This window comes from Streptomyces sp. NPDC030296 (assembly GCF_055572815.1).
In genome coordinates, this window is record NZ_JBVICQ010000006.1 from 286205 (window position 1) to 343015 (window position 56811).

A 56811-nucleotide genomic window follows, 5' to 3' on the forward strand; every position below is an offset into this window, starting at 1 on the left:
GCGGAGTCTGTGCGGGCCCGCGGCGCCGAGATCCTCACCCGCAGCCCCGTCACCGAGCTGCGCCGCGAGAGCACCGGCGGCTGGCGCGTCACCACCGGCGACCGGGTGCTGCACGCCGACGCCGTCGTCGTCGCGGCCCCCGCCCCCGTCGCCGCGGACCTGCTGCGCGCCGAGGCACCCGAGGCCGCCGCCGAACTCGCCGGCGTCGAGTACGCCTCGATGGCCCTCGTCACCCTCGCCTACCGCCGCGCCGACGTCACCCTCCCCGAGGGCAGCGGCTTCCTGGTGCCGCCGGTCGACGGGCGCACCATCAAGGCGTCCACCTTCGCCTCCCAGAAGTGGGGCTGGATCGCCGAGCAGAACCCCGACCTGCTGATCCTGCGCACCTCCGTGGGCCGCCACGGCGAGACGGAGATCCTGGAGCACGAGGACGCCCACCTCGTCGACGTCTCCCGCCACGACCTGCGCGAGGCCACCGGCCTGATCGCCGACCCCGTCGAGACCCGCGTCACCCGCTGGGACGACGGCCTGCCGCAGTACCCGGTCGGCCACCACGCGCGCGTGGCCCGCGTCCGGGAGCACCTCGGCAAGCTGCCCGGTCTCGCCGTCTGCGGCGCGGCGTACGACGGTGTCGGCGTCCCGGCCTGCGTCGCGAGCGCGGCCGCCGCCGTCGACCAGATCCACGGTGACCTGCGCGCTGTGCAGGACCTCACGGCCAACCCGGTGCAGAGCCTGCACGGCGGAGCGGGAGAATGAGTTCCATGAGCGACGACGCCCCCACCAACGAGTCCGGCCGCGTCCCCAACAAGGGCAAGCTGGCCAAGGACCTCAACGAGGTCATCCGTTACACGCTGTGGTCCGTCTTCAAGCTGAAGGACGTGCTCCCGGAGGACCGCACCGGTTACGCCGACGAGGTCCAGGAGCTGTTCGACCAGCTCGCCGCGAAGGACGTCACCGTGCGCGGCACGTACGACCTGTCGGGCCTGCGCGCCGACGCCGACCTCATGATCTGGTGGCACGCGGAGACCAGCGACCAGCTCCAGGAGGCGTACAACCTCTTCCGCCGCACCCGGCTGGGCCGCGCCCTCACGCCGGTGTGGTCGAACATGGCGCTGCACCGCCCCGCCGAGTTCAACCGCTCCCACATCCCGGCCTTCCTCGCCGACGAGACGCCCCGCGACTACGTCAGCGTGTACCCGTTCGTGCGCTCCTACGACTGGTACCTGCTGCCGGACGAGGACCGCCGCCGGATGCTCGCCGACCACGGCAAGATGGCCCGCGGTTTCCCCGACGTCCGTGCCAACACGGTCGCCTCGTTCTCGCTGGGCGACTACGAGTGGATCCTGGCGTTCGAGGCCAACGAGCTCTACCGCATCGTCGACCTCATGCGCCACCTGCGTGCCTCCGAGGCCCGGATGCACGTCCGCGAGGAGGTCCCGTTCTACACCGGCCGCCGCAAGTCGGTCGCGGAACTGGTCGAGGGCCTGGCGTAACGCCTACCCGCGCCCCGTGAGGGGCGCGGGGAGCCGAGCGGCCGACGCGGCCCCGGCCGGCCGCTCGGCGGACGGTGCGCTCGCCGACCGTGCGGTGGCGGGCTTAGGCTCCGGGCGCCCCGCGCAGGCCGCCCGCCCGTCGGGCGCCCGGCCCTTCAGCAGATACGCCTCCAGATGCGCGTTGACGCACGTGTTGGGGCCGCCCGCGACACCGTGGCTCCCGGCGTTCCGCTCGGTCACCAGCACCGATCCCGAGAGCCGCCGGTGCAACGAGATCGCCCCCTCGTAGGGCGCGGCCGCGTCCCGCTCCGCCGCGAGGATCAACGTCGGCGGCAGCTCACCGGGCCCGGTGCGCACATCCAGGGGACGCTGCCGGGGCGCCGGCCAGTACGCGCACGGCAGGTTCGTCCACACGTTGTCCCATGTCTCGAAGGGCGCCGTCCGGGCGAGCCGGGTGTTGTCGCGGTCCCAGACCCGGAAGTCCGTCGGCCAGGGCCCGTCGTTGCACTCGACGGCCGTGTACACCGCGTGCGCGTTCTCCTGCTCGACGGCCGCCTCCGGGTACGGCCCGGCCAGCTGGATCAGCGGTTTCGGGTCTCCCCGCAGATACGCGGAGAGCGCGAGCGCGCGCTGCGGCCAGTAGTCGTCGTAGTACGCGGCCTGGAGGAACGTGCTCCGCAACTGCCCCGGCCCCACCTTCCCGCCGGCCGGCCGCACGGCCAGGCGGGCGGCGGCGCGCTCGTAGCCGCGCAGCACCTTCTGGGCGGTGTTCCCCAGCCGGTACACCTCGTGGTGCTTGGCGACCCACCGCCGGAAGTCCGCCCAGCGTCCCTCGAACGCCGCCGACTGGTCGAGGTTGTTGCGGTACCAGATCCGCTCGGGGTCCGGGTTCACCGCCGAGTCGAAGACCATCCGGCGCACCCGCGAGGGGAACAGCGTCGCGTACAGCGCCCCGAAGTAGGTGCCGTACGACGCCCCCATGAACGTCAGCCGGTGCTCGCCGAGCGCGGCGCGCAGCACGTCGAGGTCGCGGGCGTTGTTGAGCGAGTGGTAGTGCCGCAGCGCGCTTCCGGCCCGCTGCGCGCACCCGCGCGCGTACGCCTTCGCCCGCGCGATCCGCTGCTTCTTGTACGCCGCCGAGGGGTGCGTCGGCGCGGGGGAGGGGCCCTGGTGCAGCCGCTTCGGGTCCTGGCAGGACAGCGGCGCCGACCGCCCGACGCCGCGCGGCGCGTACCCGACGAGGTCGTAGGCCGCCGCGATCCGCTTCCACTGCGGCAGGACCCCGATGAGCGGGAAGTACATCCCGGAGCCGCCGGGCCCGCCGGGGTTGAACACCAGCGCCCCTTGGCGGGGGACCTTTCCCTTGCCCCTGGCCTCGACCCGGCTGACCGTGAGGGAGATCTGCCTGCCGAAGGGCCGGGTGTAGTCGAGCGGCACCTTGACCGTCCCGCACCGCAGCCCGTCCGGCAGCCCCTCCTCCGCCGGGCACGTCCCGAACCGGATGCCCTCCTCCGCCGCCCGCCGGGCCGCGGCCTCCACTCCCACGACCGCGGTCGTCCCACCCGCCGCCGGCGCGGCGGCGACACCGCTCAGCAGCACCGCCCCGACCGTCCCGTAGAGCACGGCAGCTCGCATCGCGTATCCCTCCGAAGCACGACAGCAACAAAAGGGATGTTTCGTTCGGAAGGGGGTGATGTAAAGCACCGACCGCCGGTGTCGTGGTCCGGGCGTCGGAGGTCCTAGCCCTCGTCCTCCGCGCGCGGGCCCGTCGCCGCCGGGGGGAGGGAGTAGCGCTCGGAGGGCGAGGTCGTCGGGGAAGGGGTCACCGGGATCGGGGAGCCGGGGTCGCTCAGCGGGCCGGGCGGGGCCGGGGAGTTGGTGATGGGCGGGGGGCTCGCGGCGGCCGCCTCCCGGGCGATCGCGTCGTAGTCGACGAGCCCCGTGGCCTCCAGGACCTTGATGTGGTCGAGGACGGTGGTGTTGGCGTCGTCGGCGAGGTCGCGGACCAGCGAGTTGCGGGTGGTGGCGCGGACCTGGGCGACGACGGAGAACACCTTGCCGTGGGCCGTCCGCAGGATGTTCGCGAACTCCCGGTCGTACTGCTCGCCCCGCGCCGTGTCCAGCGTGCTCAGCCACGCCTTCTGCTGGTCGTTCGGCTGGTTGGGCAGGGCCAGCCCGAGCCGGGCGGCGACATTGCGGACCCGGGCGTCGAGGAAGGTGTGCCCCTCGACGAGGTGCTCGCCGGCCGTCCGTACGGCCTCGGTGGTGCCCTTCGTCTGGGCCTGCTGACCGGCGGGCAGCTCCCACAGCCCCGCCAGCCGGACCTTGGTGATGAACTCCCGGTCCAGCCCGGACAGCGCGCCGTACCGCGTCGTCACCGTGGACGCGTTCAGGGTGTCGACGCCGGTGCCCGAGCGGTCGCTGTACGACCAGACCGGGAAGATCAGTGCCAGGAGCGTCGCCGTCAGCCCGGCGACGATGAGCCCTGTTCCATTGAGCAGTCCTCTGCTGCGTCTGTCGGATCGCATGGTGCCTCCTGCTCGCGGCACCGCACGCATGTGCGTTTCGGGTGCGGATTGGCCTACGGAACGGCATGTTACTGCCCGGTCCGCACCAACTGCCGTACGAGGAGGAAGGGTTGAGGACGGTACAAATCGCCCCGGATGGGATGCCCGGGGTGCTGGACAGGTCCGGTGAAAGCGGAGTGAATGGGGCGTGAAACCCGTGTGCGGGACATGGGTTTGTTAATCGCAGCACACCGGGGGCGCGCGAGAGGCCGCCTCGCTCCCGGGAGCGGGGCGGCGCGGGGGCGCACGGCGGTCAACGGCGCAGCAGCACCCTGCGGGTCGCACGGGCCAGCCGCGCCGTCGGGCGCCGGGACAGGGGTGCCGGGCCGGAGCGCTCCAGCCACCACTCGCGCAGCGCACGGCGGGTACCCGCGTCCTCGACCCGGTCGCCCAGCAGCAGGTGCTCGGCGAAGGACAGCGCGTCGCGCCGGTAGCCGTCGGTCATCGGGTGGCCCTGCGCGTACGCCACGAACGCCGGCCGGTACGACGTGCCCAGGATCACCGGCAGCTCCGGCGCGACCTTCCCCACGACGTCCGCCCGCTTGGCCGCGAGTGCCCGGGACTGCACCCCGAGCCGCACCCGGTCGAACCCCTCGGGCACCGGTGTCCCCGCGACCAGTGCCGACAACAGCGCGGCCTGGGCCAGCCCGAGCCGCTGCCGGGCGACCGGCTCACCCTCGCCACCGGGCGCCTCCTCGGCGGACGTGACCGGCTCGGCCGCCGCGGCGGGCCCGGCCGTGGACCCGGCCGAGGTGGCCCGTGCGGTGGCCGGTGTCGTGGCCGGCTCCTGCGACGCGGGCGCTCCGCCCTGCGCCCCGGCGGTCTTCAGCACCCCCCGGATCGCGTCCAGCTCGCGCTCCAGCTCGGCCGGCTCCGGGAAGTTCTCGTCGCGCTCCAGGAGGACACCCGGCGGGGCCACCCGCGAGGCGAGCTCGGCGAGGACGTCGAGGACCTGCGGGGGGACGGGGTGGGCGTGGCTGTCGTGCCAGACGCCGTCCCGCTCGAAACCGCCCGCGACATGGACGTACGCGATGGCCTCGACCGGCAGCTCGTCCAGCGCCTTCGCGGGGTCCTCGCCCCGGTTGACGTGGTTGGTGTGGAGGTTCGCCACGTCGATCAGGAGCCGGACCCCGGTGCGGTCGACGAGGTCGTACAGGAACTGCCCCTCCGTCATCTCCTCGCCCGGCCAGTTGATCAGCGCCGCGATGTTCTCCAGGGCAAGCGGCACCGGCAGCGCGTCCTGGGCGATCCGTACGTTCTCGCACAGCACGTCCAACGCGTCCCGGGTGCGCGGCACCGGCAGCAGATGCCCGGCCTCCAGCCGCGGCGACGCGGTGAGGGCGCCCCCTGCCCGGACGAACGCGATGTGCTCGGTGACGAGGGGCGCGCCCAGGGCCTCCGCGCGCTCGGCGAGGTTGCGCAGCCGCTCCTCGTCGGGGCGGTCGGCGCCGCCGAGGCCGAGCGAGACGCCGTGCGGCACGACCGTGACGCCCCGCTCGCGCAGCCGCAGCAGCGACTCGGGGAGGTGGCCGGGGCAGACGTTCTCCGCGACGACCTCGACCCAGTCGACGCCGCCGGCCGACCCGGCCATGCGCTCGACGGCGTCCTCGATCTCCGGACGCCATCCGATTCCCGTACCCAGCTGCCTGATCCGCTCCATCGTCCCCTCCTCGGCCACGGCTGCACCCAGACCCTGTGTTCGTCTCCTTACGACGGACCTGTGTTCCGGCGTGACGGAGTCATGGCCCCGTCGCCCGGAGCCGAACCCCGAGAAGGGGACCTTCAGAGCAACATTTGAGCTTTCGGCGGCTACTGGATCGCCGGTTCGCCCTGGTCCTTGTTCAGCTCCTCCGGGTCGGGGCGGCCGGTGGGGACGAGGCCGGGCGTGGTCGGCGAGGGGGTCGACTTCACATCGGGGTTGGTCGACGGCTCCGCGGCGGGCGCGGGCTGCACGATCTGCCCCGGCACCGGCGGCGGCGGGCCGGTCGGGCTCGCCGTACCGCTGACCGAGTTGTCGGCGATCTGAGCGAAGTCGATCTCCCCGGTCGCCTCCAGGATCGTGATGTGGTCGAGCACGGTCTGGTTGGCGTCGGAGGCCAGCTGGCGGACCAGGGTGTTGCGGGTCTGGTTCCGCACGGCGGCGATGGCCGGGAAGATCTTGCCGTGCGCGGCCCGCAGCAGGTTCGCCCAGGTCTTGTTGTACTCGGCCTCGGTCTTGGCGGCGGTCATCTCGTCCAGCCAGCCCTGCTGCTGGGCGTTGGGCTGGTTCGGCAGCTCGACACCCAGCTTCGCCGCGATGATCCGGGACCGCTTGTCCAGGTCGGTGTGACCCTTGATCAGGTGGTCCGCGGCCTCCCTGACGGACTTGCTGCCGCTGCGCTCCAGGGCCTGCTGGCCGGCCGGCAGCTCCCACAGGCCGGCGAGCCGCACCCGGATGATGAGGTCGCGGTCGGTGGGGGTGAGCGGACCCCACTGCGTGGTCACCGTGTCACCGGTGGGCACGGCCGCGGCGGCGGCCGCGTTGCGGTTGGGGTACGAGTAGAACACGGGGTAGGCGACCGCACTGACTGTGCCGACGATCGCCACGGCGACGAGGACAGAGCCCTTGGAGCGTCGCAAAGGTGCCTCCCGGAGGAAACCAACTGGTCGTTGGGGACTGAAGTGGTGCTGGGCGTGGAGTGGGGGTGGGGGCCGTCCGGACCCCACCGCTCGGCGGCGGGCCGACTGCCACGGGTACGTACGCAGTACGTACCGCGGGCGTCAGATCGTGCCGTTGGCGATGGCGTCGAAGTCGACCTGGCCGGTCTTCTCCAGCATCGTGATGTGGTCGAGCACGGTCTGGTTGGTGTCCGAGGCCAGCTGGCGCACCAGCGTGTTCTCGGTCATGTTCCGCACCGTGCCGATGGCCGGGAAGATCTTGCCGTGGGCCGAGCGCAGCAGATTCGCCCAGACGCGGTCGTACTGGTCGTCGGTGGCGTTGGACATCTGCTGCAGGAAGCCCTGCTGCTGGGCGTTCGGCTGGTTCGGCAGTTCGACGTTCAGCTGCTCCGCCACGGCCCGCACCCGCTGGTCGAGATCCTTGTGACCCACGATCAGATGGTCCGCGGCCTCCTTGACGGCCGGGCTCTTCGACCGCTGCATCGCCTGCTCGGCGGCGGGCAGCTCCCACAGTCCCGCCAGCCGCACCCTGATGATCAGGTCACGGTCGGCGGCCGTCAGCGGCCCCCACTGGGTGTTGACCGTGCTGGCCGCCATGTTGGCCTGAGCAGTGCCCGAGCGGTCGGCGTAGGACCAGACGGGGAACGCAAGCGCTCCGACGGTGACGACGAGCGCCAGGCTGGCGATGACCGAGCCATTGATACGCCGCAAAATGAGCCTCCCGGGTAATGCCAACTGGTCGTTGGGGCAGTTGCTTGGCCAGTACCGGGAAGTACGTGCGGGGTGCCGCTGTTGTTCAACGACCTTCGAACCGGCTGAGGACCAGTGGGTCGGGTGGGTCGGACGCGACGGGCGCCGGGCGGTGGCCCTGTGGCTGGGCGAGGTTCCCCAGGGAGGCCCCTTCCGTGGCGCACCGGTCGGCGATGCCGGCGGTCAGGGCGCCGAACCGCTCGGCATCCCCGTCCCGGGCGGCGGCGAACAGCCCCTGGAGAGCGGCGGCGAGCGGGGCGTCGCCCGCCCGTAGGGCGTGCTGCACCGCTTCGTAGAGCCGGGCGTTGGCCTCGGCCGGGCCGGCGGCTCCAAGGAACGCATCGAACTCCCGGCAGGCCGCCGCCGAGGACCCCACGGCACCGGTGTCGGACGCCTGTCCGAGGGGACCGACGAGGAGCGCGAACGCCACTACGGCGGCCGTCGGCACACAGGCCAGGGCGATGGTGAGCCGCCGGTCGAGCTGTGGGGCCCACGGCATGGACGGTGCGGGTCGTACGGGTGGTACGCGCAGAGGCGGCGCGACGCGGGGACGTTCGCCCCGGAGGTGGGTGAGGGAACGGGTGACCGCCGCGCCCGCGAGTGCGCAGAGGAACCCGCCGGCCAGGATCCGCAGCAGCATGTCGCGGATCAGGGGCAGTGGAAGGTCCAGTGCGCACCGGCCCGGAACGATGGCGAGAGTGTCGGTGCAGCCGGCCAGGACGACCCCGCCGAAGAACACCGCGGTCAGCAGGCAGCCGGTCACAAAGGCGGTCAGCAGGGCGAACGGGATCGCGAGGTGGTCGCCGCGGCGTACTCGGACCGTGACGGCGGCGGCGATCCCCTGGAACAGCATCGCGGCGCCGATCTGCCAGTACGTGAACGCCAGCGGGAAACCGTCCTGTCCGCGCACCTCCTGGCTCACGCCCTCATGCAGCAGCCCCCGTTCCAGGAGCTGGAACCACGCGAACGCGGCGGCTGTCGCCGTGCTCGTCAGCAGTACGTGCCGGGCCCACCCCGTGTCGTACGAAGGCGGGCGGCGCCACGGCGCGGCGACCGGGAACAGCCACACCGCGACCAGTGCCATGACGAGCGGGGTCCACTGGGTGAACCGGAGCGTCAACGGGTGTTCCACGAGGGCCCACAGCCAGTAGGGCCCCACCGGTGCCGAGGCGTCGGCCAGGGCGTACAGCTCCCGGGCGGAGTCGTGGAGGGGGCCCAGTCGGTCGCCGGCGTCGTACAGCAGCATCCATCCGCTCAGGAGCACCGCCAACGGGAGCGCGGCGGCGAGCAGTCCGGCCTGCCAGGCCCTGCTCGGCGCCCGCTCGCCGGTGGTGTGCCAGAGCAGCGCCGACCGTGCGATCCACGCCGACAGCGCCACCATGAGCGCGCACAGCGCGAGGGACCACAGGACGGCCGCCGGCCCCGGAACAAGGGGACGGTCCGTCAGGACGATGCCGTTCTGGGGCGCGAGCGGCACACCCACGACCAGCCCGAGACCGAGGCCCACCGCAGGCAGCAGGACCGCCCGGGCGCCGCCGCCGAACAGGGCGGCGCGCCAGACGCCCAGTCCGATCACGGCGAGGGCGGCGGGTGCGCACAGCAGCACGATCGTCCAGCGCGCGTCGAGGGCGTCGAGCCGGTTGAACATGAGCCACAGCAGGGTGAGCAGTCCGCTCGCGGCGACCGAGACGGCCAGCCCCGCGGCGAAGCACTCGGTGAAGCGGAGCCGGAACAACTCCCGCGGTCGCCCGATCTCGGCGGCCCGTGAGGCTGCCGACGGATGCAGGGCGAGTGGCCCCAGACGCCACCAGGACGCGGGTCGGCCGCCCTCGGTACCGACCACGTCCAGCAGCCCCGGCCCCGCGCCCCACGCGGCAGCCCGCACATCGGCGCCGTACTCACGCATCCGCAGCACGGATGTGCAGGTCACCCCGACGAGGGCCACGAGCACCAGGGAACGCCACGTCACCGCCAGGACGTTGTCGGCCGGTGTGGCGATCAGCGCGACGGCGAGCGGCAGCAGTCCGGTGGGGACGAAGGCCAGGGCCAGGGCGACGGTGAGGTAGGTGACGTCGACGTCCTTGTTGCGCAGGTGCGCCAGTTCGTGCAGGACGACGGCACGGGCGCGCTGCGGGGCGAGGCCGAATGCGGTCATCGTGCCCTGGCTCAGCGCCACGCGGTACCGGCCGCCCCGGCCGAAGGTGTACGCGTCCACCTTGCGGTCGTCCAGGCCGCTCACCCAGAACTCCGGGGGCCGGGACAGGCCGGCCTCCCGGCACAGCGAGTGCAACAGCGCCAGCAGCGGGGCGTGGTCGGGGTCGTGAGGTGACAGTGGCTCCAACTGCCTGCGACGGGTCAGGTACCCGGGCAGCAGGATGAAGATCACCGCCGCCGTCGACACCAGCAGCACGATCCCGCCGAGCACCCACCACGCCTTCTCCCGCTCGTACGGGGCGATGCAGGCCAGGAAGCCCTGGGAGTACGCAAGGGCGTCCGTCGCGGGTGACTGCCCCCGTGGGGCCGCCGCGCACCGCTGGTAGACGGCCACGGCACGGTCGGCGTCGGGCGAGAGGGTGAAGTAGAGCAGGTTGTGGACGAAGGCCGTCGTCCCCAGGAGAGCGGTGACGACGAGCGCCAAGCGGAATGTGTGGCCGCTGGGTAACGCGAACGGGTCGGGCGAGGCGGACGGATCGGGCGAGGCGGACGACACCGGGGCCTCCGGCGGGTCACCGGCGGACGCGGGCCGCGCCCGCGAGGGCGTCCGCCAGCAACCGGGCCTGACTCTCCTCGAGTTCGGCTCTCAACGCGGTGCGGTACGCCTCCTCGCGCAGCCACTCCACCTGGTCGGGGGTCAGTGCGCTGTCCGTCCCGGTGTCGACTTCGCCGCCGCCCCGTCCGAACAGGCCGCCGAGCCAGGTCCGTACGGCGGTGCCGCTGCCGTCGGCGAGGTTCGCGGCGAACGCTCCGATGAACGAGGAGAGCGCGCCCTGCACCATCGCGAGGGCGAACGGAGTGAGCAGTACGACGACCTCGGCGCCGCCGGCGCCCAGCATGCTCTCCTTCGATCCGCCGCCGTCGCCCGCCGCCGCTCTCAGTGTTCCGGCGGGATCCCGGAAATAGGCGCGGCTGTTCATTCCGAAGACGACCATCTCCTGCGGTGCGACTTCGGAAACCACGATCCGGGTCACCTGACGCACCAGATCCTCGTCCACCGCCGTGAAGTGATCACTCATGGCCGCCCCTTCCTCTGCTGAATGCGGACTAGCTGATCTGGCGCATGTAACTCACGCCGTCCAACATGAGGGTTTCGAATGCGTAGCCGTATTCATTTCCGATGTCGGGACGCTCGATGTACCAGCTCTCGTAGATGATCGGCCCACCCGGGACGTAGAGGGTCATCCGTGAGTCCTCCACGACCGCCGGTCCGTCCAGCACCTGGCCGTTGTTGTACGACAGGCTCACGGTGCCGTCGCCGAAGAAGGCGATCTTGTCGACCCGGGCCGAGCCCTGTCCGTCGCCGTCCCACTCGCCCACCAGTTCTGAGGGAACCTCCCCGGTGATGGACTCTTCCGGGGGAGGGCTTGCGGCCGTGGTCTCCACGGGCACGTTGACCGATGATCCCGCATTGTCGTCCCCGGAACCACCGCCGGACGACCTGTCGTCACCGCATCCGCTGAGCAGAAGTGCGAGCAGAAGGGCGAGCAACAGAGCGAGCGGTGCGGGAATCGCCGAGATCCGGGAAAAGGAAATTTTGATGACGCCCCCCCGATGCGTCAGGCCCGATGCGGGCGGAATGCTGACGATGCCCGGTTTCTATTCCACTCGGGGTGACGCTCACACCTCATCGACCAAAGCGGGCGGAATACGTTCGTCTGCTTTCGCTTGGTGCAGGCGTATGATCTGAAAGTCGCGTAATCAGGGCGGGTCGTGGTCAGGAACGCAACGCCGTGTGGTCCGCGACCACCGTGCAGGCGCCCGGGGCGACCTCCGTGAAGCCCGCGTCGCGTACGACGGGGAGGCCGGCGGTGGTGAGGGTGTCCCAGTGGGCGGGGGCGGCGGTGCGGACGGCGAGCGGGAAGCCCGCGTCACGCCATGCGGTGCGGGCCGCGTCGTCCAGGTCCCACCACGCGAGCTGCGCGCCGTGGCCCGCCTGGGCCATCGCCTTGCCCGCCGACATCGCCACCTCGGGGTTGAGCCACAGCACCGGGGCCGCGGGCTCGGGGTCGGCCGGCGGCTCCGGGTCGTCGAGGTCCGTGCCGGAGACCTGGAGGCGGGCCAGGTCCTTGGGCCAGCCGTCGAGCGGGACCGGCGGGAAGACGCGCACTTCGGCCGACTTGCCCGTCACCGTGATCCCCGGCAGCGCCTCGGCCCGCCGCCACTCCGCGCCGCGCGCTCGCCGGACCACCTTGCGGATCCGGGCGTCCTGCCAGTTCCGCATCGCCTCGGCCCACTCCCCGTCGCCCAGCGACCGCGCGTCGCTCAGCATCACCAGCACCGCCCGCGCCGCTGTCTCCAACGCGTCGGTACGTGCCGGGGGCGAGGCCTTCTCGATGTGCGCGACCAGGGGCAGCACGAACTGCGGCGCCTCGTCGCGGGAGGTCCGCTCGTCCCGGAAGGGGCTGTCCGGCGCGGGGCTGTCCTGGGGGGCATCGCTGGTGGTCACCCGCCCAGTCTGCCAGGCACGAACACCGTTCCCGCGCCCTGCTCGCTCGCTTGTACGCGGACTGGTGCGAGGACGTGTACGAGGATGGGGGCATGGAACGTGAGTTACTGCTGAGACTGGAGGGGGTCGGCCGACGGTACGGCTTCCGTGGCGACTGGGTGCTGCGCGGCCTCGACCTGGAGATCGTCCCCGGTGCCCTGATCCGGATGGAAGGCGCGAACGGCACCGGCAAGTCGACGCTGCTCCGCCTCCTCGCCGGGATCGACGCGCCGACCGAGGGCCGGCTCACGGGCCGCCCTCGCACGGCGTACGTCCCCGAACGCTTCCCCGCGGCCCTGCCGTTCACGGCCGCCGAGTACCTCACGCACCTCGGCGCCGTGCACGGGCTGGACCGCCCGGCCGCCGTGCGCGCCGCCGACGAGTGGCTGGAGCGCTTCGGCGCCGCCGAGTACGCCCGTACGCCGATGGCCCAGCTCTCCAAGGGCAGCAGCCAGAAGGTCGCGGTCGCCCAGGCCCTGCTCGCCGAACCGGAGTTGCTGGTCCTGGACGAGGCGTGGACCGGCCTGGACGCCGAGGCGCGCGAGGAGTTGGAGCGCGTGGTCGTCGAGCGCACGGCCGCCGGGTCCGCCGTGGTGTTCGTCGACCACGACCCGCGGCGCCTGGCCGGGGTGCCCGACGCGACGTACGCGGTGGTCGGGGGTGCCCTGGAACGCAGCGAGGGCAAGGGGACCGGGGCTCCGGCGGCGGCTGTCACCGGCCCGTGTGTGCTCGTCGAGGCGAGGGGCCGCGGGGGCGCGCGGGTGCCCCCGGAGACAGGGAAGTTGGCGGTCTCGGTCGAAAAAACCGGCTCCGGAGCACACCGGTTCACCGTCCCCGAGACCCAGTCGGACACGCTGCTGCGGGCGTTACTGGGGGCCCGGCCACCCTGGCACGTGGTGAGCGTGGGACACGTGGACGATCCGGACCCGGACGTCGCGCCGGCCGGGCTGGAAGTGGAGAGCTCCCGATGACCGCCCTTCTCCGCTACCAGGCCGCCCTCCTCGTCCGCTCCCAGCGCTGGTTGCCGCCGGTCATCCTCTACGCCGCGTTCCTCGGCGTCGGCGTGCAGAGCGGGCAGCCGGTGCTCGACTCGCTCGGCTACACGGCGGCCGCGCTCCTGCCCGTCGCCGCCTGGCTGGTGCGGATCTGCGCGACCAACGAGCCGCCCGCCGCCCGCAGTTGCACGGGCGCGGCGGCCGGACCGGGCCGCGCCCACCTGGCCTGCGTCCTGGTCGCGCTCGCGGCGGCCGGTGTGCTCGGCACCGCGGCCACGGTGATCGTCACGATCATCAGCGCCCCCACCAGCACGGCCCACGACATCCGTGTCGAACCGCTCCCCGCGGGCGGGGCCGGCCTCCTCGCGACCCTCGCCTGCGCCCTCCTCGGCACGGCCGTCGGCGCCCTCACGAACTGGCCCCTGCTCCGGTCACCCGGCCGGGCCGTCCCGGCCCTTCTCCTCGGCGCGCTCCTGGCGCTCGTGGTCGTGGGCTCCCCGGCGAGGGCGGCGATCACGGCCCTGGTCGACGGCTCCCAACGCGGCACGATCCCGGTCCCCGCCCTGCCGGTCCTCGCCGCGGCCCTGTGCACGGCGGCCGCGACAGCGGTGGCGTGCGCGCTGACGACGCGGCGCGCCTGAGAGGGGCGACGACGGGTGGCCGACCGAGACTAGAGTCGCCGCATGCGGCGAAGGACAGGACTGGCGGTGGCCGGGGTCGCGGCCCTGGCCTGGGGCGAGTGGGTGAACTGGCGTTGGTCCCGGGTGCTCGTGAAGAACCACGGGGGCGGCTCGCTGGCCGTGGTGGTGCTGGGGTACCGCAATCCCCGGGCGACGGTGAACCTGATCAACCGATGGCGGGTCCGCGTCGGAATCCGCTCCGCCGCCGCTGACGGGGCGCAGGAGACGTGCCTGATCTTCAGCGGCGGCCCGACCGGCGCCGGCACCACGGAGGCCGAACTGATGGCCGACTACGCGAAATCGGTGCTCGGGTACGACGGCACGGTGCTCCTGGAGGACCGGTCCACGACGACGTGGGAGAACATCACGAACGTCGTCCCCCTGCTCGAAGGCGTGGACCGCATCAAGATCGCCTCCCAGCCGGCTCACGCGCTCAAGGCCCGCGCGTACCTGCGGCGGCAGCGGCCGGATCTCGCGGAGCGGCTGGTGCGCGCCGACGATTACCGCCCCGGTGAGTGGACCGTCGTCAAACCGCTGCTGGCGCTGTACGGGCTGTGGACACTCCGCCGCCTCACGGCCGGCGAACGGAAGGGCTCGCCGTAGTCAGTTCAGCCCGAACAACGTAGTCAGTTCAGCCCGAACAAGCCGTGCGCTCGGCCTCGCGCCACTCGCACACGGGGCACAGGGTGATCCCCTTGTGCGACTCGGGATACTCGGTCGGTTCCTGGCAGAGGACGCAGTCGGCGAAGGGCGGACCGGCGGCGACGGGAGCCTGCCCCGCCGTCTCCGTGGCCGACGCGGGGGCCGAGGCCGGGGCCGCACCCGTGGTCGTCGTCTCGGTGCCGCAATAGTCGCTCATGTGTCCAGCGTAGGACGACGGCGAGGAAACGTTCCCGCGCGGGACTCACGACGTGGTGGCGGCCGCCGCCCCGACCAGTTCCGATACTTTCACCAGCCGGAAGCCGCGCTCCCGCAGCGCGGGCACGATCATCCGCACCGCCCGCTCCGTCACGGGCGCGGCGCTCCTCACGCAGTGCAGGACGACGACGGACCCGGGCCGCACCCGCTCCAGTACGTTCCGGGCGACCACCGCCGGATCCGAGGCCGCGGTGTCACCGCCGGCGACGTCCCACTGCACGGCCGTGACCCCGGACGAGCTGAGCGCGCGCAGGGCACGGCGGTCGTAGCAGCCGCCCGGGAAGCGGAAGTACGGCATCGGGTCCGCCACCCCCGCCTCGCGGAAGGCGGTGTAGGCCCGCTCGACATCGGCCGCGATACGGCCCGCCTCCAGGGTGGGCAGGCCATGGCAGTCGGCGCTGAACGCCTGGTGACCGTACGAGTGGTTCGCCACCTCGAAGAGCGGGTCCCGTCCGATCGAGCGGGCCTGGATCGGGTACTCCTCGGCCCACCGTCCCGTCATGAACACGGTCGCCGGCACCTCCAGCCGGCGAAGCGTCGCGATGAGCCGCGGATTGTCGAACCGCTCGCCCTCGGCGGCCCGAGCCCCCTGCTCCTCGGTCATGTCCGCGTCGAAGGTGAGCGCGACCGCCTTCTCGCCCCGGTTCCGCGGCCCGTGCTCGAACACCGGCGCGAGGCCGGCCGGCCCGGGAGCGAGTGTGGGCGGCCGGGACGCCACGACCGGGCGCTGAGCGGCCCCCGAGGCGGTGGCGGTGACCACTCGGGAGGAGGCCCGCGGCCCACCGCAGGCGGTCAGGGCGACCCCGAGCGCCACGAGCGCACAGAGCACCCTGACACTACGTACAGTAACGATCACGACACGAACGTATACGCCTCGCGCTCCCCGCTCATCCGATCACCCGCTCATCCCTCCGGAATCCGCCTCTGAAGTCACCCGGCCGGCCGAGCGGAGCGGAGCCGGGGAGCGGGGAACCCGGCACCGGAGTGGGGGGACGCGCCGCGGGTGCGCGAGAGGGGGGCCGGCGCCCGCAGGCGCCCGCCCCCCTTCCGTCCAGCCGGGTCGGGTACGACCCGTCACCTCACGTGCGGCGCCACGGCCCCGTCACCGCGAACGTGGTGCCCGGCGCGTAGCAGTTGACGTACATCGTGCGCCCGTCGGGGGAGAACGTGACGCCAGCGAACTCGCCCCACTCGGGTTCCGTGGGGGTGCCGATGTTCTGGGCGTTGCGGGCCATGGCGTAGACGTCGCCGCGGCGGGTGACGCCGTACACGTGCTGGGTGCCGTTGCCGTCCTCGCAGACCATGAGGCCGCCGCTGGGCGCCAGGCAGATGTTGTCGGGGGACTCGCCGGGCAGCTGGATGTCGGTGTCGGGGCCGAAGACGATCACCAGGGTGAGGGTGCGGTGGTCGGGGTCGTAGCGCCAGATCTGGCCGTAGTGGTCGGCGGCCGAGCCGTCCGCGCTGCGGGCGAAGGACGAGACGAAGTAGACGCAGCGGCCGCCCCAGTAGCAGCCTTCCAGCTTCTGGGCGTGGGTGATGCCCCGGGGGCCGAAGTCCTGGTGGCGGATGGCCGTCGTGGTGGCAAGCGGGTCCGGGACGTCCACCCATTCGATCTTCTCGAAGCAGGCGCCCGTCTCCTGGATGGAGGACAGGTCGGGGACCCCCGGTACCCGCATCGCCTGCAGACGGCCGCCCGCGCGCAGGGAGCCCAGGCCGCCCTTCGGCCGGTCGGGGAGGAAGCGGTAGAAGAGGCCGAAGGGCCGCTCGAAGGCGTCCTCCGTCTCGTAGACGACGCCGCGCCTCGGGTCGACGGCGATCGCCTCGTGCTGGAAGCGGCCCATCGCCGTGAGCGGGACGGCGCCGGAGCGGTGCGGGTCGGCCGGGTCGACCTCGAAGATGAAGCCGTGGTCCTTGGTGTAGCCGTTGGTGCCGGCCCTGTCCTCGGTCTCCTCGCAGGTCAGCCAGGTGCCCCAAGGAGTCGGGCCGCCCGCGCAGTTGACGGCGGTGCCGGCGATGGCGACGCGTTCGGCCAGGACGTCGCCGCGGGCGTCCAGCGTCAGCGCCGTACAGCCGCCCTTGCCTGCCGGGTCGTAGGTGAGGCCCTCGACCGTGGGGACGGGGATACGGCCGGTGGCGCGGTTCTCGTGGTTGCGGACCAGATGGACGCGGCCGTGTCTGCCGGCGAAGGCGGACATGCCGTCGTGGTTGCTGGGAACGCGGCCCTCACCGGAGCGGAGCTGGTCGCCCTCGCGGGAGAGGACCTGGTAGCGGAAACCTTTCGGCAGGTCGAGCAGGCCGTTCGGGTCGGGGATCAGCGGGCCGTAGCCGGTGTGGCCGAGGTCGCTCTGCGCGGCCGCTGTGCCCGCGAAGAGTTCGGACAGGGCTCCGGTGAACGCGATGCCCGCTCCCAGGGCACCGGTACGGGCGAGGGCCTGACGTCGAGTCACTGACACGGGACAACCTTCCTGTTGGCGGACAGGATGTGACCCGCCTGTGTGTATCACGGGGGTACGGCCGCGTGAACCACGCGCGTAGAAGGTGTTCCGTAGGCATCACTCGGTCGGCGTGGGGTTGTTCGGTGTGACGGGTGGGAACTGGGGTGCGACCGGCGGGGCGTCCGGAGTCCGGTGGGGCGGAAGCGCGGCCGACTGTCCGGGCGGGTCGGGGAGCCCTGGAGGGCCAGCCGATGCGGGGGAATCCGGGAGCTCGGGAGGGGCGGCCGACGCGGGGGAGTCCGGAAGCTCGGCGGGGGTGGTCGGGCCGGTCGGGTCCTTGACCGGCGTGGACGGGTCCGGGCGGGGCCGGGGCTCGGGGGCGGTCTCCTGTTCCGATCGGCCGCGTTCCAGGAAGCGCAGGAGCTCCACCGGGATGGGGAGGACCAGGGTCGAGTTCTTCTCCGCGGCCACCGCCATCACCGTCTGGAGCAGGCGCAGCTGGAGCGCGGAGGGTGCCTCGGCCATCTGTTGCGCCGCTTCCGCCAGCTTCTTCGACGCCTGCAGCTCCGCGTCCGCGTTGATGATGCGCGCCCGGCGTTCACGGTCCGCCTCGGCCTGGCGGGCCATGGAGCGCTTCATCGTGTCGGGGAGGGACACGTCCTTGATCTCCACGCGGTCGATGGTGACGCCCCACTCCACCGCCGGGCTGTCGATCATCAGCTCCAGTCCCTGGTTCAGCTTCTCCCGGTTGGAGAGCAGGTCGTCGAGGTCGCTCTTGCCGATGATCGAGCGCAGGGAGGTCTGCGCCATCTGGGAGACGGCGAAACGGTAGTCCTCGACCTGTACGACCGCGCCGGCCGGGTCGACGACCTTGAAGTACACGACCGCGTCCACGCGGACCGTCACGTTGTCACGGGTGATGCCCTCCTGGGCGGGCACCGGCATCGTCACGATCTGCATGTTCACCTTGCGGATACGGTCGATGACGGGGACGACCATGGTGAAACCGGGCGGTCTGGGCGCGCCGAGCAGCCTGCCGAGCCGGAAGACCACGCCGCGTTCGTACTGCTTGATGACGCGGGCCGCCGCCGCGACATAGACGGCGCCGCCGGCGGCGAGGGCCGCGGCTGCCGCGATGAGTGCTTCGCCCATGACGACCGCCCCTTTGAGTCGACCGTGACGACCGCCCCCGGCCTCTCTCGGTCGTCGTGCATCCGCGGAGTCGTCGCACATCCACGCGAATACCACGATATGCCTCGGGTGCGGGCCGGGGCGACTGTCGTTCGCCGGGGGCCGAACACGGGTGGCGCCCCGGTCGCGGGGACCGGGGCGCCAGGGCGGGGGCGGCACAGGACGGCCGCCTGCCGCCCGGTGGGGCCGTGCGGCGTCACTGGGCCGCCGAGGCGACCTTCTCCGGCTCCGGGCCCGTCATCCTCACCGGCTCGGTGCCGGTCGCGCTGTGCCGTTCCGCCCAGTTCTCCAGTGCGGTGCGGCATGCGTGGTCGAGGTGGTGCAGACCCGAGAGGTGAAGCTCGACGGGGCGGTCCTGAGGCAGGGACTCCAGGCTGTCGAGGATCTTCGGCAGTCGCAGGAAGGTGGCGTTGCCGGAGAGATAGGCCTGGACGGGGCCGGCGCCCTTGTCGATGACCTCCAGCTTGATGTGCGAGGCCTCCCAGGCCGTCTTGACGACCGCGAGGGCCAGGCCGATCAGGACGCCCTCGAACATGTTCACCGCGACGATCGACACGGCGGTCGTCACCAGGATCAGCGCCTCGCCCCGGTGGCCGCGCCACAGCGAGACGACCGCGCGGAACGGGATCAGCTTCCAGCCCGCGTGGACGAGGATGCCGGCCAGGGCCGGCAGCGGTATCAGGGCGAGGGCCCCCGGCAGCAGCGCGGCGAACAGCAGCAGCCAGACGCCGTGCAGGACCCGGGACGCCTTGGTCCTCGCGCCGGCGTGCACATTGGCGGAGCTGCGCACGATGACCGCGGTCATCGGCAGCGCGCCCAGCAGACCGCACACCGTGTTGCCGGCGCCCTGGGCCATCAGCTCCTTGTCGTACTCGGTGCGCGGTCCGTCGTGCAGCCGGTCCACCGCCGCCGCGCTGAACAGGCTCTCGGCGGACGCGATGAGCGTGAAGGCGAGGATCGTGCCGATCAGCGCCACATCGGCCAGCCCGCCGAAGGCGTCGAGTCCGGGCGGCTGGATGGAGTCCAGCAGACCCTTCACCTCGACCTTGGCGACCGGCAGACCGAAGGCGAGGGTCGCGACCGTGGCGAGGACGACCGCGGCGAGCGCGCCGGGCACGACCTGGACCTTCTTCGGCAGCCGCTTCCACAGCACCATCACGGCGACGGTGCCCGCGCCGAGGGCGAGGGAGGCGAGCGCCGTGGTGCTTCCCACGGCCTCGACGAAGGCGCCGGGCAGGCCCGCGATCTTGTCGAGCCCGGAAGCCGGGGCCTTCAGACCCGCCGCCGCGTACAGCTGGCCGGCGATGATCACGAGCCCGATTCCGGCCAGCATGCCCTCGACGACGGACACGGATATCGCACGGAACCAGCGGCCCAGCTTCAGCGCGCCCATGGCGAGCTGGAGCAGACCGGCGGCGAGCACGATCACGCCGAGCGCGGGGAGGCCGAACTGGCGCACCGCCTCGAAGACCAGCACGGTCAGCCCGGCCGCCGGGCCGGAGACCTGCAGACTGCTGCCGGGCATCAGACCGGCGACGATGCCGCCCACGATGCCGGTGATCAGGCCGAGTTCGGCCGGCACCCCGGAGGCGACGGCCACGCCCACGCACAGCGGCAGGGCGACCAGGAAGACGACCAGCGAGGCGCCGAAGTCCTGGCGTATGTAGGGAAACTTGGAGGTGGGGGAGGTCGGGGAGTTCATCGAGGACACCGGCCCGCCGCTCAGAGGGTCTCGAACGTGTCGGTGTCCGCGCGGTGTTCGCGCACGGCTCCGGTGTGTACCTCGTAGTACCAGCCGCGCAGCCGCAGCCGGCCGTCGGCGAGGCGCTTCTCCACACAGGGGTAGGAGCGCAGCCGCAGCAGCTGGCTGAGGACGTGGTTCTGCACGCCGTCGGCGACCGTGGGGTCCTCGACCGTGCCCAGGGGGCGCGGGGTGGCGTGGGTGAGCCAGTCGCGTACGGCGGGCACGGCGTCGAGGTCGTCGCCGCGCACCAGCGCGCCGACGGCACCGCAGTGCGAGTGGCCGCAGACCACGATGTCGCTGACGCCGAGCACTTCCACGGCGTACTCGATGGTGGCCGTCTCACCGGTGGGGCGGTCCGGCGTGTACGGGGGGACGATGTTGCCGGCGGTCCGCAGTTCGAAGAGCTCGCCGGGGCGGGCGCCCGTGATCAGGGCCGGGACGACCCGTGAGTCGGAGCAGGTGATGAACAGGACCTCGGGGGACTGGCCCTCGGCCAGCCTGGCGAACTCCTCAGGGCGCTGTCCGAAGGTACGGGCGTTGTCGATGAGGGGCTGCATGATGTGGTGACTCCTCCTGGCGCGCCACGGCGGCGCGTCGGGCTTGCACGACAGAGGTGGGGGGAAACGGGCTCCGCGCTCTCAGCAGCGGAAGACCTGGAGGGCGGCCGGGGTGTGGGCCGTGAGGGATCTCGGCTGCCGGTGGTGCCGGGCCGAGGGCCGTTCCGGTTCGCTCGCGACCGCCGGGTTCTCCCCCTGCGACGGGCGTACGGGCGCTCCGGAAGCGGTGTGGGTGGTGGCGCGGTGCCGGTCGCGGGTGCGGAGAGGGCCGGTCGGGTCCTCGGGATGACCGCAGGGGTGAGAGATGGCGGCCGGGTCACGCACCGGGGTGGCCGGGAGGGCCTTTCCGGGCGCGGCTTTGGCCTTGGCGTGACCGGATGTGTGCGCGGATGCGAAGGAAGTGGAGGGAGTGAAGAACTGCAGGGCGAGCAGGACGGCGGCTAGGGCCGTGATGACGGTCCGGGGCGTCGTACCTCGCAACATGAGCCTCCCCACTGCCCGTTCGTCTGCTTCCCGTGTGCCGGCAGTTGCACGACTTGGTCAATCAATGGTCAACCGCTGGTCAAGAAACACGTTAACCCTGCAAAGTTGTTTGCAGGGTTAACTTAACGTTTCGAGCTGAAGAGAGCCTGAAAAGCGTGGGCAGGATGGCCGAAACAGCCCCTTGAACTGGGCGAGTTCCTCCCGGTAAAGGGTGCCGGTGGGCCGCTGGGGCTCAGCTCCCGGCGAGTCGCCCGGCGTCGCGGGCGAGGGCGGTGAGGCGGGAGATGGCTCGGAAGTACTTCTTCCGGTAGCCGCCGTTCAGCATCTCCTCGCTGAACAGCCGGTCGAAGGGCAGACCGGAGGCGAGCACGGGGACCTCACGGTCGTACAGCCGGTCCGCGAGCACCACGAGCCGCAGGGCGGTCGACTGGTCGGGGACGGGCTGGACGTCGGTCAGGCACACCGCCTTCAGGCCGTCCGTGAGGGCGCCGTACCGGCTGGGGTGCACGCGCGCGAGGTGCTCCAGCAGATGCGGGAAGTCGTCGAGGGAGGAGCCCTCGGTGGCGTACGCCGCCTTCGTGACCTGCTCGTCGGAGAACGGCGGCGGCGCCTCGGGCAGCCCGCGGTGGCGGTAGTCCTCGCCGTCGATGCGCAGCGCGCGGAAGTGGGCGGACAGGCCCTGGATCTCCCGCAGGAAGTCGGCCGCCGCGAACCGGCCCTCACCGAGCTTGCCCGGCAGGGTGTTGGACGTGGCGGCCAGGGCGACGCCCGCGTCCACCAGCTTGCCGAGCAGCGTCGACACGAGGACGGTGTCACCCGGGTCGTCCAGCTCGAACTCGTCGATGCACAGCAGCCGGTGCCCGGAGAGGGTGTGGACCGTCTTCTGGAAGCCGAGCGCGCCGACCAGATTGGTCAGCTCCACGAACGTGCCGAACGCCTTCAGCGCGGGCTCGGCCGGGGTGGCGTGCCACAGGGAGGCCAGCAGATGGGTCTTGCCGACGCCGTAGCCGCCGTCCAGGTAGACACCGCGCGGACCGGCGGGGACCTTGGGGGTCTTCGCCCTGCCGAAGCCGAAGAGGCCGCGCTTGCCGGCGCCGGTCGCGTGGGCGCCGCCGAGGCCCGCCGCAAAGCCGCTGAGGACCTTGACGGCCTCGGTCTGGCTCGGCTGGTTCGGGTCCGGGATGTACGTGTCGAAGCGCACCGAGTCGAAGCGGGGCGGCGGCACCATCTCGGCGACGAGCCGGTCGGCGGGGACGTGGGGCTCGCGGGTGCACAGGGACAGCGGAGCCGTTTCGGCCAGGGGGCCGAACGCGGCGGCAGAGGACGACGACACGGTTACCGAGTCTAAAGGCCGTGCCACACTGCACGACATGCGACGCCTGTTCCCTGTGACCGAAGAGACAGCGGCCCGGACCCCGGACGAGGCCGGTGAGGACACGGATACGGCCGGGACCCCCGTGCCGGCGGTGGCCGCCGGGTCGGACGCCGGCGGGCGGGTGCCGGGTGCCGGCGCCGTCGACCGGGAGTGGAGCCTGGCGGAGCTGGCGGCGGCGTACGCCTATCCGGCGCCCGCGCCCGGCCCGGGCGGGCTGGAGCCGTGGCTGCGGGCCAACATGGTGTCGACGCTGGACGGGGCGGCCCAGCACGACGGGCGCTCGCAGCCGATCTCCAGCGACGCCGACATGCGGATCTTCGGCACCCTGCGGGGGCTCGCCGACGTGGTGATCGTCGGCGCCGAAACGGTACGCCAGGAGGGCTACCGTCCGGCACGCGCGCGTGAGGCGTTCGCCGAGGCCCGCCGGGCCGCCGGACAGGCCCCGGCCCCGGCGATCGCGGTGGTCAGCGCCGGGCTGGACCTCGACTTCTCCCTCCCCCTGTTCACCTCGCCGCTCACCCCCACCCTCCTGCTCACCGGTGCCGCCGCCCCGCCCGACCGGGTGGCCGGCGCCGAGAAGGCGGGCGTGCGGGTGGTGATCGCCGGGGACGGCATGGGCGTCGACCCCGCGCGGGCCGTGCGCGCCCTCGCCGACCTGGGGCTGACCCGGCTGCTCACCGAGGGCGGGCCGCGCCTCCTCGGGCAGCTGATCGCCGCCGGAGTCCTCGACGAGCTGTGCCTCACCGTGTCGCCGATGCTCACGGCGGGGGACGCCCAGCGCATCGCCGGAGGGCCCCCGGTGGCGGTGCCGAGGCGGTTCGAGCTGGTGTCGTTGCTGGAAGAGGCCGGGTTCCTGTTCGGTCGTTACCGTCGTACGTGAGAACGGGAGGAATCTACCGTTCCGTTTAGTTCCCGCCGGGCAGACTAGATCCCTGAGGAGCGAGGGCCGCGGGGTCCTCCCGGAAGAAGGGCGCCTGTGGTGTCGTTCACGAGCGTTTTGATGATCGAGAAGGCTCTGACGTCCGCGGACGTGGAGTTCGTCACCACCCTGCACGGCGACGAGCCGGCCTCTTTCCATGTGCTGCTCCAGCCGCGGGGCAACCAGGCCGACCGGCTGCTGCGGGCCATCGACGACCTCGCGCTCGGCGAGCTGGACGAGGCGGCACGCGAGGGGGAGACCCCGGAGGGGGAACAGGCCCTCGACGAGGGGGAACGGGCTCTGGAGGTGTCCCTGCGGGCGCTGCACGCGGCCGGCAGCGAGGCGGAGGGGCGGCTGATCGAGGACCATCCGCTGGACGCGCTGAAGTCGCTGGTGGAGGAGGTCGGGGCCGACGAGGTGCTGGTGCTGACCGATCCGCACTACGTGGAGGAGTTCTTCCACCGCGACTGGGCGTCCCGGGCACGGCACAAGGTGGGGGTCCCGGTGCTGAAGCTGTTCTCCCACAGCCGGGCGTAGCCCCCCAACCGGTGGTCCATGCCGATCGCGGGGGCGTATGGGCATAGGGTTGCCCTGAAACTTCGCCGTACCAGTACTGGGAGAACGCACATGGCACCCGGCCTTCCTACCGCCATGGACCGACCGCACTTCATCGGGATCGGCGGGGCCGGGATGTCGGGGATCGCGAAGATCCTGGCCCAGCGCGGCGCCAAGGTGGCGGGGAGCGACGCCAAGGAGTCGGAGACGGCGCAGGCGTTGCGCGCGCTGGGTGCGACCGTGCACATCGGGCACGCGGCGGAGCACCTCGCGGACGACGCGACGTGCGTGGTCGTGTCGTCGGCTATCCGCGCGGACAACCCGGAGCTGGCCCGCGCCGCCGAGCTGGGCATCCCGGTCGTCCACCGGTCGGACGCGCTCGCCCGCCTGATGGACGGCCTGCGCCCGATCGCGGTGGCCGGCACCCACGGCAAGACCACCACCACGTCCATGCTGGCCGTGTCGCTGACCGCGCTGGGCCTGAACCCGTCGTACGCCATCGGCGGCGACCTCGACGCGCCGGGCTCCAACGCCCTGCACGGCGACGGCGACATCTTCGTGGCCGAGGCGGATGAAAGCGACCGCAGCTTCCACAAGTACGCCCCCGAGGTCGCGATCGTCCTCAACGTGGAGCTGGACCACCACGCCAACTACGCGTCCATGGACGAGATCTACGAGTCCTTCGAGACGTTCGCCGGCCGTATCGTGCCCGGCGGCACCCTGGTGATCTCGGCCGACCACGAGGGCGCGCGGGAGCTGACCCGTCGCGTCGAGGGCGTCCGCGTCGTCACCTACGGCGAGAGCGAGGACGCCGACGTCCGTGTCCTCGCCGTCGTGCCCCAGGGGCTCAAGAGCGAGGTCACCGTCCTGCTGGAGGGACAGGAGCTCACCTTCACGGTGTCGGTGCCCGGACGGCACTACGCGCACAACGCGGTCGCCGCCCTGGCCGCGGGCGTCGCGCTGGGCGTCCCGGCGGCCGAGCTGGCGCCCGCACTGGCGGCGTACACCGGTGTGAAGCGGCGGTTGCAGCTGAAGGGCGAGGCCGGCGGGGTGCAGGTCATCGACTCGTACGCGCACCACCCGACCGAGATGACGGCCGACCTGGAGGCGATGCGGGCCGCCGCCGGTGACGCGCGCATCCTCGTCCTGTTCCAGCCCCATCTGTTCTCCCGGACGCAGGAGCTGGGCACCGAGATGGGGCAGTCGCTCGCCCTGGCGGACGCGTCCGTCGTGCTCGACATCTACCCGGCCCGCGAGGACCCGATCCCGGGCGTCACCAGTGAGCTGATCATCGACGCGGCGCGGGCGGCCGGCGCCGAGGTCACGGCCGTCCACGACAAGGCGGAGGCACCCGCGGTCGTCGCGGGAATGGCGAAGCCCGGTGATCTCGTTCTCACCATGGGCGCGGGTGACGTGACCGACCTGGGCCCGAGGATCCTGGACCGTCTTTCGCAGTGAGGGGCTGAGACCCATGCCGTACGACGTCGACAAGCCGGACGAGCAGTGGCGCGCGGAGCTGACCCCGGCGGAGTACGCGGTGCTGCGTCAGGCCGGTACCGAGCCGGCGTTCACCGGGGAGTACACCGACACCAAGACGAAGGGGGTGTACTCGTGCCGGGCCTGCGGCGCGGAGCTGTTCACCTCCGACACCAAGTTCGCGTCGCACTGCGGATGGCCGTCCTTCTACGACCCGAAGGACAGCGACGCGGTGGAACTGATCGAGGACCGCTCGTACGGGATGGTGCGGACCGAGGTCCGCTGCGCCCGCTGCGGATCGCACCTCGGGCACGTGTTCGAGGGGGAGGGGTATCCCACCCCCACGGACCAGCGGTACTGCATCAACAGCATCTCGCTGCGGCTGGCGCCCGAGGGCGAGTGACGGGCTGATTCCGCCGGCACGTGTGCCCCGCGCCCCTGACAGGGGAGCGGGGCACACGTCGTTCAGCTGGTGAGGCGTACCGCGTCGCGGATGACCGCCGCCACATCCTTCGGGCGGGAGACCGCCACCGCGTGGGAGGCGCCTTCGAGTTCGGTGACGGTGGAGCCCGCGCGCTTCGCGGCGAAGCGCTGGACCTCGGGGTTGATCGCCTCGTCGGCCGCCGCGACCACGGCCCAGGACGGCCGGGTCTTCCAGGCGGCGACCGGCGGGGTCTCGGTGAAAGCGGCGGTCGCGAGCGGACGCTGCGACACCGCGAGGATCCGGGTCGCCTCGGCGGGGACGTCCGCGGCGAAGATGCCGGGGAAGGCGTCCGGCGCGATGGTGACCTCGACGCCGGGCTCCCCGCCCTCGACGGGGTAGGTCCGCTCGACCAGGTTGGCGACGAGCGGGGACAGCGGGAAGCGCCCCTGCAACTCGCCGAGGCTCTCGCCCTCCTCCGGGATGTACGCCGCGACGTAGACCAGGCCGACGACGTTCTCGGTCGCGCCCGCCACGGTGATGAGCGCACCGCCGTAGGAGTGGCCGACGAGGACGACGGGGCCGTCGATCTGGGCGGCCGCGGAGGCGATGTACGCGGCGTCGGAGGCCAGACCGCGCAGGGGGTTCGGTACGGCGACGACGGGGATGTCGTGACTCTGGAGCTCCTCGACGACGCCGGCCCAGCTGGACGCGTCGGCGAAGGCCCCGTGCACGAGGAGGGCGGTGGGCGTGGTGGACATGAGGGGGTCCTCTCTCTCGGTGCGGGTCGGTCAGCCGGCGTGCAGCGCGGTGCGCAGGGTGCCGGTGGCCAGCGTGATCGCGGCCTCGGCGGCGTGGGTGCCGCGCAGCGCGTCGAGCATCACGAAGTCGTGGATGATGCCCTGGAAACGGACGGCGGTGACCGGGACGCCCGCTTCACGGAGCTTGTTCGCGTACGCCTCGCCCTCGTCGCGAAGGACGTCGGCCTCACCGGTGACGACCAGCGCCGGGGGGAGCCCGGTCAGCTGCTCGGTGGTGGCGCGCAGCGGGGACGCGGTGATCTCCGCGCGCTCCTCCTCGCTGGTCGTGTACTGGTCCCAGAACCACTGCATGCCGTCGCGGCGCAGGAAGTAGCCCTCGGCGAACTGGCGGTAGGAGCCGGTGTCGAAGTTCGCGTCCGTCACCGGGTAGAAGAGGACCTGCTGGACCAGGGGAACATCCCCGCGCTCCTTGGCCATCAGGGTCAGGGCGGCGGTCATGTTGCCGCCGACCGAGTCACCGGCCACCGCCAGCCGGGTGCCGTCCAGCTCCTTCGACGCGCCCTGCTCCACGACCCACTTGGCGACGGCGTAGTTCTGCTCGATGGCGACGGGGTAGCGGGCCTCGGGGGAGAGGTCGTACTCCGGGAAGACCACGGCGGCGCCCGCGCCGACGGCCAGTTCACGGACGAGACGGTCGTGGGTGTGGGCGTTGCCGAACACCCAGCCCGCGCCGTGGATGTAGAGGATCACCGGCAGGGTGCCCTCGGTGCCGGCGGGCCGCACGATCCGTGCCCTGACGCTGCCCGTCGGGCCGCCCGAGACGGTGATCCACTCCTCGTCGATCTCCGGCTTCCCGATCTCGCCGGACTGCACCTCGTCGACCGCCTTGCGGCCCTCGGCGGGCGGCAGTTCGAAGAGGAAGGGGCGGTTGGCCGTCGCCTCGGCGAAGGCGGCGGCCGCCGGTTCCAGGACCGGCCGTACCGGTTCGACCGTGTCGGACATGTGTTTCTCCCGATGGTGTTGTGCGCGTGATGCGGGTGCGTCGCCCTGCACGCTAGGACCGGGAATGCGGCGGGAATTGCCCATGAGCGCACCGGGACCTATCCCACAGCGCACGGAAAAGGGCGGCCGGGCGCGGTCAGTGCGCTGGGAGTACGAATTCCGTGCGCTGCCGGGTCACTTGGTGCCCGTGAGGCGAAATAGCTTGAGGACACACGCCGTTCAGCCGCTCCCGCCCCCATTCCCAGGAGGTCGAACTCCGTTGTCCACGATGCCGGTCGGTGGGCTCGTGCCCCGTGCCGTCGACGACGCGGCGGACCTCGTCGTCCGCAACGCGAGGATCCACACCGGCGACCTGAGCCGCCCGGCGGCCGAGGCGCTCGCCGTGCGCGCCGGGGTCATCACGGCCGTCGGCGACGACCGCGACGTGGCGCCCCACATCGGCCCGGGGACCCGGGTCGTCGACGGCCTCGGCCGGCGCGCCGTCCCCGGCCTCAACGACTCCCATCTGCATGTCATCCGGGGCGGCCTCAGCTACGTGCTGGAGCTGCGCTGGGACGGCGTCCCCACCCTCCGCGAGGGCCTCGCCATGCTGCGCGAACAGGCGGCCCGTACCCCCAAGGGGCAGTGGGTGCGGGTGGTGGGCGGCTGGTCGGCCGAGCAGTTCGCCGAGCGCAGGCTGCCGACCGTCGCCGAACTGAACGCCGCCGCGCCCGACACCCCGGTGTTCGTCCTGCACCTGTACCAGTCGGCGATCCTCAACCACGCCGCGCTCAGGGCAGCCGGGTTCACCCGCGACACCCCCGACCCCAGGGGCGGCCAGATCGTCCGCGGCCGGGACGGCGCACCCACGGGCCTGCTGCTCGCCGCGCCCAGCGCCCTGATCCTCTACTCGACGCTCGCCAAGGCACCGGCCCTGGACGACGAGGACCGGAAGACCTCCACCCGGCACTTCCTGAAGGAACTCAACCGGTTCGGACTCACCTCCGCCATCGACGCCGCCGGCGGATTCCAGAGCTTCCCCGACGACTACCGGACCGTCGTCGAACTCGCCGCGGCCGGACAGCTCTCCCTGCGCATCGCCTACCACCTCTTCCCGCAGACCCCCGGCCAGGAGACCGCCGACCTGGCCCGCTGGATCGGAACGGTCCGCCCCGAGGACGGCGACGCCTGGCTGCGCCTGAACGGCGCGGGCGAGAATCTCACCTGGGCCGCCGCCGATTTCGAGAACTTCACCCAGCCGCGCCCGGAACTCACCGCGGACTACGAGACGGAATTCGAGAAGGCCGTCCGTCTCCTCATGGAGAACGGCTGGGGATTCAGGCTCCACGCCACCTATGACGAGACCATTCGCCGGGACCTCGCCGTATTCGAGAAACTCGCCGCCGAAGGGCTTTTCCCCGCCGGGAACAGATGGCTGTTCGACCACGCGGAGACCGTCTCCGGCAGCAGCCTGGACCGGATCGCCGCCCTCGGCGGCGCCCTGTCCGTGCAGAACCGCCTGTCCTTCCAGGGCGAGGCGTTCCTGCGCCGCTACGGCCCCGAGGCCGCCGCGACCGCCCCGCCGGTCCGCGCCATGCTGGACCGCGGCCTGACCGTCGGCGCCGGCACCGACGCCACCCGCGTGTCCACCTACAACCCGTGGGTCGCCCTGCACTGGCTGGTCAGTGGCCGCACCGTCGGCGACCTCGCCCTGCGCCCGCCCCGCAACCGGGTCGACCGGGCCACAGCGCTCGCGATGTTCACCACGGCGGGCGCCGCCCTCACCGGCGAGGAGCACCTCAAGGGCGTGCTGCGCACCGGGTACTTCGGCGACCTCGCGCTGCTGTCCGAGGACTACTTCACCGTGCCCGAGCCGGACATCCCGCACATCGAGTCCGTCCTGACCGTCGTCGGCGGACGGATCGTGCACGCCGCCGCCGAGTACGAGGGCCTCGACGAGGAACTCCCGCCGGTCAGCCCCGCCTGGAGCCCCGTCGCCCACCACGGCGGCTACCGGGCCGGTGGACCCACCGGCCGGTCGGGCGCCCGCCAGGCCGAACTGCTGGGCGAGGCCGCCGCCGAGTCCGCACTGCACCGCCAGTGGCGCGCCGCCCGCGGCCTCGCCCCCGGCACCGACGACGGCCCGGCCCTCGACCCCTGCTTCGCCCTTTGACCGTTCCTGTGAACTGAGCATGCGTGAGCCTGCTCAGCCGCACGCCCCGAACGGTCGTGGGCGCACTGGTCCCCGGCGTTCTCGACCCCGGGGCGGCGACACGCATCCTGTGCGTGGTCCGGGCCCGGGAGGCCGGCTCCCTGCGCGACCTGGCCGTAGAGGTACGGCCAGAGGCGACGGGGAGGTCTCCGATCACACCCCTCACAACAGAAAGGCACCCTTCATGGTCGACATCGACGAGGTCACCGCGGCTCCCGGCCCGGACCTCCTCACCCCCGACAACTGCGCGGTCCTCTTCGTGGACCACCAGCCGCAGATGTTCTTCGGCACCGGCAGCGGCGACCGCGGCGCGATCATCAACGCGACCGTCGGCCTCGCCAAGGCGGCCCGGGTCTTCGACGTGCCCGTGGTGCTGAGCACGGTGGCCGCCGAGTCCTTCTCCGGCCCCCTCCTGCCGCAGCTCGCCGACGTCTTCCCCGACCACAAGATCGTCGACCGTACGACGATGAACGCCTGGGAGGACGTCGCGTTCGTCGAGGCCGTCAAGGCCACCGGCCGCAAGAAGCTGGTCGTCGCCGGTCTGTGGACCGAGGTGTGCGTGGTCCTGCCCACGCTGTCAGCGCTCGCCCAGGGCTACGAGGTCTACGTCGTCACCGACGCCTCCGGCGGTGTCAGCCCGCAGGCCCACGAGCACGCCGTCCAGCGCATGATCCAGGCCGGCGCCGTGCCCGTCACATGGGTGCAGGTGCTGCTGGAGCTCCAGCGGGACTGGGCGCGCGAGGAGACGTACGGACCGACCACGCAGGTCGTGAAGGAGCACGCGGGCGCGTACGGCCTCGGCATCGTCTACGCGCAGGCCGTCATCGGCGCGCACGCGGCCGGCTGAGAAGCACGACGGACGTCGGGAACGGGCGGGAACGTGATGGACACCGGACTGTTGCTGCTGCGTCTCGTGGCCGGGCTCCTCATCGCCGGGCACGGGGTGCAGAAGGTCAGTTTCCTGCTGGGCGGGAGCGGCCTGGCCGGCGGAACCGAGGAGTTCCGCCGCGACGGCTTCCGCGGCGGCCGGCTCACCGCGCTCGCCGCGGGCGGCGGCCAGCTGGGCGCCGGCCTGTTCCTGGCGGCCGGACTGCTCACCCCCCTGGCGGCGACGACCGCCATGGGGGTCATGACGGTCGCGATCACCGTCAAGTGGCGCAACGGGCTGTGGGTGCAGAACGACGGGTACGAGTACCCGCTCGTCCTCGTCCTCGTGGCCGCCGTGCTCGCGCTCACCGGCCCCGGCCGCTGGTCGGGCGACGAGGTGCTCGGGTTCGCCCCGTGGCCGCTGTGGGTGTCCGTCGCGGCCGTACTGCTCGGGCCCGCCGCCGGGCTCGCCACCCGGGCGGTCCTGCACCGCCCGGCCCCCGCGGCGGAACCCGAGGGGGTGACGGGACGTGCGTGAGCTGGTGACCGACGCGGTGCGCACGTTCGTACCGCCGCGCGGGGACCGGCACGGGCCGCTGCCGCCGCTCCTGCTGGCGCTCACCGTGGTGACCGGTGTCGTCGACGCGGTCAGCTATCTGGCGCTCGGCCACGTCTTCGTCGCCAACATGACGGGCAACGTGGTCTTCCTGGGGTTCGCCCTGGCGGGCGCCGAGGGCCTGTCCGCGCTCGCGTCCGTCGTCGCGATGACCGCGTTCCTCGCCGGGGCGCTCGCCGGGGGCCGGGTCGCCGCCCGGTTCGCCACCCATCGCGGAAAGGTGCTGGCGATCGCCGTGGCGGCGCAGACGGCCCTCGCCGCCGCGGCCACCCTCGCCGCCGTCCTCTCCGACGGCGACCGGGTCGGCGGCCCGCTCCGCTACACCCTCATCGTGCTGCTCGGCCTCGCTATGGGGCTCCAGAACGCGGTCGTACGGCGCCTCGGCGTCCCCGACCTCACGACGACCGTGCTGACCCTCACCCTGACGGGCCTCGCGGCCGACTCCACCCCGGCCGGCGGGCCGGCGCCACGGCCCGGACGGCGGATCCTGTCCGTCCTCGCGATGTTCCTCGGCGCCCTCGCCGGGGCCCTGCTCCTGCGGCACACCGGACTCGCCGCCACCCTGGGCCTGATCCTGCTGCTGCTCACGCCGACTTGCGTGGCCGCCCTGCGCCTGTCGTCCTCCGACGAGGCGTGGACCCGCCCGCCGAGCTGACGACCCCGCACCCCCCCGTGGCGGTGGCCCCTCGACCGGGGGCACCGCCCGCTCCGCTACCGGGCGGGGGTCCGTCCGCCCCGGCCAACGCTGTCCCGCCACTCGCTCGGCGACATCCCGTACGCCGCCCGGAACACCCGGCTGAAGTGCGTCGCGCTGAGGAAACCCCAGCGGCCCGCCACCGAGGCGATCGTGCGGCGCCCCCGGACACCGAGCTCCAGATCGCGCCGGCACTCCTCCAGACGGCGGCGCTGGATCCACCGGCCCACCGTCGTGCCCTCGTCCTGGAACAGCTTGTGCAGATAGCGCACCGAGATGTGGTGCGCCCCGGCGATCACCTCGGGCGACAGGTCCGCGTCGGCGAGGTGCTCGTCGATGAACCGCAGGATCCGCGCCACCAGCGGCGACCGGGTGCCCGGCGGCCCGCCCGCCTCCCGGCCCAACTGTTCCGTGGCCAGCGTGGCGAGCAGGTTCACCGCGTTCCGGGTGAGCATCTCGGCGACCAACGGCCGGGCGGAGACCGCCGAGTCGGCCAGCTCGGACAGGAACGGCGACAGCAGCGACCCCAGCCGGGAGGCCCGGGCCACCGGCGCCGCCGTCACCCGCCGCACGTCGCGCTCCTCCAGCCCCATCGCCTCACGCGGCACGAGGAACACCTTCAGGCGGCAACGCTCGGGGAACGCCAGTAACGGCGGGTGGTCCGCGTCGTAGAAGCAGATGTCCCCGGGCGCCAGGGCGAGGTCCGGCAGCCGCTCCGGAGCAGGGGCGCCGGTCCCGCACACTCCCACGAACAGGTACTCGCCGCCGGTCCGCGCGGTCAGCCGGTACGCCGCCGCCCGCACCGGATCCCGACCGGGCGGCTCCTGGCCGGGCAGCCGCGCCGGCGCCTCGTCGAGCACGGCGATACGGAGGGCCGGGGCCCCGAGAGTGCTGGTGTCGGAGATCATCTGAGGCTGCCTCCCGGGCCGCTCGAACACACCGTCGGTCACTGCACCCGGAGCGTAGGAAGGGCGATGTGCAAAAAGAGTGACGTCGAAGTGACGGTGGCCGGGAGGGCTTGTCGCGCGAGGGTCCGTCGGGGGCGGTGGTCCGGGATGGGTGCCGCGTGAGGTGGGGGGTGGTCAGGGACGGTCGCCGTGCGAGGTGGGGTGGCGGTCGGGGACGGTCGCCGCGTACGCGCGGAGCCGGTGGAGGGCGGCGCGGCGTTCCGTGGCGGAGTCGTGTCCGGCGGTCAGCTCGGCGGCGAACAGGCGCAGCAGGGGGTGCTGGACGTAGCGGCCGGGGGCGTGCTCCGTGACGAGGTGGGCGTCGGCGAGTTCGTCGAGCAGCAGCCGGGTGCGGCGCGGCGGGAGGCCGGCCAGCGCGGCGGCCGTACCGGGTGTGAGGTCGGGTCCGGGGCGCAGGGACAGCAGCCGGAACAGGCGGGCGCTCTCCGGGGGCAGCTTGCGGTAGGAGGGGGCGAAGGCGGTTCGGAGGCCGGACGCGCCTCCCGCGCCGGCGAAGGCGTCGAGCCCGTCCCCCTCGTGCCGTAGCTCGGCGGCGATCGCGGAGAGCGGGAAGTCCGGGCGGTCTGCGGCGCGGGCGGCGACGACGGCCAGCGCCAGCGGCAGCCGTCCGCAGCGCGCCACGATCTCGGCGGTGGCCCCGGGTTCGGCGGCCGTCCGGTCCTGGCCGACGCGGCGCGCGAGGACGGTACCCGCGTCCGCCGCCGACGGCAGGTCCAGGTGCAGCGGATGGGCCCCCGACGCGGTCAGCCCGGACAGGGCGAGGCGGCTGGTGACCAGGGTGAGGCTGCCCGGTCCCGCGGGCAGCAGCGGCCGTACCTGCTCGGTGTCCGCGGCGTCGTCGAGCAGTACGAGCAGCCGCCGTCCGGCCAGCGTGCTGCGGTAGAGCCCGGCCAGGGAGTCCACCCCGGCCGGCATCCGCGCGGCGGGCACGCCGAGCGCGCTGAGCATCCCGCGCAGGGCCTCGGCGGGCTCCAGCGGGGGCCTGGCCGCGTCGAACCCCCGCAGTGAGACGTGGAGTCGACCGTCCGGGAAGCGGTCCGTGACCCGGTGCGCCCAGTGCACCGCGAGGGCCGTCTTGCCGATGCCGGGCATCCCGCTCACCAGGACGGTCACGGGCGCGCCGGTGGAGGCGGCGGCCGCGTCGGTGACCCGCAGCAGGGTGCCGAGTTCCGCCTCTCGGCCGACGAAGACGGGGAGGTCGGCGGGTAGTCGGGCGGGCAGGAGGGGGGTCGGTGACGGTGCCTGGGCGGTCACGGGTACGGCTATGGGGCCGGCGGCGGGTACGGCTGCGAGGGCGGCGGAGGGGACCGCCACGGGGGTTGCCGTGGGGTCCACCGCGGAGGCCGCCGTGGGAACGGTGCCCGTCGGTGTCGGGTGGGGTGGCCGCGCCGGTGCGGACGGCCGGGGTGGACCCCACTCCTGGCGGAGCACCCGGGTGTGGGCGGCCGTCAGCTCCGGGCCGGGGGAGATGCCCAACTCCTCGGCCAGCAGCCGTCGTACGCGCTCGTACGCCGTCAGCGCCTCCGCCTGGAGGCCGGAGGCGGCCAGGGCCATGACGAGGCCCGCCTGCGCCGACTCGTCCAGGGGGTCGAGTTCCACGGCGCGGCGCAGATGCGGCAGGACCAGCTCGGAGCCGCCGCAGAGCAGCGCGGCATCAGCGGCCATCCGTGCCGTGCGCGTCAACTCGCGTTCCAGCGCCGCGAACTCGGTGTGTTCCCGCACGGACGCGGGGATGCCCATGGCCACCGGGCCGTGCCAGTCGCCCAGCGCGTCCACGAAGTGCCGTAGCGCCGCCTCGGACCGCCCGGTGGCCGCCGCTCGCTTGCCGCGCTTGGTGAGCGCGCGGAACCGCAGCAGGTCCACCTCGTCCTCGGCCGCCTCCAGCAGATAGCCACCGGCGCGGCGCAGGACGCGGCGCCCGGGGGCGCGGGGCGGCAGATCCGGTTCGAGGAGCCGCCGCAGCGCACCGGCGTACCGCCGCACGACGTTCATCGCGCTGGCCGGCGCTCGTCCGGGCCACAGCACGTCGACGATCTCGCCCGCGAGCACCGGGCGGCCCGCCCGCACCAACAGCAGGGCGAGCAGCGCGCGTTGCTGGGGGAACCCGAGGTCCAGCTCCTCGTCGCCCCGGCACACCCGCAGGGGCCCCAGCACCTCGAACCGCATCGCTTCCCGCACCCCGGCCACCCCCGACCGCCGCCCACGTCCTGCCCCACGCCCCGCCCCACGGACCGGCGCCCCCGTGGGGCCACCCCACCGGTCACCGTCTTCAGGGAACAGAGCCGCCGCGCCCCCGGTCAACGGGCTCTCATCGGCCACTCGCGCGGCGGGCGCCGGTGAGTCGTGACCCGACCGGTGCGGTGGCCCAGGCTTGGGCTCCCCGCCGGTCACACACATCGGTCACCGGCCGTGAGGAGTGCCCTGACGTCGTCGGCGTCGGGGTGGCCGAGGGTGATGAGGATGGTGAGCGCCTGCTGCCAGGCCGCGTGGGCGTCGTCGTGGTTGCTCATCGCGCGATGGGTGTCACCGATGTGGACGAGGGTGCTCGCCTCCAGATACGGCACGCCCAACTGCTGGTAGAAGCCGAGGGCGTTGCCGTAGCCGAGGAGGGCCTGCCGGTGGCGGCCGAGATGGTGGTGGGCGAAGGCGATGCTGTGCCAGGTGGCCGCCTGGCCGTAGCGGTCGCCGAGGTCCTGGAGCAGGGGCAGCGCCTGGAAGCAGTGGCTCAGCGCCTCCCGGTACTCCCCGAGCAACGCGTGATACCAGCCGACCGAGTTGAGGACGCTCGCACGCGCGGCCGGGCGGCCGCTGTCCTGGAACAGTTCCAGGGCGAGCCGGTTGTGGCGCAGCGCGCCCGGCAGGTCGCCCGCCTGGTCGCAGGTCCAGCCGAGGCTGCGGTGGGTGTCGGCCCGGCCGATGGCGTCACCCAGCCCGGTGAAGAGTTCCAGCGCCCGATCGAGCCGGGGCCGGGCCAGCTCGTGCAGACCCAGTCGCCCCTCGGCCCGGGCCAGCGCACGCAGCCCCCTCGCCTCCCACCCGGGGTCGCCCAGCCGCAGTGCGGCGTCGAGCGCGGTCCGCTGGGTGGCCACCCAGTCGTGCCAGTGGCCCCGCCGGTCGAAGTACGGCTCCAGCGCCCAGGCCAGCAGACAGGCGAGCCGGTCCCGCCCCGAGCGCACCGCCGCCTCGATCACGGCCAGGAGCACCGGATACTCGGTCGTCAGCCACGCCAGGGCCTGCTCGTGATCGCCGAACGACTCGACCCGCACGCCCGCCGGGACCGGCCCCGGCGCCAACGGATCCTCCTGCGGGGCGAGCAGCCGCTGGCCGGCGTGGGCGGCGTGCAGGTGGTAGGCGTACAACCGCCCGACGGCCGTGTCGTGTTCGGCGGGGGTCTCGCCGTCCGGCTCCCGTCCGGCTTCCCTGAGGAGTTCGGTCGCGTGGGCGCGGAGGAGGTCGTGGAGGGCGTAGCGGCCGGGGGCGTGCTCGTGGACGAGGTGGACGTCGGCGAGTTCGGTCAGCAGGGAGCGGGCCCGGCGCACCGGGAGCCCGGCCAGCGCGGCCGTCGCCGCCGCCGAGAAGTGCGGGCCCGGGTGCAGGGCGAGGAGCCGGAAGAGGCGGGCCGCGTCCGCCGACACGGCACTCAGGGACCACGAGAAGACCGCGCCGACGTTCGCGGACGCGTCGCTCCGGCTGAAAGCGTCGAGGCTGCCGTGTGCCTCCCGCAGCTCGGCCGCGATCGCCGACAGCGCGAAACGCGGATGCGCGGCGGCGCGGGCCGCGACACACGCCAGGGCCAGCGGCAGCCCCGCGCACAGCGCGGCGATCTCGGCCACCGCCCGCGACTCGCCCGTGAGCCGCGCGGCACCCAGCCGCCGTTCGAGGAACGCCCGCGCCTGCTCGGTGTCCAGGGGCCGCAGGGTCAGCGCGTGGGCGCCGTGGGCGGAGACGAGCCCGGTCAGCTGGTTGCGGCTGGTGACGATGGCCAGGCACCCCGGCGCCCCCGGCAGCAGCGGCCGTACCTGCTCGGTGTCGCGTGCGTTGTCCAGCAGCACCAGGAACCGCCGCCCGGCCAGCAGGCTGCGGTACAGCGCGGCCCGGGCGTCCACGCTGTGCGGGACCCGCTCCGGGGGCACGCCCAGCGCGTCGAGGAACACCCGTACGGCTTCGTCCGCGCCCATCACCGCGCCCGAGGGGGTGAAGCCCCGCAGATTGACGTACAACTGCCCGTCCGGGAACCGGTCGGCGACCCGGTGCGCCCAGTGCACGGCGAGTGTGGTCTTGCCGATGCCGGCCATACCGCCGATGGCGCTGATGACGACGGTGGGTGTGGGGGGAACCGTGGTGGCGGAGTCCAGGAGGGCCAGTACCTCGTCCAGCTCCGCCCGTCGGCCGGTGAACGTCGGCAGATCGTGCGGGAGCTGGGCTGGGACGGGTCCGGAGACCGGCGCGGCTCCTGAAGTCGGTGCCGGTGCCGGTGCCGGTGTCGGTGTTGGCGCGGGTGCCTGCGCGGGCACGGACGCGGATGCAGGGTCGGGGACCCGTACGGGTGCGGGCGCGAGCGCCGATGCCTGCGCGGCAGGGCGACCCGTGGCGGGGCGAGGGGCGGGCACGAGGGGCGGATCCACGACCCCCGTCGACGCCTCGGCGTCCCCTGACCGGCCGTCGGCGTCCCCAGGCCGCGCCTGGGCGTTCGGGGGCGCCGCCCCGCGCAGGACCGTCCGGTGCGCCTCCCGCAGTTCCCGTCCCGGATCGATGCCCAGCTCGTCGGCGAGTCGCGTGCGCGCGGCCCGGTAGGCGGTCAGGGCCTCGGCCGTGCGGTCGGTGGCCGCCAGGGTGAGGATGAGCCTGGCCAGCAGGGGTTCGTCGAGCGGTGCGCCGAGCGCGGCCTCCTGGAGGGCGGGCAGCACCGCGCCGGGTATGCCGGCGCGCAGGGCTCCGTCGGCGGCCTCCCGCACGGCTGCCAGGCGCTCGCGGTCGAGTTGGCCGAACCCGGCCCGCTCCCGGACATCGACGGGGAGACCGGCGCCGACCGGTCCGCGCCACAGCTCCAGGGCCTCGGTGAGGAGGTCCACGGCCCGTGCGGGCGCCGCGTCCGGATCGGCGGAGCTCCGCCGCGCCTCGTCGCGCAGCCGGCGGAAGCGGAGCAGGTCCAGACAGTCGTCGTCGACCAGGAGCCGGTACCCGCCCGCCTCGCGGGCGAGCCACCGCCCGACGGCCCGGGTGGGAAGTCCCGGCTCCAACCACCGTCGCAGTGACCCCACATGGCGGCGTATCACATTGACGGCACTGTCCGGCGGGCGCCGCCCCCACAGCACGTCGACGATCTCGCCCACCGCGACCGGTCGCCCCGCCCGCGCCAGGAGCAGCGCCAGCAGCGCCTGTTCCTGCGGACGGCCCGGTGTCAGCTCCACCCCGGCCCGCCGTACCCGGACCGACCCCAGAACCGCGAACGACACCGGCTCCAGTGCCAAGGAGGCCCCCTTGTATCTCGTATCTCGTATCTTCTGTGACCCCCTGACGATACGTGGCCCCGCGGGTCACCCAGAGTCATGCGCGGGAAGGCGGAGGGGGCGGTGCTGAGCGGCGAGGGACGGAGGGCAGGCGTCGGTGAGCCGTGGGGGCGGTTCGCCGGGCGCGGTGATACTGGTGTCAGGTCGCAAGGCGAATCTCCGGAAAAGGGAGCACGTTCGGTGAACTCGGGTGGGGCGGACAGCAGTTGGGAATCGGCGGCAGCGGGCGGCTCGGCCGGCCGGCACGCGGTCGTCGTCGGGGGCAGTCTCGCGGGGCTGCTCGCCGCGCACGTCCTCGCGGGGCACGCCCAGAGAGTGACGATCGTGGAACGCGACCGCTTCCCCGCCGAAGCCGAAGCCGAAGCCGAAGCCGCCCTCGGCGCCGGCGCCGCCGGGAGCACCCTCGCGGGTACGGCGCCCCGGCCCGGCGTACCGCAGAGCCGGCACCCGCACGTCCTGCTGGAGGGCGGCCAACTCGCGCTGGAGGCGCTGCTGCCGGGATTCATGGAGGAGCTGCGGGCGGCGGGCGCGCCGCGCGTGGGGATGCCGGAGGACATCGTGCAGTGGCAGAGCGGCCGCTGGTTCCGGCGGGTGCCCGCGTCGACGCACATCCACACCGGCTCGCGGGCGCAGATCGAGCGGCTGATCCGGCGCCGGGTCCTGGCGAACCCCTCCGTCACCCTCGTCGAGGGCACCGAGACGGTGGGGCTGCTCGGCGACGCGTCCCGCGTCCGGGGTGTGCTGCTCCGCGAGCGCGGCGACGGTGCTCGGGGCGAACAGCGCGAACTGGCCGCCGACCTGGTCGTCGATGCCTCCGGGCGCGGCACCAAGGCCCCACGCTGGCTGACGGCCGTCGGGGCCGAGGCGCCGCACGAGGAGACCATCGACACCGGCCTCGCCTACGCCTCCCGCGTCTACCGCGACACCACCGGAACGCTCGGCGCCGACGCGAGTGCCGCGGCCCTCGGGTTCTACGTCGTCCCCAACCCCGACCAGCCGTACGGCGTCGTCGTGCTGCCCCTGGAGGACGGCACCCATCTGGCCACCTTCTCCGGGCTGCGCGGCGACGAACCGCCCACGGACGAGGAGGAGTTCGAGACGTACGCCAAGCGGCTCCCGCATCCGGTGGTGCACCGCTGGATGCGCGATGCCGAGCCGCTCTCCCCGGTCTCCGGGTTCCGGCGGACCGCCAACGTCCGGCGCCGCTACGACCTGCCGGGCCGCCGCCCCGCCGGGTTCCTGGCGACCGGCGACGCGCTGTGCACGTTCAACCCGATCTACGGGCAGGGCATGGCCGTCGCCGCGCTGAGCGCGGTCGCGCTGCGGGACGCCCTCGCCGATCCGCGCCGTACGCCCACCACGCGCCGCGTGCAGAAGGCGTTGCTCGCCGCGTCCCGGCAGGCGTGGGACATCTCCGCCGGGGCGGACAAGAAGATGCCCGGAGCGGTCGGCAACGCCGCCGTCGTACGGCCCGCCGACCGGGTCGCCGGGTGGTATCTGCGCCGGGTCCAGGAACGCACCCCGGGCGACCCCGTCGTGGGCCGCGCCTTCCGTTCCGCCCTCACCCTGAAGGAGCCCCTGAGCGCCCTTTTCGCCCCGAAGGTGGCCCGAGCGGTCCTCTTCGGCCCGGCCCTCCCGACCCCGGAGGAACCACCGCTCACACGCGACGCCGGGGACGCCTGAGGGAACGGCGGGGGCGGGGGTTCGCGCGGCCTCCCCCGCCCTGGACGGCGATGGAAAGCGCTTGCTGCACCGCGCGGGCGCCGGCGCCGGTCGCGCGGCCTTCCGTATGGCGCACCGCAATCGCCGGTTCGACCGGCCCGCTCAGGGGCCCGCCCCTTTCGCCCCCGGGTACGCCCCCTCCGGGCAACGCCTGCTCCCCGACGCGGCTCGCCACGCGGAACCGGTCCGAACCGTCTCGTCCGCTCACCTCCACATCGCGACCGATAAATCCGCACCAAAGGTGTGTGAATGACATCAAAACAGTCACTCGCGTACATAACAGTTCCGAACAAGTGGTGCGAAGTTACGTGACCGCGTGAGGAGGAGTGGCTGATGAGCGAGGCAGAGCAGGGCAACTCGACGAGGTTGCAGCAGACCGGTGAGACGGCCCGGGCCGAGGCGTCGGCCACCGCCGATCGCGCCAAGCAGGCCGCGGGACAGGTCGGGGGAACCGCCGTGGACCAGGCCGGTGCCGTGGTGGGGGAAGCGCGTCAGCAGGCCGGCGCGGTCGTCCGCGATCTGCGGAGCCGTGCGATGAACGAGGCCGAGGAACAGGCCCGGCGGGCCGCCGAATCGGTGCGCCACTGGGCGGACGAGCTGGCGGGGATGGCGGAGAACGCACAGAGCGACTCACCGGCCCGCGGTCTCGCAGCCCAGGCGGCCGACCGCGGACACCGGGCGGCGGACTATCTCGACAGAGCGGGCGCGGACGGCGTCCTCACCGATGTGCAGGACTTCGCCCGCAGGCGCCCCGGCATGTTCCTGGGCGGCGCGCTGCTGGCGGGGCTGGTCGTCGGGCGGCTGGTGAAGGTGGCGGCGAAGGCCGACGGGTCCCCCGAACAGGGACAGCGGCCCACGGCGACGGATGACGGGCACCCCACGGCGCTCCCGACCGCCCCGGCGCCCGAACTGCAGCCGTCGGTCGGCATGCCACCCGGTGGCGCGGCGGCCCGAGCCCATCCGGGGGTGTGAGCGATGGGTTCGACCCGCTCCCGAACCGTGGAGGCACATGAGGACGCCACCGTGGGCGAACTGTTGTCCACCGTGACCTCCGACGTCCAGACCTTGTTCCGGCAGGAGGTCGAACTGGCCAGGACCGAGGTCAAGCAGGAGGCGACCAAGGCGGGCAAGGCCGCCGGCATGTACGGCGGCGCCGGGTTCGCCGGCTACATGGTCCTGCTGTTCCTGTCCGTGGCCGCGCTGCTGGGCCTGTCCAACGTGATGGACGGCGGCTGGGCCGCACTGATCGTCACCGCGGTGTGGGCCGTGGCCGGGGCGGTGCTGTACCAGCGTGGCCGCTCCCGCATGCGCACCGTGTCGCCGAAGCCCGAGCACACGGTCGAGACACTGAAGGAGGATGCGCAATGGGCACGTCACCCGACCAGATGAGGGCCGAGATCACGGCCACGAGAGACCGGTTGTCCGCCGACGTGAACCGGCTCGCGGACCGCGCCAGTCCCCGGAAGATGGCCCGTCGCCGTACGCGCAGGATGCGTGGCGCCGTCTCGGGCATGCGGGAACGGGTCATGGGATCCGCCTCCCAGGCCGTCCAGGAGGTCGGCGGCGGCGCGCAGTCGATGGCCGGAACGCTGCAGGAGGGTGGCCGGCAGGCGGTCGACACCGCTCGCCAGGCGGCCGACCAGGCCGGTGAAGCCGTACGACAGGCGCCGGACCAGGCCATGCGCCAGACGCAGGGCAACCCCCTGGCCGCCGGGCTGATCGCCTTCGGCGTCGGCATGCTGGCGGCGTCGATGGCGCCCGCCACTGAGATGGAACGGGAGAAGGCCGGCGAGCTGATGCAGCAGGGCAGCGAGGTGCTGGAGCCGGTGAAGCAGGCCGCCCTCGACTCCGCGCAGAACCTGAAGGAGGGTGCCAAGGAGTCCGTCCAGAGTGCGGCGCAGGAGGTCAAGGACACGGCCGCGGAGGCCGCCCGTACCACGCAGGGCGAGGCCCGCGACCAGGCCACGCAGGTGGCCGACCAAGCCCGCGACTCGGGCCGGCAGGTCACCGACGAGGCCCGGCAGAACCCCGGCCCCGGCTGAGCATGGCCCCGGCCCGGAACCGAGACCGCCCGGACCGGTACAGCCCGGACCGAGACCGCCCGGACCGGTACAGCCCGGACCGAGACCGCCCGGACCGGTACAGCCCGGACCGAGACCGCCCTGACCGGCACAGCTCGGACTGAGGCCGCCGGGCGAGACCGCCCCGACTCCGAGATCCGCCGTAGCCCCTCGAGCCTCCGGCCGAGGGGCCTGGGCACGCCCGGCGGCAGCGCACCGGCCGTCGGCGTGGGCGGGCCCCCGGCCGCAGCCCGGCAGGGCACATCCCCTCGACGGCCACCCACCACCGCACGCCGTCCGCGCCGGTGCCCGTCTGCGTCGCGCCCAGCCGTACCCCGCAAGGCGTCCAGCCACGCCCGCCCCCACGCCGACGATCCACGGACGGCGTCTTGACGGTCCTGATGTTACCGGTAACACTGCGAAGGTCCCCAGCCGCGACGAGGTGGAGTGCCCGCGTGTCCGACGTTCCGACCGCATCCGCTGTGAACCACCCCCAAGTGGCCGAGGAGGAGCGGGTGTTCAGTCCGGCCGCCGTGGTCGCCTCCTGCGTCGGGTTCGTGCTCATCGGCGCCCTCCAGGCGCTGTACGGGCCCGCCATCCCGGCCTTCCGCGACGAGTTCGGGCTGTCCCCGTCGGCCGCCGGGCTCGGGCTGAGCGCCCACTTCATCGGCGGTGTCGCCGGTGTCCTGCTCTTCGACCGGCTCTACGGCCGGATGGGCAACCGCACGATCCTCGGTGCCTCGTACCTGCTGATGGCGCTCGGCGCGGCGGGCTTCGCGCTCGCCCCGAACTGGCCCGTCGGCCTCGCCGCCGCCCTGCTCGCCGGGCTCGGCTTCGGCGGTATCGACTACGGACTCAACCAGCTGTTCGCCGTCGGCTTCGGCAAGCGCTCGACGGCCATGCTGAACATCCTCAACGCCCACTTCGGCATCGGCGCGATCCTCGGCCCCGCCCTGATCGGCGCGGTCGGCGCCGAGCACTACCCGGCGGTCTTCCTCGCCTTCGCCGCCGCCAACCTGCCCCTGCTGCTGTGCCTGCGCGGCGTCCGCGACCGCGCACCCCTGACCGCCGCCCCGGACGAGGACACCGCGGGGGCCGGCGGGTCCGCCCTGCGCCGCAGCCTGGCCTCGGTGCTCGGCGTCTTCGTCGCCCTCTACGTCCTGCACGTGGGCATCGAGGCCGGCGTCGGCGGCTGGGAGCCCACCCACCTGGAGACCGTCGGCTACAGCGCGGGCGCCGCCGCCACCGCCACCTCCGTGTACTGGCTGATGCTGACCGTCGGCCGTTTCCTGGTGGTGCCCATCGCCCTGCGGTACTCCCCCCAGGCGATCATCACCGTCTCCTGCGCGGGCATGACCGTCTGTCTGCTCCTCGCCGTCATCCCCTGGCTCGCCCCGTTCGCGTACGCCGGCGTCGGCCTCTTCATGGCGCCGATCTTCCCCACCGGCCTGCCCTGGCTGAACGCCGCCGCCCCGCGGGCCCGCAGCGCCGGCGCGCTGGTCATCGCCGCGTCCATGGTCGGGGGAGTGGCCGCCGGGCCCGCGCTCGGCAAGGCCATCGAATGGTCCGGCGTCCGCGCGGTGCCGCTGCTGCTGTGCGTCGTGTCGGCCCTGTGCCTGCTGGCCACCCTGTGGCTGATCCGCGCCACCCGCACCGACGCCCCGTCCCGCTGAACCGCACCCGCCCCCGAGTCACCCGCACCCGCGTCACCCGCACCTCCCGAGCCGAAGGGAATTCAGCCTTGCGCACGCCCGCCCTCACCACGTCCTCCGACGGTTTCCTCCTCCACGGCGAACCGTTCCGGATCATCTCCGGCGCGATGCACTACTTCCGCATCCACCCCGACCTGTGGGCGGACCGGCTGCGCAAGGCCCGGCTGATGGGCCTCAACACGGTGGAGACGTACGTCCCCTGGAACCTCCACCAGCCCGACCCCGACAGCCCCCTCGTCCTCGACGGCCTCCTCGACCTGCCCCGCTACCTCAGCCTCGCCCGCGCAGAGGGCCTGCACGTGCTGCTGCGCCCCGGCCCGTACATCTGCGCCGAGTGGGACGGCGGCGGCCTGCCCTCCTGGCTCACCACGGACCCCGACATCCGGCTGCGCACCAGCGACCCCCGCTTCACGGACGCCCTCGACCGCTACCTCGACATCCTGCTGCCCCCGCTGCTGCCCCACATGGCCGCGAACGGCGGATCCGTCATCGCCGTCCAGGTCGAGAACGAGTACGGGGCGTACGGCGACGACACCGCGTACCTCAAGCACGTGCACAACGCGCTGCGCTCCCGCGGCGTCGAGGAGCTGCTGTTCACCTGCGACCAGGCGGGCTCCGCCCACCACCTGGCCGCCGGGAGCCTGCCCGGCGTGCTGTCCACCGGCACCTTCGGCGGCCGGATCGAGGAGTCGCTGCGCAAGCTCCGCGAGCACCAGCCCGAAGGCCCCCTGATGTGCTCGGAGTTCTGGATCGGCTGGTTCGACCACTGGGGCGAGGAGCACCACGTCCGGGACGGCGCCGACGCCGCCGCCGACCTCGACCGGCTGCTCGCCGCGGGCGCCTCCGTCAACATCTACATGTTCCACGGCGGCACCAACTTCGGCTTCACCAACGGCGCCAACCACGACCAGTGCTACGCGCCGATCGTCACCTCCTACGACTACGACGCCGCCCTCACCGAGTCCGGCGACCCCGGCCCCAAGTACCACGCCTTCCGCGAGGTGATCGCCCGCCACGCCCCGGTCCCGGACGAGCCCGCCCCGGCCCCGTCCCCGAAGCTCTCCGGCATCACCGTCGAGCTGGACCGCAGAGCGCCCCTCCTGCCGTGGGCCACCGCCCACAGCGCGTCCGCCGGCCGCACCGAGGACCCGCTCACCATGGAGGAGCTGGGCCAGCGCTCCGGCTACGTCCTCTACCGCAGCGCCTTCCCCGAGCCGGGCGACGGCCTGCTGCACTTCGCCGGCGGGGTCGGCGACCGCGCCCAGGTCTTCGTGGACGGCGCCCCCGTCGGCGTACTGGAACGCGAACGCCACGACGAGACCCTCCCGCTGCGCGTCCCCCGCGCCGGCGCCACGCTGGAGGTGCTGGTCGAGAACATGGGCGGCGTGAACTACGGGCCCCGCATCGGCGCCCCCAAGGGCCTGCTCGGCCCCGTCACCTTCAACGGCACGGCCCTGCACGGCTGGGACATCCACCGCCTGCCCCTGACCGACCTGTCCACGGTGCCCTTCGCCCCGGCCGGCGAGACGGCACACGTCATCGTGCCCGCCTTCCACCACGGCACCTTCGACGTCGACACCCCCGCCGACACCTTCCTCTCCCTGCCCGGCTGGACCAAGGGCCAGGCCTGGATCAACGGCTTCCACCTCGGCCGCTACTGGAACCGGGGCCCGCAGCGCACCCTCTACGTCCCCGCCCCCGTCCTGCGCCCCGGCGCCAACGAGCTGGTCCTGCTGGAGCTGAACGCCACCACCGCCGCCCGCGCGCACTTCACCGACACCCCCGACCTGGGGCCGGTGAAGCCCTGATGACGGCCCCCCACCGGCTACGCCTCCCGGCCGAGCCCCCGCCCCCGCTCACCGGGCATCTGCCCTTCGCGGACGTCCCCGGCGCGAGCGACCCCATCGAGGTCACCAGCCGCTGGCTCACCCGCGGCGGCCGCCCCTGGTTCCCGGTCTCCGGCGAGTTCCACTTCACCCGCTGCCCCGCCGGCGAGTGGGAGGAGGAACTGCTGAAGATGAAGGCGGGCGGGGTGACGGTCGTCGCCGCGTACGTCATCTGGATCCACCACGAGGAGACCGAGGGCGACCTCCGCTTCGACGGCGACCGCGACCTGCGGCGCTTCGCCGAACTCTGCGCCCGCCACGGACTGGATCTCATCCCCCGCATCGGCCCCTGGGTGCACGCGGAGGTACGGGGCGGGGGCCTGCCCGACTGGGTCCTCGCCCGCACCGACGCACCCCGCACCGACGATCCCGCGTACCTGGCGCCCGTACGCCGCTGGTACGCGGCCCTCGCCGAGCAACTGCGCGGTCTGGACCGGGGCAGCGGCGGGCCCGTCGTCGCCGTCCAGATCGAGAACGAGCTGTACGACCAGCCGGGCCATCTGCTGACCCTGAAGCGGATGGCCCAGGAGGCCGGACTCGCCGCCCCGCTGTGGACGTCGACCGCCTGGGGCGGCGTCCAACTGCCCCAGGACGAACTGCTGCCCCTGTACGGCGGCTACCCCGAGGCCTTCTGGACCGAGGCCGACGGCGGCTGGCCCGACACCTGCCGCAAGCACTTCTTCTTCACCCACCAGCGCGACGACGAGGGCATCGGCGCCGACCTGCGCCCCACTACGGTCCGCGGCGGCGCCCCGGAGGCGCTCGCGGAGCGCTTCCCCTGGGCGACCTGCGAGCTGGGCGGCGGCATGGCCGTGGCCTACCACCGCAGGCCGCGCGTCGACGCCGCCGACATCGGTGCCCTCGGCCTCACCAAGATCGGGTGCGGTTCGGTGTGGCAGGGCTACTACATGTTCCACGGCGGCACGAACCCCCGGGGCCGCACCACCTTCCTCCAGGAGTCCCACGCCACCGGCTACCCCAACGACCTGCCCCTGCTCACCTACGACTTCCAGGCCCCGCTCGGCGAGTACGGCCAGTACCGCCCCTCCTACGACGAACTCCGCCTCCAGCACCTGATGCTGGCCGACTTCGGGCAGCGCATCGCCCCCATGAGGTCGGTGCTGCCCGAGCGGCTGCCGACGGGCCAGGACGACCGGGAGACCCTGCGCTGGGCGGTGCGCGGCGACGGACGCTCCGGCTTCCTCTTCGTCAACAACCACCAGCCGCACGAGCCGCTGCCGGACCACACGGACGTCTCCTTCACGGTCGACTTCCCCGACGCGCCGCCCCTCACCCTGCCGGCCACACCGGTCACGGTCCGCCGGGGCGCCTACTTCTGCTGGCCGCTCCGGCTCGACCTGGGCGGACTGCGCCTGGAGTGGGCCACGGCGCAGGTGGTGTGCGTGCTCGACGGCGCCGGCGGCGGAGCAGAGGACGCCGGTGACGCAGACGCGGGACGCCCGGTGCTGGTGCTGGCCGGGATCGACGGCATCACCCCCGAACTCGCCCTGGACGCACGGTCGGTGAAGGCGGTGCGCGCGCCCTCCGGTGATCTGACGACCGCCGGGGACCGCCTTCTCGTCACCGGGCTGCGGCCCGGCACGGACGCCCTCGTCGAGGTGGACACCACCGACGGCCGCCGCGTCGACCTCCTCGTCCTGGACGCGGCCACGGCCCGGACCGCCTACCGGGGCCCCGCCTGGGGCGCCGACCGGCTGGTCCTCTGCGACGGCGGCGTCGTCTTCGACACCCACCGCGACGAGGTACGGGTGCACAGCCAATCCCCTGAGCCGTCGTTCGCGGTGCTGCCCGCGCCGCGCGCGGCACCCGTGGCCGCCACGGGCACGGTGAAGGAGACGGCGGACGGGGTGTTCGCCCGCTACACGCTGGTCGCGGCGGCCGAGGGGCCGGGCGGTGCCGACAGAGCGGGCCGGACCCTGCCCGTCGCCCTCGTCCGGGCGCCCGGCGAGGCACCGCCCACCGCCACCGGAGTGCTCGGGCGGGCCAGTGCCCCGGCGGACGGGCACTACGACACCGTCGCCGCCGAGTACCACGTGCCCGTGCCGGACGAGCTCCCGCCCGGCACCCTGCTCCGGGTCCACTGGACCGGCGACACCGGCCGCGCCTACGTCGGGGACCGGCTCGTCGCCGACCAGTTCTACTCCGGGCGCGTCTGGGACCTCGCCGTGGACCGGCTGCGGACGGAAGGCGATCCGGGAACGGAGGGTCTGCGGCTGAAGATCCTGCCGCTGCCCGCCGGGGCGCCGGTGCACATCCCGGGGACCGGCGACTCCCCGCTGCCGGCGCGGATCGACCGGGTGGAGTGGCTCACCGTCCACACCCTGCCGTTCCGGGCCGGCTGACCACGAGACGGGGAGGCCGGGGCCCGCGCCACTGCCTCCCCGTGGGCTCGGATCCCCGGCGCCCCGGGCGCCGCACCTATTCTGTGAACCCCGGCGGGACGCCGTCCCGCCCTCCCGTCGAAGAAGGAAGCGCCGCATGCCCCGAAGCACCACGGACGGCACCGCCGCCGGGGACGCCGGTGCGGCCGGCGGCCCCAGACCCACCGGCAGCCGCAGCAGACGGAACTTCGCCGGCTCCCGGCCGGTGATGGACGACGTGGCCCGGCTCGCCGGCGTCTCCAAGCAGACGGTCTCCCGTGTCCTCAACGACAACCCGGCCGTACGCCCCGAGACCCGCGAGGCCGTGCGCGCCGCGATGCGCACCCTCGGGTACCGCCCGAGCCGCAGCGCGCGCTCCCTGGCCAGCGGCCGTACCCGCATGCTCGGTGTGATCTCGTTCGACGCGGCCCGCTACGGACCCGCCTCCACCCTCACCGCGATCAACACGGCCGCCCAGGACGCCGGCTACCTGGTCAGCTCCATCGCGCTGGACACGGCGGACCGCGACACCGTCGTCCAGGCGGTGGACCGGCTGTCCGCCGAGGGCGCGGACGGGATCATCGCGATCGCCCCCCAGCGCCCGGTGGCGACCGCGCTCGCCTCCGCCCGCCCAGACACCCCGCTGGTGATGCTCGACAACGGCCTCGGCGACGGCACCCCCGTGGTCTCCTCGGACTTCCGGGCCGGCGCACGACTCGCCACCGAGCATCTGCTGGGCCTCGGCCACTCCACGGTCTGGCACATCGCGGGCCCCACCGGCTGGACCTCCGCCGACCGGCGCGCCGCGAGCTGGCGCGACACCCTCACCGGGGCCGGCGCCCCCGTCCACGAACCGCTCGTCGGGGACTGGAGCGCCGACTCCGGCTACGCGCTGGGGCGGCGGCTCGCGGACCGCCCGGACGTCACCGCCGTCTTCGTCTCCAACGACCAGATGGCCCTCGGACTGCTGCGGGCCCTGCACGAGGCGGGCCGCCGCGTCCCGGACGACGTGAGCGTCGTCGGCTACGACGACATCCCGGAGGCCGCGCACCTGCTGCCCCCGCTGACGACCATCCGCACCGACTTCTCCGAGATCGGCACCCGGTCCCTGCGGCTGCTCCTGACCCAGCTGGACGACGCCGCCGACACGGAGGAGCCCCCGGCGCAGACCGAACAGGTCGTCCCGGTCGAACTCATCGTCCGCCGCAGCACCGGCCCGGCACCGCGCTGACCCGGGGGGAGTGCAGGGCGGCGCCGGGGAGAGCCGGGAGCGTCGACCCCGGTTACGGCTTGCGGGCTATCGCCCCGTACATCGCGATGTCCTCGTCGCGGATGTCCTGCTCGCCGGTGCCGTCCGGGTGCCACTTGTGGACCTGGACGATGCCCGGCTCGACGAGCTCCAGGCCCTCGAAGAACTCATGGGCCTCGTCGATGGTGCGCAGCCGCATCGGCATGTCGCGGGCCGCGTACTCGCGGGCGACCCGGCCCACCTCCTGCGGCGCGAACTCGGCGGTGCCGATGGTCATCGCGAGGTAGCTGCCGGACGGCAGGGGTTCGAGGAGCCGGCGCACGATGCCCACCGCGTCGTCCTCGTCCAGGACGAAGTGGACGATCGCGATCACCGTGAGCGCGACCGGCTGGGAGAGGTCGAGGGTCTCCAGGAACTCGGGGGAGCCGAGAACGGTCTCCGGGTCCTGGAAGTCGGCCTCGATGTACGCGGTCCTGCCCTCGGGGGTGCTCGACAGCAGCCCCTGGGACAGGGTCAGGACGATGGGGTCGTTGTCCACGTAGACCACCCGCGACTCGGGGGCCACCGACTGGGCGATCTCGTGGAGGTTGGGGGAGGTGGGGATGCCGGTCCCGATGTCGAGGAACTGGCGCATGCCGGCCTCCTCGGCGAGCCAGCGCACCGCGCGGTTCATCCAGTCGCGGTTGGCGCGCATGTGGACCGGCAGGGCCGGCCACTCGTGCGCCATGGCGTCACCGGCCTCCTTGTCGGCCGGGTAGTAGTCCTTGCCGCCGAGGATGTAGTCGTAGATGCGCGCGGAATGCGCGTGCTCGGTGTCGATCCGGTCGGCCGGCCATCCGTTGTCGGGCAACGCCGCCCCTCCCATCAGGTCGTTCGGTCCAGGTGCGTGGTCGGGCAAGCCCGGGGTCCGGCGTGCGCCGAACCCCGGTTCAGCAAGTGGTGCGTCAACACAGCTTGGCAGCAAAGGGGTTCACAGCAGGAAGTCGGCCTCGCCCGCCTTCACTCCGGCCAGGAACGTGGTCATCTCCCGTGGGGTGAAGACCAGCGCCGGGCCGTCCGGATCGGTCGACTGGCGTACGGCGACCCGTCCGTCCGCCAGCTTCTTCACCTCCACGCAGGCACCGCCCGCGTCGTCGCTCCAGGGACGGCGCCAGTCGTGGGCGCCGAGGTCGCGGGCCGGCATGCCGTTGTGTACGTCGCGGTTGTCACGTATCGAGTGGCGCACTTCCTGGGTCATGTCGTGGTGCACGTCAGAGCTCCTTGCGTAGGGCGCCGAGGAGGGCCTCGGTCTTGCGGGGCGGCGCGGACTGCGCGCCCAGCCGGTCCATGGCCTCGCGGTAGACGACCACGTCGCCCCCCTTGTCGAGGTACACCGCGCCCACCAGACCGTTGAGATAGACGATGTCCGGCAATTCGGGTGCCCTGAACCGGAAGAGATGGAACGCACCGGCCCGCATCGCGGGATGCGGGCCGTTCCGGAACGGCATCAGCTGCACCGTCACATGCGGCAGCCGATTCATCTCGATCAGATGGTCGATCTGGGCGCGCATCACGTCCGGCCCGCCCACCGGCCACCGGAGCACCGTCTCGTCCATCACCACCCACAGCCGAGGCGGCTGCTCCCGTGTGAGCAGTTCCTGGCGGCGCATCCGCAGCGCCACCCGGCGCTCGGTCGCCTCGGTCGCCGCGTGCGGATTGCCGGCCCCCAGCAGGGCTCGCGCGTACGCCTCGGTCTGCAACAGCCCGTGCACGAACTGCGCCTCGTACGCGCGGATCTGGAGCGCCGCCTGCTCCAGGCTCAGATACGCGGCGAACCAGTCGGGCAGGACGTCCCGGTAGGTGTGCCACCAGCCGCGCTTGTTGGCCTCGCGGACCGATTTGAGGAAGGTCTCGATCTCCTGCTGGTCGCCCACCCCGTAGACCTGGAGCAGTTTCTCGACATCCGGCAGGCGCAGCCGGGCGACCTTGGCGGCCTCCATCCGGCGGATCGTGGAGTGACTCACCCCGATCGCCGCACCGGCCTGCTCGAACGAGAGGCCGGCGCGGGTACGCAGTTCCTCCAGTTGGCGACCGAGGATCATGCGCAGTACGGAGGGGGCCCCGCCCCAGTCGGTCTCCGCGGTCACGCCCACCTCCTCGCCTCGATGACGCAGTCTGGCACGATCTTGGCGAGAACGCTGACATCCTGCGATCGACGAATTGCAAATTTCAACTTGCTGGTTGCGAGGTGTTGTTCATGGATGCCAGAGTGGAACCACCGTCACGGCTTCGGTGAACGCTGGGGCTGAGCGGCCAGGTTGGGGGAGATGTGGCCGCAACTCAGCGCTGTGCGCCGCGAGTTGCACGACCCTCGTGGTGTAGGGCGAGGCCGGCCGTGGCACCGGCACCACTGACGGTGCGAAGGGCCGACGAAAGGCATACGGCGATGGCTCCGCCCCTCCTCCCCCAGTCGTCGGACCGGTTACCCCCGGCCATGCGTCCACCCACCCAGCGGGCTGCCGCCTACGAGCCCCACAGAGCGGGCGTCTTCGGACTGCCCGCCGTGCCCGCCTCGGCGGGTGAGGCACGCAGAACGGTCCGCGAACTGCTCGAAGAGTGGGGAGTGGCTCCGGACCTGCGCGAGGACGCCCTCCTCATCACCTCCGAACTCGTCACCAACGCGCTGACCCACACCACGAGCGAGTGGATCGTGTGTCGGCTGCACCTCACCGGGCAGCGGCTCCGCATCGAGGTCGAGGACCAGAACTGCGGTCACGCCCAGCCCGCCCGACGCCGACCCGGACCCGACGACCAGAACGGACGCGGGCTCATGCTGGTCGGCATGCTCAGCAGCGACTGGGGGGTCGACGAGACCCCACAACGGTCCGGTCGCGTCGTCTGGGCAGAACTGCCGTCGGAGGGCCGGGAAACCGCCGAGCCCGCCCCTCCGACGGCGTGATCTTCCACCGGGAGCGCGCGACCGGGTCCACGCTTCCCTCTCCGCACGGCGAGAGGGAAGCCCGGTGAGCACCGAACCACGGCGGGCGCCGAGGGCACCTGCCACCTGACCGGTGACCGTGCCGGGGGCGCCGCGCCGCGGGCCCGGCTGTCAGAGCTGGCCGCTCGCCGCCAGCCGGGCCTCCGCCTGGGCGCGGGCCGCTTCCAGCACCGCCAGCAGGACCGTCTTGCTGGACTGGCGCTCGCGCACGTCGCACAGCACGACCGGCGTCGACGGGTCGAGGTCGAGGGCCTGGCGGACCTGCTCGGCGGTCGCCTCCCTGCGGCCGTCGAAGCAGTTGACGCCCACGGCGAACGGGATGTCGCGGGACTCGAAGAAGTCGATCGAGGCGAACGACGCGTCCAGACGGCGGGTGTCGGCGAGGACCACGGCCCCCAGCGCGCCCGTCGACAGGTCGTCCCACATGAACCAGAAGCGGTCCTGGCCCGGCGTACCGAAGAGGTAGAGCACCAGCTCCGGCGAGATGGTGATACGACCGAAGTCCATGGCGACCGTGGTCGAGGTCTTCTTCTCGATGCCCGCGAGGTCGTCCACGCCCACGCTCGCCGCGGTGATGCGCTCCTCGGTCTCCAGCGGGGCGACCTCACTCACCGAGCCCACCATCGTGGTCTTGCCGACGCCGAAGCCGCCAGCGATGAGGATCTTCAAGGCGGTGGGGAGGAGCGGCTCAGAGCTGACGGATACCATCCATCACCCTTTCGATGAGATCCACACTCGGCTGCTCGGTCAGCGCGGGCGGGGCCTGGACAATGATCAGCTCGGCGTTGAGGAGGTCGCCACAGAGCACCTTCACCACACTCACCGGCAGATCCAGGGTCCCCGCGATCTCGGCCACCGCGACGGCACGTTCGCGGCACAGCGCGAGGATCGCCATGGCCTCCGGCTCTAACTGGTCCTGCTCCGACTCATGGGTGAACCGGGAGACCACCAGCGTGATGAGAGTGAAGTGATGTCTGCTGTGGCGGGTACGGCCACCGGTGATGGCGTACGGCCGGACATGACGTCCGGCCTCCTCATCGTCGAGCCATCGCGGCTCACGCATCCTGGACGTAACCGGACGGGGTCTCCACGCGTGGTGCGGCACTCAAGTACTTGCCGACCTGCTTGACCAGAGTTCCCATCTCGAACGCCATCATGCCGACGTCCACCTCCTCCGAGGCGATCGCGGCCAGCCGCGCGCCCCGGCCCGCGGCCGTCACGAAGAGGAACGCCCGCTCCATCTGGATGACGGTCTGCTGCACCTCGCCGCCGTGGAAGTGGCGTGCCACGCCCCGGGCGAGGCTGTGCATGCCGGAACCGACGGCGGACAGGTGCTCGGCGTCGTCACGCCGGATGTCCCTCGACTTTCCGATGAGAAGGCCGTCCCCGGACAGCACCACGGCGCAGCGGATCTCCGGAATCCGCTCGACGAGTCCGTCCAGGAGCCAGTCCAGCTGGGGACCGGGTTGTACCTGCTCAGTCATTGCTGAATGTTCCTCACAGTTAGTCGGCGCCAGGGGAAGCGCCGGTCAGGTGGCGCCATGGGGGGTTGCGCCGGGGGGTGGGGCGCCGGGGGGAGCACCCGTCAAGTGGCGCCGGGGCCGCGCGGTGGTGCCTGCCGGTCGTCGTCGCCGTCCGGCCCGCCCGGCTCGGAGAGCCGGGCCCGCTTCAGCCCCTGCTGGATCGCGATCATGGCGCGTGCCGAGGCGTCGGGGGAGAGCCCCGCCTCGGTATCGCCTTCCCGCAGACCGTCCGCGGCTTCCTTGCGGAGCTGCTGTGCGAGGCTCGCACCCCGGGTCCGCTGGGGCAGGACCTGGGGTGTGGTCAGGGGACCGGAGGAGGTGCCCCGGCCGGATGCGGCGGCGGAGGAGTGCCCGGTCATGGCACCCGACCCGGAGGTGGCGGGCCCGAGCCCGGCACCCCCTCCGCTTCCGTACTGGGGTCCGCTTCCGCTCCGGTACTCCGTTCCGGCGCTCGTCCGGGCGCCGGAACCGTACTCGGATCCGCCGCCGTACCCGGTGCCCGGACCCTGGTGCGCCCCGCCGGCCGTGCCGCCACCACTGGTCAGGGTGGTGTGCGGCGCGGTGGTCTGCCCGGCGGGCGCGGTGTGGTGCGTGGCGGGCTCCTGCGGGGGAGCCCAGTCGGTGGTGCCCGCGGACGGGGGCAGGGGCGCCGATTCGGGTGGCAACAGACCGGCACCTCCGTAATCGGGGAACCCGCTGTGGTCCGGCATCCGGGTGTCCGTCAGCAGGTTCCCGGGAGCCGCCGGCGGGTCGGCGCCGACGGAGACGGCACCGGCGCCCACCCCGGCGAGCACCCCGGCACCTTGCGGCTCGGACACGTCGGAGACGGCGCGCCCGCCCCCGCCGAGCCCGCTCCGCTCGCCCGTACCGGAGGACACCGCCGCCATGTTCGACGCGGCGACCGCCGACGTGAGCTGGTCGAGGACCGGCGAGTCCACCTCCTCCAGGAGGTCCGCCGGAAGCAGTACGACGACGAGCGTGCCGCCGTACACCGACTCGCGCAGCTCCACCTTGATGTTGTTGCGCTCGGCGAGCCGCGCCACCACGAAGTGCCCGAGGCGCGGGTCCTCGCCCAGGGCGGTCATGTCGAGCTTCGGCGGGTGGGCGAGGAGGTGGTTCGCCTTGTGCCGCAACTCCTCCGGCACACCCAGGCCGTGGTCCTCGACATGGATGGCCAGGCCCTTGGCGACCTTGGTGGCGCTGACGAACACCTGGGTGTCCGGCGGCGAGAAGCTGGTGCCGTTCTCGATGAGTTCGGCGAGCAGATGTGTCACGTCCGACACGGCCCGCCCGGTCAGGGCGAGTCGGCGGTCGGCCGGCTGGTTCTTGATCTTGACGCGGGTGTACGCCTCGGTCTCCGCGACCGCGCTGCGCATCACGTCGGTGATGGAGACGGGCGCGGTCATCCGGCGGGTGGGCGGCGAACCGGAGAGGATCACCAGGTTCTCCGCGTGCCGGCGGACACGGGTGGCGAGGTGGTCGACCTTGAAGATGTCCTTCAGCAGGTCGGAGTCCTCGTGCTTGCGCTCCAGGTCGTCCAGGAGCGAGATGAGGCGGTGGATCAGGATCTGCGTCCGGCGGATCAGCTGGGCGAAGACCTTCTCGGAGCCCTCCCGGCCGAGGCTCTGGCGTACCGCGCTCTCCGCGGCGACCCGCCCCAGGTGCTCGATGGCGCCGGCGAGCCGCTCCATCTCGTCCGCCGAGGGCTGCCGGCCGGCGGCGAGGGACTCCGGCTCTATTCGCTCGCCGCGCTCTATGCGGGCCAGCAGTTGCGGCAGCCAGACGTCCGACAGCTCCTCGGTCCTGCGCTGGAGGTCGGCGATCCGGCGCAGCGTGGAGCGCCGGCCGCGGGAGGCCAGCAGGGCCCCGGCGGTCAGCGCGATCAGGGTGGCGGCGGACCCCAGCAGGGTGGCCAGGAGCAGGTCGTCGGCGCGTTCCGAACCGGCGTCGGCGACGCCCCGCACGGACTCGGCGCCCAGCGACTGGAGATCGCCGATGACACCCTCGCTCGCACCGGGCCAGGTCGGTGCCTGCCGGGGCAGGGCGGTGCCCTCGCCGTTGGTCATGGCGTCCTCGACGACGCCGATGGTGGTCCACTGCGCGCTGTCCGTGATCTCCCCGTAGGAGGCGGCGCCGCCGACGGGGAGATCACGGGCGTCGAGCGCCGCGCGGATCTCCTGCTGGACCGCCAGGTACTGGGAGAACCGGGTGCGCGCCTGCGGGGTCAGCTTGCGCGAGGGCAGCGCGCCGGAGATCAGCGCGTCCTCGCGGGAGAGCATCTCGGTGAGCCGTACGACCGCCGTGGTGGCCTCGGCGGAGTGCGCGCGGTTCCCGTCGTCGCTGCTCACGGCCGCGCCGAAGAGGTTCACCCCGGCCTGCACGGCGCCGGTGAAGTACTGGAAGGCGCCGTCGTTGTCGAGCTCACGGTCGTCGATCGCGGAACGCCGGTCCGCCAGGTCGTCCAGCGCGTCGTCGAGCTTCTCCGCCAGGTTCCGCAACCGGGGGGTGTCGAGCGCGGACATGGACGCCTTGCGGTACGAGGTGACCGAGGCGTCCGTCCTCTCACGGGCCGCGTCCAGCTTCGAACGGTCCGACCCGGCCCGGCTCGTCTGCCAGACGGCCGTGAGCCGGCGCTCCTCCTGGAGCCGGGACAGCACGGTCTGCGCGGGCGCGGCGACGGAGGTGGCCCGGTCCGACTCGGCCCACAACTGGATCTGCTCGTCGACGAGTCCGGCCGCCGTGTAGCCCCAGATTCCCGTGGCGAGGACCGCGG

At 73.0% G+C, this 56811-nt stretch carries 51 protein-coding genes (2 of these 51 only partly in view); 22 read left to right on the plus strand and 29 right to left on the minus strand.

All coding sequences use genetic code 11. The features are described from left to right. Together hemG and hemQ are read left to right on the plus strand one after the other, a co-directional pair. Positions 1–756, plus strand: the 3' portion of a protein-coding gene (gene hemG / locus ACZ4Z3_RS19445; RefSeq protein ID WP_468502136.1) for a protoporphyrinogen oxidase. The gene continues 699 nt to the left of window position 1, outside the view; 756 of the gene's 1455 nt are visible here — the last part of the coding sequence; the start codon falls outside the window, past its left edge; the stop codon is at positions 754–756. A gap of 5 nt (positions 757–761) precedes the next feature. Then, positions 762–1493, plus strand: coding sequence for a hydrogen peroxide-dependent heme synthase (gene hemQ, locus ACZ4Z3_RS19450; protein ID WP_468502137.1), 732 nt, complete (start codon positions 762–764; stop codon positions 1491–1493). A gap of 3 nt (positions 1494–1496) precedes the next feature. On the opposite strand, the gene ACZ4Z3_RS19455 is transcribed toward hemQ, so the two are convergent. From ACZ4Z3_RS19455 to ACZ4Z3_RS19495, 9 genes are all read right to left on the minus strand, one after another. Beyond that, complete coding sequence (locus tag ACZ4Z3_RS19455; RefSeq protein ID WP_468502138.1) at positions 1497–3128, minus strand: alpha/beta hydrolase; 1632 nt, start codon at positions 3126–3128, stop codon at positions 1497–1499. Positions 3129–3232: 104 nt separating this feature from the next. Then, positions 3233–4021 carry a DUF4142 domain-containing protein gene (locus ACZ4Z3_RS19460; protein ID WP_468502139.1) on the minus strand — a complete coding sequence of 263 codons (789 nt, stop codon included), beginning with the start codon at positions 4019–4021 and terminating at the stop codon, positions 3233–3235. A gap of 292 nt (positions 4022–4313) precedes the next feature. Next, positions 4314–5720 carry an MbnB/TglH/ChrH family RiPP precursor modification enzyme gene (locus tag ACZ4Z3_RS19465; protein WP_468502140.1) on the minus strand — a complete coding sequence of 469 codons (1407 nt, stop codon included), beginning with the start codon at positions 5718–5720 and terminating at the stop codon, positions 4314–4316. Positions 5721–5869: 149 nt separating this feature from the next. After that, on the minus strand, positions 5870–6679 hold the full coding sequence (locus ACZ4Z3_RS19470) for a DUF4142 domain-containing protein (protein WP_468502141.1): 810 nt from the start codon (positions 6677–6679) through the stop codon (positions 5870–5872). Positions 6680–6820: 141 nt separating this feature from the next. Continuing rightward, entirely contained in the window at positions 6821–7429 is a 609-nt protein-coding gene (locus ACZ4Z3_RS19475; RefSeq protein ID WP_468502142.1) for a DUF4142 domain-containing protein, read from the minus strand. Between the two features lie 85 nt (positions 7430–7514). After that, the gene (locus tag ACZ4Z3_RS19480) at positions 7515–10106 is read right to left on the minus strand and encodes a M48 family metalloprotease (RefSeq protein WP_468502143.1); all 2592 of its coding nucleotides are present in this window, start codon (positions 10104–10106) and stop codon (positions 7515–7517) included. Positions 10107–10194: 88 nt separating this feature from the next. Further along, entirely contained in the window at positions 10195–10701 is a 507-nt protein-coding gene (locus ACZ4Z3_RS19485) for a hypothetical protein (protein WP_468502144.1), read from the minus strand. A 28-nt stretch (positions 10702–10729) separates the two neighbouring features. Beyond that, positions 10730–11074: a hypothetical protein gene (locus ACZ4Z3_RS19490; protein ID WP_468502145.1), complete on the minus strand. Its 345-nt coding sequence runs from the start codon at positions 11072–11074 to the stop codon at positions 10730–10732. Positions 11075–11399: 325 nt separating this feature from the next. Further along, complete coding sequence (locus tag ACZ4Z3_RS19495) at positions 11400–12131, minus strand: peptidyl-tRNA hydrolase (RefSeq protein WP_468502146.1); 732 nt, start codon at positions 12129–12131, stop codon at positions 11400–11402. Positions 12132–12223: 92 nt separating this feature from the next. Between ACZ4Z3_RS19495 and ACZ4Z3_RS19500 the strand changes: the two genes are divergently transcribed. Genes ACZ4Z3_RS19500 through ACZ4Z3_RS19510 form a run of 3 tightly spaced genes read left to right on the plus strand, consistent with a single transcriptional unit; the run spans position 12224 to position 14448 of the window. Next, positions 12224–13141: an ABC transporter ATP-binding protein gene (locus tag ACZ4Z3_RS19500; protein ID WP_468502147.1), complete on the plus strand. Its 918-nt coding sequence runs from the start codon at positions 12224–12226 to the stop codon at positions 13139–13141. Continuing rightward, positions 13138–13806: an ABC transporter gene (locus ACZ4Z3_RS19505; RefSeq protein WP_468502148.1), complete on the plus strand. Its 669-nt coding sequence runs from the start codon at positions 13138–13140 to the stop codon at positions 13804–13806. The genes ACZ4Z3_RS19500 and ACZ4Z3_RS19505 overlap by 4 nt, the downstream gene beginning before the upstream one ends. Positions 13807–13848: 42 nt before the next feature. After that, entirely contained in the window at positions 13849–14448 is a 600-nt protein-coding gene (locus ACZ4Z3_RS19510) for a YdcF family protein (RefSeq protein WP_468502149.1), read from the plus strand. Between the two features lie 28 nt (positions 14449–14476). Here the strand turns inward: ACZ4Z3_RS19510 and ACZ4Z3_RS19515 are convergent, their stop codons facing one another. The 8 genes from ACZ4Z3_RS19515 to zapE all read right to left on the minus strand — a co-directional run bounded on the left by ACZ4Z3_RS19515 (position 14477) and on the right by zapE (position 22545). Further along, positions 14477–14704, minus strand: a complete 228-nt coding sequence (locus ACZ4Z3_RS19515; protein WP_468502150.1) for a hypothetical protein — start codon at positions 14702–14704, stop codon at positions 14477–14479. A 45-nt stretch (positions 14705–14749) separates the two neighbouring features. Then, positions 14750–15592 (minus strand): polysaccharide deacetylase family protein, encoded by an 843-nt coding sequence (locus ACZ4Z3_RS19520; RefSeq protein WP_468502151.1) that lies wholly within the window; start codon positions 15590–15592, stop codon positions 14750–14752. 250 nt (positions 15593–15842) lie between these two features. After that, positions 15843–17210, minus strand: a complete 1368-nt coding sequence (locus tag ACZ4Z3_RS19525) for a PhoX family protein (RefSeq protein WP_468502152.1) — start codon at positions 17208–17210, stop codon at positions 15843–15845. 105 nt (positions 17211–17315) lie between these two features. Then, on the minus strand, positions 17316–18350 hold the full coding sequence (locus tag ACZ4Z3_RS19530) for a slipin family protein (protein WP_468502153.1): 1035 nt from the start codon (positions 18348–18350) through the stop codon (positions 17316–17318). Positions 18351–18585: 235 nt separating this feature from the next. Further along, the gene (locus ACZ4Z3_RS19535) at positions 18586–20091 is read right to left on the minus strand and encodes a SulP family inorganic anion transporter (RefSeq protein ID WP_468502154.1); all 1506 of its coding nucleotides are present in this window, start codon (positions 20089–20091) and stop codon (positions 18586–18588) included. Positions 20092–20111: 20 nt separating this feature from the next. Beyond that, positions 20112–20690 (minus strand): carbonic anhydrase, encoded by a 579-nt coding sequence (locus ACZ4Z3_RS19540; RefSeq protein ID WP_468502155.1) that lies wholly within the window; start codon positions 20688–20690, stop codon positions 20112–20114. An 81-nt stretch (positions 20691–20771) separates the two neighbouring features. Beyond that, entirely contained in the window at positions 20772–21173 is a 402-nt protein-coding gene (locus tag ACZ4Z3_RS19545) for a hypothetical protein (RefSeq protein ID WP_468502156.1), read from the minus strand. A gap of 232 nt (positions 21174–21405) precedes the next feature. After that, complete coding sequence (gene zapE, locus ACZ4Z3_RS19550) at positions 21406–22545, minus strand: cell division protein ZapE (protein WP_468502157.1); 1140 nt, start codon at positions 22543–22545, stop codon at positions 21406–21408. Between zapE and ACZ4Z3_RS19555 the strand changes: the two genes are divergently transcribed. The 4 genes from ACZ4Z3_RS19555 to msrB all read left to right on the plus strand — a co-directional run bounded on the left by ACZ4Z3_RS19555 (position 22544) and on the right by msrB (position 25901). Continuing rightward, positions 22544–23428, plus strand: coding sequence for a pyrimidine reductase family protein (locus tag ACZ4Z3_RS19555; protein ID WP_468502158.1), 885 nt, complete (start codon positions 22544–22546; stop codon positions 23426–23428). The genes zapE and ACZ4Z3_RS19555 overlap by 2 nt on opposite strands. 120 nt (positions 23429–23548) lie before the next feature. Further along, entirely contained in the window at positions 23549–24004 is a 456-nt protein-coding gene (locus ACZ4Z3_RS19560; protein ID WP_468502159.1) for an indole-3-glycerol phosphate synthase, read from the plus strand. A 90-nt stretch (positions 24005–24094) separates the two neighbouring features. Beyond that, complete coding sequence (gene murC, locus ACZ4Z3_RS19565; RefSeq protein WP_468502160.1) at positions 24095–25480, plus strand: UDP-N-acetylmuramate--L-alanine ligase; 1386 nt, start codon at positions 24095–24097, stop codon at positions 25478–25480. Positions 25481–25493: 13 nt separating this feature from the next. Continuing rightward, positions 25494–25901 (plus strand): peptide-methionine (R)-S-oxide reductase MsrB, encoded by a 408-nt coding sequence (msrB, locus tag ACZ4Z3_RS19570; protein ID WP_355392244.1) that lies wholly within the window; start codon positions 25494–25496, stop codon positions 25899–25901. 62 nt (positions 25902–25963) lie between these two features. Here msrB and ACZ4Z3_RS19575 read toward each other — a convergent pair whose 3' ends face one another. Continuing rightward, positions 25964–26680, minus strand: coding sequence for an alpha/beta fold hydrolase (locus ACZ4Z3_RS19575; protein WP_055541524.1), 717 nt, complete (start codon positions 26678–26680; stop codon positions 25964–25966). A gap of 30 nt (positions 26681–26710) precedes the next feature. After that, complete coding sequence (locus ACZ4Z3_RS19580) at positions 26711–27682, minus strand: alpha/beta hydrolase (protein WP_468502161.1); 972 nt, start codon at positions 27680–27682, stop codon at positions 26711–26713. A gap of 268 nt (positions 27683–27950) precedes the next feature. Here ACZ4Z3_RS19580 and ACZ4Z3_RS19585 point away from each other — a divergent pair, with 268 nt between their 5' ends. From ACZ4Z3_RS19585 to ACZ4Z3_RS19600, 4 genes are all read left to right on the plus strand, one after another. Further along, complete coding sequence (locus tag ACZ4Z3_RS19585; RefSeq protein ID WP_468502348.1) at positions 27951–29834, plus strand: amidohydrolase; 1884 nt, start codon at positions 27951–27953, stop codon at positions 29832–29834. 223 nt (positions 29835–30057) lie between these two features. After that, positions 30058–30720, plus strand: a complete 663-nt coding sequence (locus ACZ4Z3_RS19590) for a hydrolase (RefSeq protein ID WP_468502162.1) — start codon at positions 30058–30060, stop codon at positions 30718–30720. A 36-nt stretch (positions 30721–30756) separates the two neighbouring features. Further along, positions 30757–31278 carry a DoxX family membrane protein gene (locus ACZ4Z3_RS19595; RefSeq protein WP_468502163.1) on the plus strand — a complete coding sequence of 174 codons (522 nt, stop codon included), beginning with the start codon at positions 30757–30759 and terminating at the stop codon, positions 31276–31278. Further along, the gene (locus tag ACZ4Z3_RS19600; protein WP_468502164.1) at positions 31271–32011 is read left to right on the plus strand and encodes a YoaK family protein; all 741 of its coding nucleotides are present in this window, start codon (positions 31271–31273) and stop codon (positions 32009–32011) included. The genes ACZ4Z3_RS19595 and ACZ4Z3_RS19600 overlap by 8 nt, the downstream gene beginning before the upstream one ends. A gap of 56 nt (positions 32012–32067) precedes the next feature. Here ACZ4Z3_RS19600 and ACZ4Z3_RS19605 read toward each other — a convergent pair whose 3' ends face one another. The 3 genes from ACZ4Z3_RS19605 to ACZ4Z3_RS19615 form a co-directional block, all read right to left on the minus strand. Further along, on the minus strand, positions 32068–32958 hold the full coding sequence (locus tag ACZ4Z3_RS19605; RefSeq protein WP_468502165.1) for a helix-turn-helix domain-containing protein: 891 nt from the start codon (positions 32956–32958) through the stop codon (positions 32068–32070). Between the two features lie 174 nt (positions 32959–33132). Next, complete coding sequence (locus ACZ4Z3_RS19610) at positions 33133–35196, minus strand: AfsR/SARP family transcriptional regulator (protein WP_468502166.1); 2064 nt, start codon at positions 35194–35196, stop codon at positions 33133–33135. Positions 35197–35405: 209 nt separating this feature from the next. Next, positions 35406–38489 carry an AfsR/SARP family transcriptional regulator gene (locus ACZ4Z3_RS19615; RefSeq protein ID WP_468502167.1) on the minus strand — a complete coding sequence of 1028 codons (3084 nt, stop codon included), beginning with the start codon at positions 38487–38489 and terminating at the stop codon, positions 35406–35408. 315 nt (positions 38490–38804) lie between these two features. Between ACZ4Z3_RS19615 and ACZ4Z3_RS19620 the strand changes: the two genes are divergently transcribed. From ACZ4Z3_RS19620 to ACZ4Z3_RS19655, 8 genes are all read left to right on the plus strand, one after another. Beyond that, a complete protein-coding gene (locus ACZ4Z3_RS19620) occupies positions 38805–40211 on the plus strand; it encodes an FAD-dependent oxidoreductase (protein ID WP_468502349.1) in 1407 nt (468 codons plus the stop codon). Between the two features lie 372 nt (positions 40212–40583). Further along, positions 40584–41222 (plus strand): hypothetical protein, encoded by a 639-nt coding sequence (locus ACZ4Z3_RS19625; protein WP_468502168.1) that lies wholly within the window; start codon positions 40584–40586, stop codon positions 41220–41222. A 51-nt stretch (positions 41223–41273) separates the two neighbouring features. Then, on the plus strand, positions 41274–41639 hold the full coding sequence (locus ACZ4Z3_RS19630) for a phage holin family protein (protein WP_468502169.1): 366 nt from the start codon (positions 41274–41276) through the stop codon (positions 41637–41639). Then, positions 41615–42292 carry a DUF3618 domain-containing protein gene (locus ACZ4Z3_RS19635; protein WP_468502170.1) on the plus strand — a complete coding sequence of 226 codons (678 nt, stop codon included), beginning with the start codon at positions 41615–41617 and terminating at the stop codon, positions 42290–42292. The genes ACZ4Z3_RS19630 and ACZ4Z3_RS19635 overlap by 25 nt, the downstream gene beginning before the upstream one ends. Positions 42293–42825: 533 nt before the next feature. Then, positions 42826–43983, plus strand: coding sequence for an MFS transporter (locus tag ACZ4Z3_RS19640; protein ID WP_468502350.1), 1158 nt, complete (start codon positions 42826–42828; stop codon positions 43981–43983). A 68-nt stretch (positions 43984–44051) separates the two neighbouring features. Further along, the gene (locus ACZ4Z3_RS19645; protein WP_468502171.1) at positions 44052–45830 is read left to right on the plus strand and encodes a glycoside hydrolase family 35 protein; all 1779 of its coding nucleotides are present in this window, start codon (positions 44052–44054) and stop codon (positions 45828–45830) included. Continuing rightward, complete coding sequence (locus tag ACZ4Z3_RS19650; protein WP_468502172.1) at positions 45830–48271, plus strand: beta-galactosidase; 2442 nt, start codon at positions 45830–45832, stop codon at positions 48269–48271. Before ACZ4Z3_RS19645 ends, ACZ4Z3_RS19650 begins: the two co-directional genes overlap by 1 nt. Before the next feature lie 136 nt (positions 48272–48407). Beyond that, a complete protein-coding gene (locus tag ACZ4Z3_RS19655) occupies positions 48408–49520 on the plus strand; it encodes a LacI family DNA-binding transcriptional regulator (protein ID WP_468502173.1) in 1113 nt (370 codons plus the stop codon). A gap of 52 nt (positions 49521–49572) precedes the next feature. Here the strand turns inward: ACZ4Z3_RS19655 and ACZ4Z3_RS19660 are convergent, their stop codons facing one another. The 3 genes from ACZ4Z3_RS19660 to ACZ4Z3_RS19670 all read right to left on the minus strand — a co-directional run bounded on the left by ACZ4Z3_RS19660 (position 49573) and on the right by ACZ4Z3_RS19670 (position 51664). Next, complete coding sequence (locus tag ACZ4Z3_RS19660) at positions 49573–50388, minus strand: SAM-dependent methyltransferase (RefSeq protein ID WP_468502174.1); 816 nt, start codon at positions 50386–50388, stop codon at positions 49573–49575. 120 nt (positions 50389–50508) lie between these two features. After that, positions 50509–50775, minus strand: coding sequence for a DUF397 domain-containing protein (locus tag ACZ4Z3_RS19665; protein ID WP_468502351.1), 267 nt, complete (start codon positions 50773–50775; stop codon positions 50509–50511). Positions 50776–50788: 13 nt separating this feature from the next. Further along, a complete protein-coding gene (locus tag ACZ4Z3_RS19670; protein ID WP_468502175.1) occupies positions 50789–51664 on the minus strand; it encodes a helix-turn-helix domain-containing protein in 876 nt (291 codons plus the stop codon). Between the two features lie 347 nt (positions 51665–52011). On the opposite strand from ACZ4Z3_RS19670, the gene ACZ4Z3_RS19675 reads away from it, so the two are divergent. After that, a complete protein-coding gene (locus ACZ4Z3_RS19675) occupies positions 52012–52476 on the plus strand; it encodes an ATP-binding protein (RefSeq protein ID WP_468502176.1) in 465 nt (154 codons plus the stop codon). A gap of 150 nt (positions 52477–52626) precedes the next feature. Here the strand turns inward: ACZ4Z3_RS19675 and ACZ4Z3_RS19680 are convergent, their stop codons facing one another. The 4 genes from ACZ4Z3_RS19680 to ACZ4Z3_RS19695 all read right to left on the minus strand — a co-directional run. After that, positions 52627–53223, minus strand: a complete 597-nt coding sequence (locus ACZ4Z3_RS19680; RefSeq protein WP_468502177.1) for a GTP-binding protein — start codon at positions 53221–53223, stop codon at positions 52627–52629. After that, on the minus strand, positions 53204–53578 hold the full coding sequence (locus tag ACZ4Z3_RS19685) for a DUF742 domain-containing protein (protein ID WP_468502178.1): 375 nt from the start codon (positions 53576–53578) through the stop codon (positions 53204–53206). Before ACZ4Z3_RS19685 ends, ACZ4Z3_RS19680 begins: the two co-directional genes overlap by 20 nt. Further along, positions 53571–53999 carry a roadblock/LC7 domain-containing protein gene (locus ACZ4Z3_RS19690; protein ID WP_099967947.1) on the minus strand — a complete coding sequence of 143 codons (429 nt, stop codon included), beginning with the start codon at positions 53997–53999 and terminating at the stop codon, positions 53571–53573. Before ACZ4Z3_RS19690 ends, ACZ4Z3_RS19685 begins: the two co-directional genes overlap by 8 nt. Before the next feature lie 101 nt (positions 54000–54100). Further along, positions 54101–56811, minus strand: partial view of a sensor histidine kinase gene (locus ACZ4Z3_RS19695; protein WP_468502179.1) — the 3' portion only. It continues 16 nt past the right edge of the window; 2711 of the gene's 2727 nt are visible here — the last part of the coding sequence; the start codon falls outside the window, past its right edge; the stop codon is at positions 54101–54103.

Coding starts and splice junctions, on each gene's coding strand:
- ACZ4Z3_RS19590 (WP_468502162.1), top strand. CDS start 30,058: ATGGTCGACATCGACGAGGTCACCGCGGCTCCCGGCCCGGACCTCCTC.
- ACZ4Z3_RS19535 (WP_468502154.1), bottom strand. CDS start 20,091: ATGAACTCCCCGACCTCCCCCACCTCCAAGTTTCCCTACATACGCCAG.
- ACZ4Z3_RS19595 (WP_468502163.1), top strand. CDS start 30,757: ATGGACACCGGACTGTTGCTGCTGCGTCTCGTGGCCGGGCTCCTCATC.
- ACZ4Z3_RS19575 (WP_055541524.1), bottom strand. CDS start 26,680: ATGTCCACCACGCCCACCGCCCTCCTCGTGCACGGGGCCTTCGCCGAC.
- ACZ4Z3_RS19585 (WP_468502348.1), top strand. CDS start 27,951: ATGCCGGTCGGTGGGCTCGTGCCCCGTGCCGTCGACGACGCGGCGGAC.
- ACZ4Z3_RS19690 (WP_099967947.1), bottom strand. CDS start 53,999: ATGACTGAGCAGGTACAACCCGGTCCCCAGCTGGACTGGCTCCTGGAC.
- ACZ4Z3_RS19460 (WP_468502139.1), bottom strand. CDS start 4,021: ATGCGATCCGACAGACGCAGCAGAGGACTGCTCAATGGAACAGGGCTC.
- ACZ4Z3_RS19675 (WP_468502176.1), top strand. CDS start 52,012: ATGCGTCCACCCACCCAGCGGGCTGCCGCCTACGAGCCCCACAGAGCG.
- ACZ4Z3_RS19580 (WP_468502161.1), bottom strand. CDS start 27,682: ATGTCCGACACGGTCGAACCGGTACGGCCGGTCCTGGAACCGGCGGCC.
- ACZ4Z3_RS19500 (WP_468502147.1), top strand. CDS start 12,224: ATGGAACGTGAGTTACTGCTGAGACTGGAGGGGGTCGGCCGACGGTAC.
- msrB (WP_355392244.1), top strand. CDS start 25,494: ATGCCGTACGACGTCGACAAGCCGGACGAGCAGTGGCGCGCGGAGCTG.
- ACZ4Z3_RS19625 (WP_468502168.1), top strand. CDS start 40,584: ATGAGCGAGGCAGAGCAGGGCAACTCGACGAGGTTGCAGCAGACCGGT.
- ACZ4Z3_RS19515 (WP_468502150.1), bottom strand. CDS start 14,704: ATGAGCGACTATTGCGGCACCGAGACGACGACCACGGGTGCGGCCCCG.
- ACZ4Z3_RS19655 (WP_468502173.1), top strand. CDS start 48,408: ATGCCCCGAAGCACCACGGACGGCACCGCCGCCGGGGACGCCGGTGCG.
- ACZ4Z3_RS19485 (WP_468502144.1), bottom strand. CDS start 10,701: ATGAGTGATCACTTCACGGCGGTGGACGAGGATCTGGTGCGTCAGGTG.
- ACZ4Z3_RS19510 (WP_468502149.1), top strand. CDS start 13,849: ATGCGGCGAAGGACAGGACTGGCGGTGGCCGGGGTCGCGGCCCTGGCC.
- ACZ4Z3_RS19605 (WP_468502165.1), bottom strand. CDS start 32,958: ATGATCTCCGACACCAGCACTCTCGGGGCCCCGGCCCTCCGTATCGCC.
- ACZ4Z3_RS19505 (WP_468502148.1), top strand. CDS start 13,138: ATGACCGCCCTTCTCCGCTACCAGGCCGCCCTCCTCGTCCGCTCCCAG.
- ACZ4Z3_RS19455 (WP_468502138.1), bottom strand. CDS start 3,128: ATGCGAGCTGCCGTGCTCTACGGGACGGTCGGGGCGGTGCTGCTGAGC.
- ACZ4Z3_RS19530 (WP_468502153.1), bottom strand. CDS start 18,350: ATGGGCGAAGCACTCATCGCGGCAGCCGCGGCCCTCGCCGCCGGCGGC.
- ACZ4Z3_RS19540 (WP_468502155.1), bottom strand. CDS start 20,690: ATGCAGCCCCTCATCGACAACGCCCGTACCTTCGGACAGCGCCCTGAG.
- ACZ4Z3_RS19545 (WP_468502156.1), bottom strand. CDS start 21,173: ATGTTGCGAGGTACGACGCCCCGGACCGTCATCACGGCCCTAGCCGCC.
- murC (WP_468502160.1), top strand. CDS start 24,095: ATGGCACCCGGCCTTCCTACCGCCATGGACCGACCGCACTTCATCGGG.
- ACZ4Z3_RS19555 (WP_468502158.1), top strand. CDS start 22,544: ATGCGACGCCTGTTCCCTGTGACCGAAGAGACAGCGGCCCGGACCCCG.
- hemQ (WP_468502137.1), top strand. CDS start 762: ATGAGCGACGACGCCCCCACCAACGAGTCCGGCCGCGTCCCCAACAAG.
- ACZ4Z3_RS19650 (WP_468502172.1), top strand. CDS start 45,830: ATGACGGCCCCCCACCGGCTACGCCTCCCGGCCGAGCCCCCGCCCCCG.
- ACZ4Z3_RS19685 (WP_468502178.1), bottom strand. CDS start 53,578: ATGCGTGAGCCGCGATGGCTCGACGATGAGGAGGCCGGACGTCATGTC.
- zapE (WP_468502157.1), bottom strand. CDS start 22,545: ATGTCGTGCAGTGTGGCACGGCCTTTAGACTCGGTAACCGTGTCGTCG.
- ACZ4Z3_RS19560 (WP_468502159.1), top strand. CDS start 23,549: ATGATCGAGAAGGCTCTGACGTCCGCGGACGTGGAGTTCGTCACCACC.
- ACZ4Z3_RS19635 (WP_468502170.1), top strand. CDS start 41,615: ATGGGCACGTCACCCGACCAGATGAGGGCCGAGATCACGGCCACGAGA.
- ACZ4Z3_RS19665 (WP_468502351.1), bottom strand. CDS start 50,775: ATGACCCAGGAAGTGCGCCACTCGATACGTGACAACCGCGACGTACAC.
- ACZ4Z3_RS19680 (WP_468502177.1), bottom strand. CDS start 53,223: ATGGTATCCGTCAGCTCTGAGCCGCTCCTCCCCACCGCCTTGAAGATC.
- ACZ4Z3_RS19465 (WP_468502140.1), bottom strand. CDS start 5,720: ATGGAGCGGATCAGGCAGCTGGGTACGGGAATCGGATGGCGTCCGGAG.